At 38.1% G+C, this 57,671-nt stretch carries 45 protein-coding genes and 1 tRNA gene (1 of these 46 running past the window's edge); 30 read left to right on the top strand and 16 right to left on the bottom strand.

All coding sequences use genetic code 11. The annotated features are described in order from the left end of the window. The 3 genes in view from A3EE_RS0105625 to rfbA are tightly spaced (at most 30 nt apart) and all read left to right on the top strand, a layout consistent with a single transcriptional unit that may run on beyond the window. Nucleotides 1-843, top strand: the 3' portion of a protein-coding gene (locus A3EE_RS0105625; RefSeq protein WP_018342462.1) for a nucleotide sugar dehydrogenase. Its footprint begins 456 nt before the window's first position; 843 of the gene's 1,299 nt are visible here — the last part of the coding sequence; its start codon lies off the left edge, out of view; it ends in the stop codon at nucleotides 841-843. Nucleotides 844-847: 4 nt separating this feature from the next. Further along, nucleotides 848-1,912, top strand: a complete 1,065-nt coding sequence (gene rfbB, locus A3EE_RS0105620; RefSeq protein ID WP_026209614.1) for a dTDP-glucose 4,6-dehydratase — start codon at nucleotides 848-850, stop codon at nucleotides 1,910-1,912. A gap of 30 nt (nucleotides 1,913-1,942) precedes the next feature. Then, nucleotides 1,943-2,809: a glucose-1-phosphate thymidylyltransferase RfbA gene (gene rfbA, locus A3EE_RS0105615; RefSeq protein WP_018342460.1), complete on the top strand. Its 867-nt coding sequence runs from the start codon at nucleotides 1,943-1,945 to the stop codon at nucleotides 2,807-2,809. Nucleotides 2,810-2,811: 2 nt separating this feature from the next. Here the strand turns inward: rfbA and A3EE_RS0105610 are convergent, their stop codons facing one another. Beyond that, the gene (locus A3EE_RS0105610; RefSeq protein WP_018342459.1) at nucleotides 2,812-4,005 is read right to left on the bottom strand and encodes a THUMP-like domain-containing protein; all 1,194 of its coding nucleotides are present in this window, start codon (nucleotides 4,003-4,005) and stop codon (nucleotides 2,812-2,814) included. A gap of 145 nt (nucleotides 4,006-4,150) precedes the next feature. Here A3EE_RS0105610 and A3EE_RS0105605 point away from each other — a divergent pair, with 145 nt between their 5' ends. Together A3EE_RS0105605 and rsmI are read left to right on the top strand one after the other, a co-directional pair. After that, complete coding sequence (locus tag A3EE_RS0105605; RefSeq protein ID WP_018342458.1) at nucleotides 4,151-4,402, top strand: 4a-hydroxytetrahydrobiopterin dehydratase; 252 nt, start codon at nucleotides 4,151-4,153, stop codon at nucleotides 4,400-4,402. Next, nucleotides 4,386-5,144, top strand: coding sequence for a 16S rRNA (cytidine(1402)-2'-O)-methyltransferase (gene rsmI / locus A3EE_RS0105600; RefSeq protein ID WP_018342457.1), 759 nt, complete (start codon nucleotides 4,386-4,388; stop codon nucleotides 5,142-5,144). The genes A3EE_RS0105605 and rsmI overlap by 17 nt, the downstream gene beginning before the upstream one ends. A gap of 6 nt (nucleotides 5,145-5,150) precedes the next feature. On the opposite strand, the gene A3EE_RS0105595 is transcribed toward rsmI, so the two are convergent. From A3EE_RS0105595 to A3EE_RS0105570, 6 genes are all read right to left on the bottom strand, one after another. Continuing rightward, on the bottom strand, nucleotides 5,151-5,714 hold the full coding sequence (locus tag A3EE_RS0105595) for a hypothetical protein (protein WP_018342456.1): 564 nt from the start codon (nucleotides 5,712-5,714) through the stop codon (nucleotides 5,151-5,153). 8 nt (nucleotides 5,715-5,722) lie between these two features. Then, nucleotides 5,723-6,265, bottom strand: coding sequence for an alkaline phosphatase PhoX (locus A3EE_RS0105590; protein WP_018342455.1), 543 nt, complete (start codon nucleotides 6,263-6,265; stop codon nucleotides 5,723-5,725). Between the two features lie 12 nt (nucleotides 6,266-6,277). After that, entirely contained in the window at nucleotides 6,278-7,159 is an 882-nt protein-coding gene (locus A3EE_RS0105585; RefSeq protein WP_018342454.1) for an alkaline phosphatase PhoX, read from the bottom strand. Between the two features lie 4 nt (nucleotides 7,160-7,163). Beyond that, a complete protein-coding gene (locus tag A3EE_RS0105580; protein WP_018342453.1) occupies nucleotides 7,164-8,099 on the bottom strand; it encodes a DUF6929 family protein in 936 nt (311 codons plus the stop codon). 69 nt (nucleotides 8,100-8,168) lie between these two features. After that, nucleotides 8,169-9,137 (bottom strand): hypothetical protein, encoded by a 969-nt coding sequence (locus A3EE_RS0105575; RefSeq protein WP_018342452.1) that lies wholly within the window; start codon nucleotides 9,135-9,137, stop codon nucleotides 8,169-8,171. A 93-nt stretch (nucleotides 9,138-9,230) separates the two neighbouring features. After that, nucleotides 9,231-10,190: a hypothetical protein gene (locus A3EE_RS0105570; RefSeq protein WP_018342451.1), complete on the bottom strand. Its 960-nt coding sequence runs from the start codon at nucleotides 10,188-10,190 to the stop codon at nucleotides 9,231-9,233. Between the two features lie 195 nt (nucleotides 10,191-10,385). On the opposite strand from A3EE_RS0105570, the gene A3EE_RS0105565 reads away from it, so the two are divergent. The 3 genes from A3EE_RS0105565 (at nucleotide 10,386) to A3EE_RS0105555 (ending at nucleotide 13,684) form a co-directional block, all read left to right on the top strand. Next, the gene (locus tag A3EE_RS0105565) at nucleotides 10,386-10,904 is read left to right on the top strand and encodes a 3-hydroxyanthranilate 3,4-dioxygenase (RefSeq protein ID WP_018342450.1); all 519 of its coding nucleotides are present in this window, start codon (nucleotides 10,386-10,388) and stop codon (nucleotides 10,902-10,904) included. A gap of 129 nt (nucleotides 10,905-11,033) precedes the next feature. After that, entirely contained in the window at nucleotides 11,034-12,332 is a 1,299-nt protein-coding gene (gene kynU, locus A3EE_RS0105560; RefSeq protein WP_018342449.1) for a kynureninase, read from the top strand. Next, on the top strand, nucleotides 12,329-13,684 hold the full coding sequence (locus tag A3EE_RS0105555) for an FAD-dependent oxidoreductase (RefSeq protein WP_018342448.1): 1,356 nt from the start codon (nucleotides 12,329-12,331) through the stop codon (nucleotides 13,682-13,684). Before kynU ends, A3EE_RS0105555 begins: the two co-directional genes overlap by 4 nt. Before the next feature lie 334 nt (nucleotides 13,685-14,018). Here the strand turns inward: A3EE_RS0105555 and A3EE_RS0105550 are convergent, their stop codons facing one another. Beyond that, nucleotides 14,019-14,801 carry an LOG family protein gene (locus A3EE_RS0105550; RefSeq protein WP_018342447.1) on the bottom strand — a complete coding sequence of 261 codons (783 nt, stop codon included), beginning with the start codon at nucleotides 14,799-14,801 and terminating at the stop codon, nucleotides 14,019-14,021. Nucleotides 14,802-15,059: 258 nt separating this feature from the next. Between A3EE_RS0105550 and A3EE_RS0105545 the strand changes: the two genes are divergently transcribed. The 3 genes from A3EE_RS0105545 (at nucleotide 15,060) to A3EE_RS0105535 (ending at nucleotide 17,017) form a co-directional block, all read left to right on the top strand. Further along, on the top strand, nucleotides 15,060-15,623 hold the full coding sequence (locus A3EE_RS0105545; protein WP_018342446.1) for a hypothetical protein: 564 nt from the start codon (nucleotides 15,060-15,062) through the stop codon (nucleotides 15,621-15,623). 94 nt (nucleotides 15,624-15,717) lie between these two features. After that, nucleotides 15,718-16,287, top strand: coding sequence for a hypothetical protein (locus A3EE_RS0105540; RefSeq protein WP_033417611.1), 570 nt, complete (start codon nucleotides 15,718-15,720; stop codon nucleotides 16,285-16,287). Between the two features lie 91 nt (nucleotides 16,288-16,378). Beyond that, nucleotides 16,379-17,017, top strand: a complete 639-nt coding sequence (locus A3EE_RS0105535) for a hypothetical protein (protein ID WP_018342444.1) — start codon at nucleotides 16,379-16,381, stop codon at nucleotides 17,015-17,017. Nucleotides 17,018-17,066: 49 nt separating this feature from the next. Here the strand turns inward: A3EE_RS0105535 and A3EE_RS0105530 are convergent, their stop codons facing one another. Beyond that, nucleotides 17,067-18,164, bottom strand: a complete 1,098-nt coding sequence (locus A3EE_RS0105530) for a DUF4421 domain-containing protein (protein WP_018342443.1) — start codon at nucleotides 18,162-18,164, stop codon at nucleotides 17,067-17,069. A gap of 281 nt (nucleotides 18,165-18,445) precedes the next feature. Here A3EE_RS0105530 and A3EE_RS0105525 point away from each other — a divergent pair, with 281 nt between their 5' ends. The 6 genes from A3EE_RS0105525 (at nucleotide 18,446) to A3EE_RS0105500 (ending at nucleotide 24,451) form a co-directional block, all read left to right on the top strand. Next, entirely contained in the window at nucleotides 18,446-18,826 is a 381-nt protein-coding gene (locus A3EE_RS0105525; protein ID WP_018342442.1) for a RidA family protein, read from the top strand. 135 nt (nucleotides 18,827-18,961) lie between these two features. Then, nucleotides 18,962-20,509, top strand: a complete 1,548-nt coding sequence (gltX, locus tag A3EE_RS0105520) for a glutamate--tRNA ligase (RefSeq protein ID WP_018342441.1) — start codon at nucleotides 18,962-18,964, stop codon at nucleotides 20,507-20,509. 11 nt (nucleotides 20,510-20,520) lie between these two features. Continuing rightward, nucleotides 20,521-20,724: a hypothetical protein gene (locus tag A3EE_RS0105515; protein WP_018342440.1), complete on the top strand. Its 204-nt coding sequence runs from the start codon at nucleotides 20,521-20,523 to the stop codon at nucleotides 20,722-20,724. A 31-nt stretch (nucleotides 20,725-20,755) separates the two neighbouring features. Further along, nucleotides 20,756-21,409, top strand: a complete 654-nt coding sequence (locus tag A3EE_RS0105510) for a phosphatase PAP2 family protein (protein WP_018342439.1) — start codon at nucleotides 20,756-20,758, stop codon at nucleotides 21,407-21,409. After that, complete coding sequence (locus A3EE_RS0105505) at nucleotides 21,409-23,139, top strand: ArnT family glycosyltransferase (protein ID WP_018342438.1); 1,731 nt, start codon at nucleotides 21,409-21,411, stop codon at nucleotides 23,137-23,139. Before A3EE_RS0105510 ends, A3EE_RS0105505 begins: the two co-directional genes overlap by 1 nt. A gap of 91 nt (nucleotides 23,140-23,230) precedes the next feature. Then, nucleotides 23,231-24,451, top strand: coding sequence for a Rossmann-fold NAD(P)-binding domain-containing protein (locus A3EE_RS0105500; RefSeq protein WP_018342437.1), 1,221 nt, complete (start codon nucleotides 23,231-23,233; stop codon nucleotides 24,449-24,451). A 2-nt stretch (nucleotides 24,452-24,453) separates the two neighbouring features. On the opposite strand, the gene A3EE_RS0105495 is transcribed toward A3EE_RS0105500, so the two are convergent. The 4 genes from A3EE_RS0105495 to A3EE_RS0105480 are packed head-to-tail and all read right to left on the bottom strand — an operon-like array spanning nucleotide 24,454 to nucleotide 30,012. Next, nucleotides 24,454-25,656: a hypothetical protein gene (locus A3EE_RS0105495; protein ID WP_018342436.1), complete on the bottom strand. Its 1,203-nt coding sequence runs from the start codon at nucleotides 25,654-25,656 to the stop codon at nucleotides 24,454-24,456. A gap of 1 nt (nucleotide 25,657) precedes the next feature. Continuing rightward, nucleotides 25,658-26,503 (bottom strand): outer membrane beta-barrel protein, encoded by an 846-nt coding sequence (locus tag A3EE_RS0105490; protein ID WP_018342435.1) that lies wholly within the window; start codon nucleotides 26,501-26,503, stop codon nucleotides 25,658-25,660. Nucleotides 26,504-26,554: 51 nt separating this feature from the next. Then, complete coding sequence (locus A3EE_RS0105485) at nucleotides 26,555-28,255, bottom strand: DUF1501 domain-containing protein (RefSeq protein ID WP_018342434.1); 1,701 nt, start codon at nucleotides 28,253-28,255, stop codon at nucleotides 26,555-26,557. Nucleotides 28,256-28,266: 11 nt separating this feature from the next. Then, nucleotides 28,267-30,012 carry a DUF1800 domain-containing protein gene (locus A3EE_RS0105480; RefSeq protein ID WP_018342433.1) on the bottom strand — a complete coding sequence of 582 codons (1,746 nt, stop codon included), beginning with the start codon at nucleotides 30,010-30,012 and terminating at the stop codon, nucleotides 28,267-28,269. A 321-nt stretch (nucleotides 30,013-30,333) separates the two neighbouring features. Here A3EE_RS0105480 and A3EE_RS20070 point away from each other — a divergent pair, with 321 nt between their 5' ends. Beyond that, on the top strand, nucleotides 30,334-32,241 hold the full coding sequence (locus A3EE_RS20070) for a glycoside hydrolase family 44 protein (RefSeq protein ID WP_018342431.1): 1,908 nt from the start codon (nucleotides 30,334-30,336) through the stop codon (nucleotides 32,239-32,241). Between the two features lie 38 nt (nucleotides 32,242-32,279). On the opposite strand, the gene A3EE_RS0105465 is transcribed toward A3EE_RS20070, so the two are convergent. Together A3EE_RS0105465 and A3EE_RS0105460 are read right to left on the bottom strand one after the other, a co-directional pair. Continuing rightward, nucleotides 32,280-33,035, bottom strand: a complete 756-nt coding sequence (locus A3EE_RS0105465) for a TIM44-like domain-containing protein (RefSeq protein WP_018342430.1) — start codon at nucleotides 33,033-33,035, stop codon at nucleotides 32,280-32,282. A 92-nt stretch (nucleotides 33,036-33,127) separates the two neighbouring features. Further along, a complete protein-coding gene (locus tag A3EE_RS0105460) occupies nucleotides 33,128-33,820 on the bottom strand; it encodes a TIM44-like domain-containing protein (RefSeq protein WP_018342429.1) in 693 nt (230 codons plus the stop codon). A gap of 617 nt (nucleotides 33,821-34,437) precedes the next feature. Between A3EE_RS0105460 and A3EE_RS0105455 the strand changes: the two genes are divergently transcribed. From A3EE_RS0105455 to A3EE_RS0105405, 11 genes are all read left to right on the top strand, one after another. Then, a complete protein-coding gene (locus A3EE_RS0105455) occupies nucleotides 34,438-37,248 on the top strand; it encodes a 2-oxoglutarate dehydrogenase E1 component (RefSeq protein ID WP_018342428.1) in 2,811 nt (936 codons plus the stop codon). A 53-nt stretch (nucleotides 37,249-37,301) separates the two neighbouring features. After that, nucleotides 37,302-38,834 (top strand): 2-oxoglutarate dehydrogenase complex dihydrolipoyllysine-residue succinyltransferase, encoded by a 1,533-nt coding sequence (odhB, locus tag A3EE_RS0105450; protein WP_018342427.1) that lies wholly within the window; start codon nucleotides 37,302-37,304, stop codon nucleotides 38,832-38,834. Between the two features lie 158 nt (nucleotides 38,835-38,992). Next, a complete protein-coding gene (lpdA, locus tag A3EE_RS0105445) occupies nucleotides 38,993-40,393 on the top strand; it encodes a dihydrolipoyl dehydrogenase (RefSeq protein ID WP_018342426.1) in 1,401 nt (466 codons plus the stop codon). Between the two features lie 87 nt (nucleotides 40,394-40,480). Further along, a complete protein-coding gene (locus tag A3EE_RS0105440; RefSeq protein WP_018342425.1) occupies nucleotides 40,481-40,942 on the top strand; it encodes a hypothetical protein in 462 nt (153 codons plus the stop codon). A gap of 31 nt (nucleotides 40,943-40,973) precedes the next feature. Then, entirely contained in the window at nucleotides 40,974-41,534 is a 561-nt protein-coding gene (locus A3EE_RS0105435) for an RDD family protein (RefSeq protein WP_018342424.1), read from the top strand. 380 nt (nucleotides 41,535-41,914) lie between these two features. Further along, a tRNA-Met gene (locus A3EE_RS0105430) sits at nucleotides 41,915-41,990 on the top strand. A 197-nt stretch (nucleotides 41,991-42,187) separates the two neighbouring features. Beyond that, entirely contained in the window at nucleotides 42,188-43,693 is a 1,506-nt protein-coding gene (locus A3EE_RS0105425; protein WP_157446898.1) for an ArnT family glycosyltransferase, read from the top strand. 187 nt (nucleotides 43,694-43,880) lie between these two features. Next, nucleotides 43,881-44,957, top strand: a complete 1,077-nt coding sequence (locus A3EE_RS0105420) for an NHL repeat-containing protein (RefSeq protein WP_033417607.1) — start codon at nucleotides 43,881-43,883, stop codon at nucleotides 44,955-44,957. A gap of 257 nt (nucleotides 44,958-45,214) precedes the next feature. Then, nucleotides 45,215-46,354, top strand: a complete 1,140-nt coding sequence (locus tag A3EE_RS0105415; protein ID WP_018342421.1) for a hypothetical protein — start codon at nucleotides 45,215-45,217, stop codon at nucleotides 46,352-46,354. A 369-nt stretch (nucleotides 46,355-46,723) separates the two neighbouring features. Further along, complete coding sequence (locus A3EE_RS0105410) at nucleotides 46,724-50,284, top strand: T9SS type A sorting domain-containing protein (protein WP_018342420.1); 3,561 nt, start codon at nucleotides 46,724-46,726, stop codon at nucleotides 50,282-50,284. Between the two features lie 325 nt (nucleotides 50,285-50,609). Beyond that, the gene (locus tag A3EE_RS0105405; RefSeq protein WP_018342419.1) at nucleotides 50,610-53,297 is read left to right on the top strand and encodes a PAS domain-containing protein; all 2,688 of its coding nucleotides are present in this window, start codon (nucleotides 50,610-50,612) and stop codon (nucleotides 53,295-53,297) included. Nucleotides 53,298-53,399: 102 nt separating this feature from the next. Here A3EE_RS0105405 and A3EE_RS0105400 read toward each other — a convergent pair whose 3' ends face one another. After that, nucleotides 53,400-53,624 carry a hypothetical protein gene (locus A3EE_RS0105400; RefSeq protein WP_018342418.1) on the bottom strand — a complete coding sequence of 75 codons (225 nt, stop codon included), beginning with the start codon at nucleotides 53,622-53,624 and terminating at the stop codon, nucleotides 53,400-53,402. Between the two features lie 289 nt (nucleotides 53,625-53,913). Between A3EE_RS0105400 and A3EE_RS21610 the strand changes: the two genes are divergently transcribed. Further along, a partial coding sequence (locus A3EE_RS21610; RefSeq protein ID WP_083921244.1) for a sugar-binding protein occupies nucleotides 53,914-57,671 on the top strand: 3,758 nt, incomplete at its 3' end.

The following is a 57,671-nucleotide window of genomic DNA, read 5'->3' as shown; positions in this document are numbered from 1 at the left end:
AAAGTAGGGTATTCTCCGGAACGAATTAATCCGGGCGACAAAGAACATACGCTCTCTAAAATTATTAAAGTTGTTGCAGGCTGCGACCAGGAAAGCTTAAACGCTATTGCTGATGTATATGAACTTGTTGTAGATGCAGGTATACACAAAGCATCCTCAATAAAAGTTGCTGAAGCAGCTAAGATCATTGAAAATACGCAACGCGATGTTAACATCGCGCTGATGAATGAACTATCCATCATTTGTGATAAGCTGGATATCAATACTTACGAAGTATTGGAAGCCGCACGTACAAAATGGAATTTTTTACCTTTTACTCCAGGCTTGGTTGGTGGTCATTGCATCGGTGTTGACCCCTATTATCTTACCTACAAAGCACGCAAGCTGGGCTTAAATCCAAATGTTATCTTAAGCGGCAGATTGATTAACGATCAGATGCCGATGAACATTGCAAAGAAGATCGTTACTTCCTTGATTAAATCGGGCAAAGATATTTCTAAATCACGTGTGCTGGTATTGGGAGTTACGTTCAAAGAGAATGTTGAAGACATCCGGAATTCAAAAGTTGCTGAACTGATAAAAGAACTTCAATCGTATAGTTTAAATATTGATGCGGTGGATCCATACGCATCTTTCGCAGAATTCAAGCACGAGTATAATCTTGAATTTGAAACTGAAATATCCGGAATGTATGATGTAGCTATTTTAGCTGTACCACATAAAGAATATTTAACGAAAGACATCGTTTTCTTTGAGAAAATGATAAATGAAAAGGGATTGTTTGTAGATATTAAAGGTGTTTACAGAAAGTCCGAACACAAAAAATCTTATTGGACATTATAGAATTATGAGTTTTAAAAAAACCATATTGATCACGGGAGGTGCCGGTTTTATTGGCTCTCATGTTGTACGTTTGTTTGTAAATAAATATCCGGATTGCCAGATTGTGAATCTCGATAAGCTTACCTATGCAGGCAATCTTGAGAATTTAACGGATATAGAAAAAGCTTCAAATTATATATTTGAAAAAGGAGATATTGCTGATACTGCTTATATTCAAGGCTTATTTAAAAAATATAATTTTGACGGTGTTATTCATTTGGCTGCAGAGTCACATGTAGATCGTTCAATTGTTGCGCCAATGGAATTTGTTATTACAAATGTTATTGGTACAGTTAATTTATTGAATGCTGCAAAAGATGCATGGAAAGAATCGAAGTATGAAGGAAAACGTTTTTACCATGTTTCTACAGATGAAGTCTATGGATCGCTGCATGATGGCAGCTTCTTTTTAGAAGACACTTCTTACGATCCGCAATCTCCGTATTCAGCATCCAAGGCTTCTTCAGATCACTTTGTACGGGCATATCACAATACCTATAAACTTCCGGTTGTGCTTACGAATTGTTCGAACAACTATGGTCCGAATCAATTTCCTGAAAAACTACTTCCGTTATTTATAAATAACATTCAAACAAATAAAGCTTTACCTGTTTATGGGAAAGGCGAAAATATCAGAGATTGGTTGTTTGTTATTGATCATGCCAGAGCAATTGATACGGTCTACCACGAAGGAAAGGTTGGTGAAACCTACAACATCGGCGGCCATAACGAATGGACAAATATTGATCTGATTCGTTTGTTGTGTAAGCAAATGGATCAAAAATTAGGAAGAGCTGCAGGCACAAGTGAAAAACTGATTACATACGTTACAGATAGAGCAGGTCATGATTTTAGATATGCGATTGATGCAACTAAAATTAAAAATGAATTAGGCTGGGTTCCATCAGTAACATTTGAACAAGGCTTAAGTCTAACAATTGATTGGTACCTGGCGAATCAGGTATGGATGGATAAGATCACTTCCGGTGCATACGAATCGTACTATGCACAACAATATTTGAATAAGTAATTTTTTCATTTTAATAAAGTAGAAAGAAATATGAAAGGTATTTTATTAGCGGGTGGAACAGGATCTCGTTTGCACCCATTAACATTGGCAATGAGCAAGCAAATGATGCCTGTTTATGATAAACCAATGATCTATTACCCACTATCTTGTTTGATGTTGGCAGGTATCAAAGAAATTTTAATCATATCTACTCCACAGGATTTACCAAACTTTCAAAAGTTGCTTGGCGACGGCAGTGCGTTGGGTTGCAAATTTGAATATGCTGTACAGCCCTCTCCGGACGGACTGGCGCAAGCATTTATCATTGGAGAAAAATTTATTGGTAACGATAAAGTCGCGTTGATCTTAGGAGACAATATATTTTATGGTTCAGGTTTGGGACGTTTGCTGCATTCACATAATGATCCGGATGGCGCTGTGATCTTTGCATATCACGTTACAGATCCGGAACGTTACGGAGTTGTTGATTTTGATGACAACATGAATGCTTTATCGATCGAAGAAAAACCAGTGAACCCAAAATCAAATTACGCAGTTCCGGGCGTTTATTTTTATGACAACAGCGTTGTTGAAATTGCTAAAAATTTAAAGCCAAGTCCAAGAGGTGAGCTTGAAATCACCGATGTGAATAAAATTTATTTAGAACAGAAAAGACTTAAAGTTGCCGTATTGAACAGAGGTACAGCCTGGTTGGATACCGGTACATTTGCATCGTTAATGCAGGCAGGAGAATTTGTTCGAGTGATCGAAGAACGTCAGGGATTAAAAGTTGGCTGTATCGAAGAAGTTGCTTACACCATGAAGTTCATAAATAAAGAACAGTTAGAAGCCTTGGCTAAGCCATTAATGAAAAGCGGATATGGCCAGTATTTACTGGGCTTAACGCGGTCGAAATAAAATTAAACTTCGCTGTATTTTTCACACACAAGCAGCGTTTTGGAAGAATCTTTTAGGGTGGTAGCAAATATAAAAATGTTACCACCATCTTTTAATCCCGTTTTTTTACGAATTGTTTCTACTGAATCGGGAAAATTTCTGGTTTGAATATTTGCCTTACCTGTTGGTACACATGCCTGAATTTCTTTTTTGCTGTATCCTGCACGCGTTTTTATTTTAAAAATTCTTCCCGGAAAATCTTTTATATGTGTTTCTGAAGTATAGAGATGTGACGATGCATGAAGCTTTGAAAGCTTGTATGCATCAGCAATGCTGTTAAATCCGCCTGCTTTCAGAATAGATGGATTCGGTTCATACAAATACGTAAGCGGCATGGATAAGTCTGCTTTGAAAGAATTTTCGAAGGAAGTCTTAAATGAAAAAGAATGCAATACTTTTTTATAATCGTGCACGCATACATACTCAGCTTCTCCTGAAAAATTCTTATCCAGCACATACAATACTTCTTTGCATTCATTGTCTACACTGACGATATGTATTTCTTTAACGGATTTAAGTTGTCTCAATGCTTCAGCAATATCCAGCATTGGGGATGTTTTAACTAGAATATTTGTACTGATTCCAAAATAAAAATCCTGCAGTGCTGCTATGTTGGGTTCGCAATCGCTGAGTTTGAATACTTTTTGGGTTTCTTTTCTTCTTGCCGGATCCAGATAGATCCAATCGATGGGATCTGTTATTGATTTTAATACTTCATCTGAATTTCCCGTCAGTACAGAAATAGTTGACTGATTTAGTACGTGAAAATTATGCTCCGCTATTTGAGCAAGATCTTCTTGCTGTTCAATATAAAATGCTTTCTTAAATGATTTTGAAAGATAGAAGCTGTCTACACCAAAGCCCCCTGTTAAATCAACCACACAGTTCCCTTGTATCAACGAAGCCTTATATTGACCTGTACGTTCAGAGGAGCACTGCTCCATGCTTAAACGGATTGGGTAGATGATGTTCGTTGTTGCTGCCCATAAAGGTAACTTGTTTGTAGCTTTTTGAAGCCCTTCAATTTGTGCAGCAACCCATTTTGCATCAATAGCAAAAGATGGCATTTTTAACATCAATTCAGCAACAGATGCATTTTTGTTTTTCTGAATAAATGTTGTTACCTCAGGCGACAATAAAATATTGATAGGAACCATATTCAAAGATACTATTAATCGCTTAATCTCACATTATTGAAATTTAATGCGTAGGCTTCTTTGTTATCCTTTTTTAAAGAAGTAATTTGTAGTAAGAGTTAAAAAAGCAATTGGCTCTTTCTTCAATCAACTAATTCTATTCATTATGGACAAGTGGACAGAACAAAACAATAGATTAATTAAACTGTTTCAATTCAAAGACTTTCTTAAAGCATTTGAATTTATGAAACAGGTAGCAGCTGTTGCAGATCAAATGGATCATCATCCATACTGGACAAATTGTTACAACAAGGTTTATATTGAATTGAACACACACAGTGCGGGGGGCATTGTTACAGAAAAAGACAACATACTGGCGAAGGCCATTGATACTATTGCTCATGAGTCAATCGGATAAAGCATTCGGAAAATTATATTTAGTACCAACACCAATCGGGAATCTTGAAGACATTACGTTGAGAGCTATCCGGATCTTAAAGGAAGTTGATATTGTATTGGCTGAAGATACCCGCACAAGCGGAAATTTATTAAAGCACCTCGAAGTTAAAACAAAGCTTCAGGCATTTCATGCACACAACGAACACAAGGCGTTGCAGGGTGTAATACAATTATTACAACAAGGGAAAAACCTTGCATTGATCTCAGATGCCGGTACTCCAGGCATTTCTGATCCAGGATTTTTATTGGTACGTGAGTGTTATGTGTACAGTATACCTGTTGAATGTTTACCTGGCCCAACAGCATTTGTACCTGCCATTGTAAAGTCTGGTTTACCAAGCGACAAGTTTGTGTTTGAAGGATTTTTGCCCCACAAGAAAGGACGTAAAACACGTATTGAAAAATTGATGGATGAAGATCGTACGATTATTTTTTATGAGTCGCCGTATCGTTTGGTAAAAACGCTGGAACAATTGAAAGAAGCGTTTGGTGCAGATCGACAAGCATCGGTGTCACGTGAATTAACAAAAATGTTTGAAGAGACACGTAACGGAACGCTTACTGAATTAGCAGCACATTATACAAAGCATCCACCTAAAGGTGAGATCGTACTGATTGTGGCGGGCTTTAATAGCAAAACAGATACGCTAGGCGAATTAGGTGAAGAGGATATGGAAATAGCTGACGAAGATGAAGACTAGTTTACCTTACTTTGAAAAATGTTGAACGACTTCTTCGTACGAATATTTCTTATTTGGTTTTTCACTGCAATCCAAAATTCCAATCTGATAGCGGTGCGCTAGCATGATTGCTTTTTTTAGCATGGATTTATATCCTCCGGATGCAATATTAATTTTATTGTAATTGTCTTTCTTAAGATTGAGATAAAACTCTGTACTATTACTATAAGCCTCTGCACCTCCAGCTACGGCATTCATTCTTTGAGCTTTATCCGAATGTGTAATGGTTATAATTTTGAACCCTTTGAAGGAATACCATTTACCTATTTTAATTCCAAGAAATGTGTGGTATTCACGGTATCTATTGTTCGTTAAATCAACTGTTATTCTTTTTTGCATGATAGCGATCGGAAAGGTCATGAAAAGAAAAATCAATCCAATAACAACACCAATACTATTGCCCATAACGATTAAATATGAAGCAGCAAAGGATATTATAAAACAAATAAACCGTACCGGAAAAAAATCATAAGATTCAAGTCGATTGTCAATAATATCTTCAGAGTCGTTTGTTACTATTTCGTTGCTCATTTTTCTTTTTATTTACCTAGATCAATTACTAGTGTACAGGATTTATTAAACGGCGCCAGATTGTTTGGATCCGGATGCTGAATATTTACAAAATAAAATCTGGAATCGTTTGTAAGAAACATTCCGCCAGTTGTTTCAGAACCATTGGGTGCAATTGCAAGACGCTTTAAATCATCTACTGTAGGATTTTTGATACTCAGGTCAAGCCAGTAAATTTCGTTTACAAATAAATTTTCTGCAAGCGCAGATGCACTAACCCGTCCGCGCGTGTTGTGTATGATGTCTTCCTCAATGACCAAATACGTTTTTCCATTTCTCACAACAGCTGTGATTGCATCCGGATTTGAAAAATGTTTATCGGGATGTTTTTTTCCTGCGCCTCCATCTATGAGGACGGAAAATTTATTTGTTATCAGGTCAAATTCTAATACACTTCCATATGGCTGATCGATCACATTGTTTTTAATGAATGGTAATAAATGAGATGCAGGTTTGCCATTGTATACATTCTCCATTACAAAATTATCGTATCCTGTAGCGGTGATGTACATCTTTGTTCCTACCTAGGTCATCCATTCCATGCGTAAAAAATAACTTGCTCCCATACGCAGTGCTACATTCCGTATATCTATAAGCGAATCCATGTGCATGGGTAATTTAATCCAATGGCTGGTATCACTTGCTGTAGCTTCTCTGTACGCATACAATTGACCGTTTTCAAAATCAAATGCTTCGTTTCCAACAAACTTAAAGAATACGCTTGGTGCAAAATCATCGGTAAGGTAAACAGTTTTTCGATCCATTAATACAAGAGCGCTTTCATGCACAAAGCGTCCCATGCTGTAAAGTTTTCGCAAAGCCTTGCTATAGTATACATCCGCTTCAACCATCCATCCGGTATTTTCAAATCGTTTTAACCCATTGAAATCACTGGTATCGGTATAGCCTTTTCCTTTTTTATAGAGAACTTCGTTATTTAACGGTGTACCTTCTTCTGCTGTCAGAAATTTCTCAACTTCTTCCACATAGGTTCCACTGCAATTGTTGTACGTGCCGCCAACGTTAGTAAAGTCAACGTTTCTGATGCTGTCTGAAACTTTCCATGTATTGTCGTTTTGAAATTGAATGGGGATTAGGCTCACGCCACCGCCATCACCCAACGCGGATGAAGAATCATTGCATTCATGTGATACTGCCAGAAGAAGGTTGTTTAAACGATCGGTTCGTATGCCAAGGATCATATCGTGTGAGCCTTTTGCAAATCCACGTTTTCCGTTTTCAGTATAAACCGTATCTCCGGTTTTGAATAAGACTTGATAGGTATATTTTTTATTCAGCAGCAGCGTATTTGTTTTTTCCTGAAATGGAACTTCTTTAAAAGATTTTTGTGCTAGCAGAGGTATACTGATGAAAAAAAATAAGTGTAGTATAATTCGAATTTTCATAAAATTAAAGATCAAGTTGCAGCATCAGAATATCCGAACCACCTTTATCATCGTCGCTTACAGCAATAGCTATATAGGTGTTATCGTTTTCTTTTTCGTAAACCGAAATGGATTCGATCTTTAACAAACGATCTTCAATTGCAGGGATTAATGTGAAATGAGAAACTTCTCCGGTAAATCCATCGGTAAGTTTGCCTCTTGTTTTTTCTTCACCTGTGAAAGAAACAATTCCGACAGCACTCCCCATTATTTCTCCATCGTCAATGGCATTCGATGTATTTTCTGCAGCAGCAGTAAAAAATAATTTTTGATCAAAATAGTCTGCACCAGAAAATCCTGCACGGATACCGTCGATCTCCGGAAGTGTAGTATGTATAATAGTAGGGAAAGGAACGCTGTCTGTATGTCCCTGAATAAATTCAATAAACTCCGGCATATCAAATCTCAGAGTTGCATTATTTTCACGATTGAAAATATATAGATATGCATCGGTGCTTGCGGCTGCTTCAAAATTAAGTACACCGCTTGGACCTGTTGCCTCTTCATTCATTCGAAGAAAGCTATACCATTTAACAAGCGGTACTTCCCAAACCAAATGTTTGCGATTGTATGGCGTAGGTAATTTCACTAAAAAAGCCACATCTCTTCGCGGCGATTTTGATCCCGAACCTAAGATCAACAAATGCGGATAGCCATTAATAGTAAGTTTGGTGATACATTCTAAATCTGCCTTTTTCTTTTTTAAAATCCGGTTATCAACGATGTCATCTGATTTTGCTTTGTATAAAGGAACTTCAGCAAGTACCGTAAGATCGTATTTTAATGCATATAAAAAACTGGAATCGTCGCCGACAATATATATGTTCCCATTGATCACTTCAACTGCAGATGCAGAAGGGATGGTAGTTAGATGGACGTGCTTTAAAACAGATAGTTGCATTCCTAAATATATTAAAAAAGCTCTCTTATTTTACATAAGAGAGCTTTTTTAATAAGAATTTTAATCAAATTATTTTTTGACAGAAAACTCCATGAATTCACCGTTATTTCCAGTACCAACTGATCCTGATTCTGTAGACATATATGTTATTTTAATTAAAACATATTGATCTAAATTTCTAAGTTTCGCAACATACAAATTCCCAGCAGTAACTGCTGATTGCGTTCCTGTCGCATTAGCCGCTAAAGCATAAGCTGCTTTTATAGAAATATCTGTAGCATTAGCATAATCAAAAGATGAAGGTATTTTTGCAAATAAAGTTGAATTAGCAGCTTCAAATGATTGTGACCAAACGGCAGTTTGAGTTATAGGATCAGCATCAACCATATCTTTATCACTTACAGGATCTGAAGCAGATTTATTAGTCAAAGTAGCAAGATCAAATGCACCGGAATTTGGTCCATAGATGTTATTCACTCTATAACCATTCGCTTCACTTAATACACCATATGCAATGTATATTTTAGCTGGTCCTAATAACAAACCACTCGTATTTGAAGGTCCATCAAATGATGTTCCATCAGTAAATGCAAAATAATACTCATCAAAAGCCGCAGCATTATTTGCAGCCAATGGTACAGTTAATGTTAAACTTGCATTGTTTTTTTGATCTGCAGGAATGTCATAATAATAGTTGTTGTTTGCATCCTGTGAGAATCCTGAACCACCATTATAGGTCGCATAAGATCCGGGCGTAACTACTGCACCAGAAACCGTTGATGATTTTTTATATACGTAAATTCTTTTCATGTCAGTGGTTGATTTAGAAACACCATTAACCTGAATGACAGCATTCATTTTATCACGCTTAACATATAAGGTATCTGATCCGCTTGTGTTCGTGTTTTCGTTTAACGAAACAGTAGATTCCGGACTAGCTGGATTAATGGGTCCATCGCTATCATCTTTTGAGCAAGAGCTTAATAATGATAAAGAGCTGATTGCCAATACGGCAATTGTTGAATAGATTTTTTTCATGCTTACAGTTATTTTTAAAATATTTTTTAAATCTACTGATCAAAAAAACGATAACTGTTACATGAAAATCTATTCCTGTTACATAAAAAGATTTTATTTTTTCAGATTGAATATGAAATATTCATTGTCAAAGCCATCACCTACTTTGCCATTTTCCGGAACGATATACATGATCTTCATGGCAGCATACGTATTCGCATTGCCACGCAATTTTACTAAATACACTTCATTTATTTTAATTGAATCGGGTGTTTCAGTAAAAGGTGTTCCCTGTGAATAATAATAGGCAACTTCCGAGTCTGTTGCATTTGCATACGGAAAATTAGCAGGTGCTTTTACAAATGTTGTACTGTTGCGTGCTTTAAATTTTCCGAGAAATTTAGGTGCATCATCTGTATTCTCAGTAATATCAATATCGGCCGCAGCATCCGTATCATATTTATAAATCTGGTTTATCATATCAGATGCCGGATACACACCAGTTCGGAGTGTTGCATAATTATATAATTTAATACCGGTATATTCCGTTAATTTTCCATAAAGCACAAAAATCTGTGCCGGTCCTATTACAACACCAGTTGTAGATGCAGGTCCTGCATAGTCCGCATCATCTGTATAAACAAAATAATACTCATCTATTGCTGCCGTGATTGTGTTAGTTCTCAATGCAACGGTTATATCATTTGTGATGCTGTCCTTGTTCTCACTTGAGATTTTGTAGTAATAATTGTTGTTTGCATCCTTTGCATATCCACTTCCCTGATATGTTTCGTATGCACCGGGAGAGCTGATGTTATCGATCTTGCGCGTGAATACATACAAACGCTTCAGCTCAACACCCATATTCTTTGTATTTGCTGAAACCCGGAGGTTTGCACTTGTCTTCGTTCTCAATACATATAGTGTATCTTTTGCGGATGTCTGAACACTTGATAAGTAGATGCCTTTATCTACCGTATATATATTAAGTGTAGGATTGTCCCCTTTTTTACAAGAAGTAATTAGTAAGAAAATACATAAAGCAGATAAAACGAATGTGAATGTATTGCGCATAAATTAGGGGGTATGTGTAGCCGGTTAAGGTACGCGGTATTGAATAATCTTAATAAAATTACACCTTAGGAATGAAATATCCATGATTTGTGGTGTCTATATTTAAAATTAACGTACTTTATATCAGAAAATTTTATAAAAGGGATTTATTTATAAAATATGGTATCCGGAATTATTCATTAACCAATCATAAATATGCTTAAGCCATTTAATTTCAAGCTTTGGATAGAAGAAAACAGACATTTGTTAAAGCCTCCGGTTGGGAATAAGCAAGTGTATGTTGGCAACGATGATTTTATTGTAATGGTTGTTGGCGGACCCAATGCGCGTAAAGATTTTCATTACAATGAAGGCGAAGAATTTTTTTATCAGGTTGAAGGCAACATCCTATTAAAGATCATTGAAGACGGAAAAATTATTGATGTGCCGATCAATGAAGGCGACATATTTTTGTTGCCTCCACGTGTACCGCACTCTCCGCAACGGGGTGAAAATACCGTTGGCTTAGTAATAGAGCGTTACAGAAGCGAAGAAGAACTGGATGGTTTTAGTTGGTATTGCGAAGCGTGTAATCATAAATTGTATGAAGAATTTGTAATGGTAAAAGATATTGTTACGCAATTGCCGATCGTAATGAATAAATTTTATACTTCGCCTGAATTATGTACCTGTTCAAATTGCGGTACCGTAATGCAAGCGCCTGTTAAACGATAAAATTGATGACTTTGATCGGAGTTTAGCGTTTAGGCTAAACCTCCAGGGATTTAAAATAGTTAGAGTTATTAATATCAATTGCATTTAATCCTTGGAGGTTTCGAATCAAGACTAAATCTATTTATAACAGTGTCTACAAAATTTCTCATAACACGTGCATTTTCTGTTCAGCTAGATAAAGAAGATGCATTGGCTTCCTTTCGAAAAGAGTTTTTATTTCCTACGTTCGGGAAACGTACCACGTATTTTTGCGGGCATTCATTAGGCTTGCAGCCTAAGAAAACCAAAGAACTCATGTTAACGGAATTAAATGATTGGTCTACCTGGGCAGTTGAAGGTCATTGGAAAGCAACCAATCCCTGGCTAACCTATCATCAATCGTTTGCGAAACCCTTATCTGTATTAACGGGAGCATATCCGGATGAAGTTGTGGCAATGAACAGTCTTACAGCGAATCTGCATTTTATGTTTGCGTCTTTTTACAGACCTGCTGGTAAAAAAATAAAAATTATTACAGAAGCCTGGAATTTCCCTTCGGATCGATATGCACTCGAAAGCCTTGTTAAGCTTTATGGGTATGATCCTAAAAAAGTAATTATTGAACTGAAGCCAGCTAAAAAAAATACCCAGCTTTCAACGGAAGAAATCTGTGCCTGTATTGAAAAAAATAAATCAACGGTTGCGCTGGTGTTTTTCAACGGAGTGAATTATTATTCCGGTCAGGCATTTGATATGGCAGCTATCACACAAGCGGCGCACCTTGCCGGAGCCTTTGCCGGCTTTGATCTGGCGCATGCGATCGGGAACATCAATCTACATCTGCACGACTGGAAAGTTGACTTTGCAGTGTGGTGCAGTTATAAATATTTGAATGGCGGTCCGGGTGCGGTTGGTGGTGCGTTTGTGCATCAGCAGCACGGACATGATAAAACAACTCCTCGTATGGCAGGATGGTGGGGCCACGATCAGAATACACGTTTCAATTTAGAAGGCGGATTCAAACCTTTGTCCGGAGCTGCAGGCTTTCAGGTGAGCAATGCACCTATAATGAATATGGTTGGTCTGAAAGCATCATTGGATCTTTTTATGGAAGCCGGCTGGCCGGCAATTTCTAAAAAGAGAAATACTATGTTTGGGTATATGCTGTTTTTGATAAAAGCATTATGCACCAACGATCATAAAAAACAATTCTCCATTCAAATCATAACTCCGACACTGGCGAATACACATGGCTGTATGCTTTCGATCCGTGTGCATCAGCAAAAGGGCAAAGAATTATTTGACGTTTTGTTGAAGAAAGGATTTATGCTCGACTGGCGGGAGCCCGATGTTATTCGTATTGCGCCGGTGCCGCTATATAATACCTATCAGGAAGTATATTCATTTGTATTGGAGTTATCTAAACATGCAGTGTTGGTAGAAAAATGAAAGAGCAGATCAATATTTGCGGCGCAGGCTTAGTGGGAAGCTTATTAGCGATTTTTTTAATACAAAAAGGCTATCGTGTCCGTGTATTTGAAAAAAGAAAAGACCCGCGTATCACTAGCGACGATGCAGGCAGATCCATCAATCTGGCAATCAGTCATAGAGGTTTACACGCATTAAAAGATGCCTTACCCGAACTGGATCTGCGTGCGCTTGATCTGGCAGTACCCATGTTTGGCAGAGCCATACACGATGAAGCAGGGGCAGTTGTGTTTCAGGCATACGGCGAAGCATCGCAGCACATCAATTCAATCGGCAGAAGTGAATTGAATATCTTATTGATCTCAAAAGCAGCATCGCTGGGTGTGGAATTTTTATTTGCGCATACAAGCACCGAATACGATGCAACAAATAAGCAATGGACTTTTAATGATGCCCTAGGGAATGCGACAACAACACAAAGCGGTGAAATAGTTATCGGTGCCGACGGTGCATTTTCTGTAGTGCGTAAGCAATTGCTGGATACGGTGCAGAAGCAGGCTCAGATAGATACATTGGATTATGGATATAAAGAGTTAGAGATAAAAGTTCCTTTTTCAAATAAAATTGCAACGAAGGAAGCCTTGCATATATGGCCTAGAGAACGCTTCATGTTGATTGCACTTCCCAATAAAGACGGCAGTTATACGGCAACGTTGTTTTTACCTATGGAAGGAGAACTTTCATTTAAGGCATTGAGTACAAATGAAAAAATACGATCGTTCTTCAATACCTATTTTTCAGACACACTTGAATTGATTCCGGATCTGGAAAAACAATTTGAACAACATCCCACATCGCGTTTGGCAACGATCCATACTGCAACATGGTATAACGATCATACCTTACTGATTGGTGATGCGGCGCATGCATTGGTTCCGTTTTACGGACAAGGCATGAATGCTGGGTTTGAAGATTGCAGAATTTTATCTGAGATTATTGATAAGAAAGGAGCAACGAATTGGGAGCAGGTATTTGCAGAATTTTTCACTCAGCGCAAAAAAAACACAGATGCCATTTCGGATCTGGCTTTACAGAATTTTGTTGAGATGCGGGATCATGTGGCCGATGCCTCTTTTTTAGTTCGGAAAAAAATCGAAAAATTTTTGCATCAGCAATTGCAGGAACGGTTTGTTCCTCAATATACGTTGGTTTCATTTTCAGATACGCCGTATTCTAATGCGAAAGATGTGGGAGTATTGCATGCAGGTATATTAGATGAAATAATGGCATTGCCTGGTATTGAAGTGTTGTGGCCTTCGGAAGAGCTGGAAAAGAAAGTAATAAAAATTGCTGAGCCACATATCATTAGTTAGTATCTAGTCTAAACAGTTTTTCTTTCTTAAATCCATTTATCTTACTTTTTTTATTCTTCTGTTCTTTTGTCTTGATACAAAAGAACCAAAAAATCAAGGCTGATTTCAAATAAGCTAAAATTTTGGTTCATTCCGCGAACGCTACAAAATCGTCCTGGAAAAGGACTAGTTGTAGCGTTCAAAAAGCTCCATGAACCAAAATTTCTTAACGCAATTTGAAATGAGGCCGTTAGATATTCTTCGCAAGCTTTAGATGTGCATCAATCGAATAATAAAATAGAGTGGTGCTACACAAATTTGTATACCACCACTCTATTTTATTATAAGGAGAAATTTATTCGCCGAAAATCATCCAGCGTTTCATCTTTTTCACTTTTTTCAATCCAAAGCCATCCACCGCATATTTGATCAAATGCTCTTCCATTTCTTCAATATCATCCGTGAATAAGAACAGTTCCATATCTTTCGGAGAGATGGTACCTGCATCCGCCATGTATTGGATGTGTTTGTACAGGTGCTTGTGATATTCTGTACCGAACAATACGATCGGGAAACGTTTGATCTTGTTTGTCTGAACCAGTGTTACCGCTTCGAAGAATTCATCCAGTGTACCCATACCGCCAGGCATACATACAAAGGCGTACGAATATTTACACAACAATACTTTTCGAACAAAGAAGTATTTGATGTTCACGCTCAGATCAAGCCACGGATTTGCATACTGCTCCATCGGTAAAATAATGTTGCAGCCTACAGATTTACCACCGCCGCTTTTAGCACCTTTATTTGCAGCTTCCATAACCCCTGGTCCTCCGCCTGTCATAACCGTGAAGCCAAGGCCTGCAACGGCTTTACCTACTTCAAAAGACTTTTTGTAGAACGGGTGATCTTCTTTAAATCTGGCAGATCCGAATACGGTTACGCATGGTCCTGCAAAGTGCAGAATTCTGAATCCGACAAGAAAATCCCAGATGATATGCAGTAAGAATTTAAATTCTTTCCAACGTGATTTTGGTCCTTCTAAGAAAAAGCGCTCTTCGTTTTGTTCCTCCGGCATTACGTTTGGATTCTTATCCAACACGTTTCTATTATCGACTTTTGTTTTTAAACCCAGCATACTCTTACCCTCTTTAACTTTACGGTATTCTATCTATTATTCAACTAAAACTACTCTAAATTCTATTTATTATAATCTTACGGACAAATATAAAATATGTTATTTTGTTAATACTTAATTATTTGCAATTTTTTTATTAAATATTTGATTTGCAATATTTTAGTAGTTTGAAGTGTAAAAATGAATATGTACTTTAGCAGGTAATATTTGTACTTAAAAACAATTATAACAACCTAAAAATTTTAACACAGATAAACTATGAAATCATTTTACCTACTTGTACTCGCAGTTGCTTTGTGTGCTGCATCGTGCCGCGCGAAAGAAGGCGAACCTGGCCCTGCCGGACAATCGGCGTTAAAGCAGCAAGGCGAAATATCAGGCACAATCGCATTTACTACTATTGCAGGTAAGGATACAAGCGTTCCGTTTAGCTTTAAGTATTTTTCGAGTATAAAAGAGAACACGTTTTCTTACCAACAAAATGGCACTTACACGAATTATGGATTTGATTTTAAAAGAAGAGATTTACAGGATCAAAACTGTTACATCAATCTGAATGGTTATGGATATGGTGTGAACGATACAGAAAGTGATCCGGACTATTCTTATATGGAATTTTCTTTCCTTAAAGTAATCAATGGCGATTTATATGAATTTAGCCGCAATACATCTATTACGGTTACGAATGTAACTCTTGATCCCGCAACAGGCAGATTAACCTATGATTTTTCCGGAACGGTTTATTATGGTCCAAACGACGACGAAGCTACTGTTACAGGTAAAGTAGACGTTACATTAAATCGTGGAGGCAGTAAGGGCTAGAAATAAAAAACAGACCTTGTATTCGTGTTTGTTAAAAATATTCAGAATGCATTTTAATTTAAACGAACTCATTTTAAAATAATTAATCAGAACAATGAAATCATTATATATACTCCTAATAGCAATGGCTATAGCTGCAGTATCCTGCAGAACAAAAGACGGTGCACCGGGTCCTGCCGGTGAAAATACATTAACGCAGAACGGTTCTGTATCGGGCAAAGTTACTTTTGTGGATGATAGCGGAAAAACAGTTAACTCAACATTTAAGTATGAATATTATGAAACTCTGACTGATAATAGATTTTATATACTTGATCAGGGCGCGGATTCAGATTATGAAATAACGCTTAATAGACGTGCTGCTGATGACGTTAATAATTATTTTAACTTTAGTGTAGCCGGATTTACCGATTTGACTACTGGAATAGAAAATGATCCGTACTCTACAACTGCTGATTTTAAGTTTGTTACGATTGCAAATGGAACATTGTATGAGTTTAACGAGACTAACACAGCTATTACAAATTTACAGCTTGATCCTACTACAGGAAGACTGACATTTAATTTCACAAGCGATATGAATTATTCCAACGGTACAGCTACTGTTTCCGGAACAGCAGATGTGACGGTGTATCGCGTATACCATAGCATAATCGTAGAATAATCTGGATTAAAATTTACAGCACGTGCACAAACCAATACGATGTAGGTGTTTTTAACATTAAAAGACTGAATTTTATTTAAAACATTAACTTATGAAATCATTATATATAGTATTAGTAGCACTTGTTGTAGGTGCAACATCGTGCGGAACCAAAGAAGGAGCACCCGGTCCATCCGGACAAAATGGCTTGGCTCAGCAGGGAAAAGTATCAGGAACCCTGGCCTACGTAGATCATAGTGGTCAGGCAGTTAGTATACCTTTTGAATATGATTATTATGAAACCTTATCGGATAATAAATTTTATTATGATGAGGCAAACACAGTCTATGGATTGAATGCTTTTAGAAGAGATCTGAAGGATTATAAAAATTATGTTTCTTTTTCGAATGTAGTGGGAGGAAAAGCGAATGGACAGTTTACTGCACCTACCAGCGGTTATTTTGAATTTTCTTTGTTGAAAGTGCAGGGTGATGATTTGTTTGAATTCTATGGTAGTTTTGATGCATCCAATACCACTTCATCTTATACAATTACCAACTTTGTTTTTGATCCAACAACGGGCAGAACGATCTATGATTTTGTACTTACCTTTGACCCTTCAAACATTAATTTTGAAGGAAAATATGATGAGACAACAACTGCTACTGTTACAGGTAGAATAGATGTTATATTGAATCGTGTAGCAGTGCCAAATCCACCGGTAGTAGCAGTGGATGCGTCACTGAACTAATTAAAAAAAATAGTAATGCAGGCACATTGTTTCACGATGTGCCTGCTCTTTAAAAGTTGTGTAACGTGTGTTCCGCTCTTTTTTGCACGTCAGTCATTTTTTTAGAAATTCCCTTGCCCCATTTAGGCACATTGATTTTGTAGCCCACCTTAAAAATTATTTTGCCATTGTTATTGAAGATGTTCGTCTTTGAAGCCAAATGATACATTTCATTATCATATAAAACGCTTAAACCTGCCGTCCATCTTTTTGCATGAAAGCCAGCACCGGCCTTTGCTAAAACTCTATAAGAGAGAGCAAATTTGTTTTCGTGATCATGTTCGAATGTCATGGATTTATATTGAAGACTCGGACCTACTGCAGGTATAATTCCAAAATAGAATCTCTTATTGATGATCCAGGTAAATCCATATCCCGGAAGAATTGAAATACTATAGAAATCACCGGCTTTAAAAATGGCATCCTGATTCATCTGGTCTAATATAAATTGAGGAATGGAATCGCTCATCTTAAATGTACTTAATGAAAAGCTGGAGTTAATAATAAACGAAGAGGAACTTTTCTTTTGCATTTCGCCTCCAATCATGGTAGCATTCATAGAATACTTAATTGGATTGAAGATACGGAGAAGATTGATTGTAAAACGATTGGTCTTCATGTCAAAATAGGGTGTTTTGTCAGGCGCTCCGGTTACATCCACGTATCCGTTGTAGTTGCCCAGAAAGTATCCTTTGTTTTTACTGTATAGAATATCCAAACCATATTTTGGTGTATAAGCAAGAGCCTGCAAATTAAAATTCTGGTATTTTGCCTGATCGTTGTCGTAATTGTTTTTGCCAATCTTGGGAGATAAAATAGCAATATTTACAGCAAGCCATTTGTGACTAAAACCCAAACCAATGTTTAACGGAGTAATAGGAAAGTAGTAATTATTGATACCCGGGTTGGTAAACAGTTTTCCGTTTAGGTAGCGGGTAGAAAAAATAAATATGGTTAGCTTGGATCGTGCACTAAGCACATAATTTTCTCTTTTTGCATACATGCTATCCTGCTCGTCAAACCGCTTAGAATCCTTTTGAGCATACGCTTGGAAACCAAACTGAACGCATAAAAATATATATAAACTAATGCTGAAAACTATTTTCACAAAGGAACTGTATTAAAATAAATCGAATGACCCAAATATACTTAAATGGAGATTAAAGATGTATGATAGCTGGCATATATCAAGCTTTTCAGTCTGGTGTAGAAAAGACAAACTACAAACTGTAAAATGCTGTATCAGCCATCTGACACTACTATACATAATATAACTCTTTTTTCTTAAAGAGTTCATATTTAGATGGTAATTCACGGTATATTCCCACGGACTTATATCCTGTTTTTCGCTACTTTTTTCGTATTTTTGTTGTTCAGATATGAATTCGCATGACAAAGAAAATAATTAATACCACGAAAGCTCCGGAACCGATCGGGCCATACAGTCAGGCTATATTAGCAGGAACTACATTATATGTTTCAGGACAGGTTGCATTTGATCCGGAATCAGGAAATTTAATTACCGATTCGATTCAAAATGAAACACATCGGGTGATGAAAAACATGGAAGCGATCTTAATCGAAGCAGGATATGGTTTTTCAGATATTGTAAAGTGTACCATCTTTGTTAAAGACCTGAATAATTTTGCAGCCATCAATGAAGTATATGGCAGTTATGTTGGTGATGCAAAACCTGCACGTGAAACAGTTGAAGTTGCCCGTTTGCCGAGAGATGTCAATGTTGAAATAAGTTGTATAGCTGTTAAATAGTTTCTAGGTACTAGCTTCTAGACTTGGAAAGATTATAAATTAAAATAAAATATAAAATACAGTTTTGTTATTCTTTTGTCTAGTACCTAGAAACTAGCACCTGGTAACTAAATAAAAACTGGAAACTAAAATAAGATGTCTACTAAACAAGTTCGTGTTCGCTTTGCTCCATCTCCTACGGGGCCTTTGCACATTGGTGGTGTTCGTACTGCTTTATACAATTATTTGTTTGCCCGCAAAATGGGTGGCAAAATGTTGTTACGTATTGAAGATACAGATCAAAACCGTTTTGTACCTGGTGCTGAAGCATACATACAGGAAGCCCTTGCATGGGTAGGAATTGTAATTGATGAAGGAGCAGGAGTTGGCGGTCCGCATGCACCCTATAAGCAATCAGAGCGTAAGCCGATGTATCGTGCCTATGCAGATAAACTTATTGCAGAAGGAAATGCGTATTATGCATTTGATACATCCGAAGAATTAGATGCCATGAAAGAACGATTGAAAGCTGCGAAAGTAGCTTCGCCTTCGTACAACATGGTAACGCGCATGCAGATGAACAACTCATTAACCTTGCCTGAAGACGAAGTGAAAAAACGTCTTGAAAGAGGGGATGAATATGTTATTCGTTTGAAGGTACCTCGTAAAGAAGAGATCCGTTTGAACGATATGATCCGTGGTTGGGTAGTAGTACACTCTTCAACCATTGATGATAAAGTATTATTGAAATCAGATGGTATGCCGACATACCATTTAGCAAATATTGTAGACGACCACTTAATGGAGATCACACACGTGATCCGTGGTGAAGAGTGGTTGCCGTCTGCGCCGTTACACGTATTGCTTTACCGTTTCTTAGGCTGGGAAGATACGATGCCACAATTTGCACACTTGCCTTTATTGCTGAAGCCGGATGGTAATGGTAAACTAAGTAAACGTGATGCAGATGCTGCAGGTTTTCCTGTATTCCCGCTGGATTGGAAAGATCCTGCATCGGGCGATACCTGGATGGGTTTCAGAGAACAAGGATATTTACAGGAAGCAACAACAAATTTCTTAGCGTTCTTAGGCTGGAATCCGGGCACGCAGCAAGAGTTGTTTACGATGGATGAGTTGATCGAAGCATTTACAGTAGAACGCATCGGTAAATCCGGAACGAAGTTCGATATCAATAAAGCAAAATGGTATAACCAGCAATACATGCGTCAATTACCGGATGCTACGTTAACACAATTGTTGAAAGAAGAGGCAGACAAGCATCAGGCAACATACGATGTTGCGAAACTTCCGTTGATTGCTCAGATGCTGAAAGAACGTTTGACTTTTGCAAAAGATTTCTGGATCGAAGGACAATTCTTCTTTGAGTCTCCTAAAACATTTGACGAAAAAGTTGCAGCTGCAAAATGGAATGCAGAAGCGGTTACAGTGATCGTTGCATACAAAGATGCATTGACAGTTTATACAGGAGTATTTAACGCAGAAAATGTAAAGCACGTATTGCACGAAGTATTGGAGAAAGCAGATATCAAGATCGGTAAGATCATGCAAGCGTTGAGACTTGCTCTGACAGGTGTTGGTGCTGGTCCTGACCTGATGCAGCTTATAGAGATTGTTGGTAAAGAAGAAGCGGTTAAAAGAATGGAATTTGCTCTTGCAACCTTAGGTGAAAAAGTAAATTCGTAACACATATTCATATGCCTAGAAAGAAAAAAACTGATGCGGAAACCGCTAAACCGAAAGTATCTAAAGAACTGGAGGGTTTGAATATTAAGGTAAATTCTTTCGGGGAAATTAAAACAAATTACGATATCGATAAGATAAATGAATTTCTGAATAAATCTGTAGACGATAAAAAGCTGCGGGACAGAGACGATCTATCTGAAAATTCCGATACTTGATTTGATACTTCGTTAATTTAAATTAGTTCGTGTGAAAGAAATTCTTCAGCAAACGCGTATCTTCTTAATACTGTTTGTATTTTATTTACTTATTCCCGGCATTGCTTTATTACTGACTGCAAAAGGTGATTTTGAAATCTGGTTGAATTCCTTTCACACAACTTCTTTCGATAATTTTTTTTATTGGGTTACCTATTTTGGCGACGGCATCTTTGCAGCACTTGTATTAGTATGCATTGTACTGTTTGTGAACATCCGTCAGGGCCTCTTAATTACAATTATTTTATTAACTGTTTCAACAGTAACACAAATACTGAAACTGTTTGTTTTCCAACGTTCGGAACGTCCTTTAGCATATTTTAAAGATACCATCGAACTGCATTTTGTTCCCGATCTGGAAATTCATTCATCCAACAGTTTCCCTTCCGGCCATACTACCCAGGCATTCTGTATGTTCTTTCTGTTTTCGTTTTTTGTAAAGAATAAATCGTACCAATATCTGTTCTTTGTTATAGCATGTTTAGCTGCTGTATCACGCACATACCTATTACAACATTTTCTAATGGACATCTATGTAGGCGCAATTATTGGCACCATCGGATCGTTCATCTGTTTGTACATTGCTGAACAAAAAAATCTGCTCTCTAACCAGGCCTTAAATAAACCATTAATCAACATACGATAATGAATGTATTAACCGATACATCTTTTCGCACCGATAGAATTATAATCATACTCGTATCGGCTCTGCTCTTTATTCCCTTTATTGGATCTGTGCATTTATTTGACTGGGATGAAATTAATTTTGCAGAAGCTTCCCGTGAAATGATTATGTCGGGCGATTACACACACGTACAGATCAATTACGAAACCTTCTGGGAGAAGCCGCCGTTTTTTTTCTGGTTGCAGGTGATCTGCATGAAACTATTCGGTGTAAATGAATTTGCTGCACGTCTTCCAAATGCACTGACAGGTATTGCAACCATGCTTGCCTTGTATGCAATGGGCAGAAAGTTAGAGAACAGAAAATTTGCGTGGATCTGGATGTTGACGTACGCAGGTTCTGTACTTCCACATTTCTATTTCAGAACAGGCATCATTGATCCGGTATTTAATTTATTCATTTTTGTTTCTGTGTGGTTTGTATATCGACTTGCACAGCTTGGTCCGGATCAGTCAAAAGGGCGTTTAAAATTTGCAGCACTTGCTGGCTTCTTCGCTGGTATGGCGGTGCTTACAAAAGGTCCTGTGGGTTTGCTGGTTGTATTGCTTACGGTTGGTGTGTATATGATCGTTGCCCGTAAATTCTGGGCGCTTACCATTAAAGAATGGTTCTTCTTCTTTCTATTGGTAGGAACTGTCTCTGTTGCCTGGTTCGGATACGAGCTTGTAACGAATGGTCCGTTCTTCTTACAGGAATTTATCATCTATCAGATTCGTTTGTTTAAGACACAGGATGCAGGCCACGGCGGTCCGTTTTATTATCATGCACTGGTAATTTTGTTCGGTTGTTTCCCGATGTCGTATTTTGCATTCTTGGGTATTAAAAATAATGCAGACGATGCTGAAGCACGAAAGCAGATGCGTCTGTGGTCTATCATCGCATTTGCTGTTGTATTGGTTTTGTTCAGCATTGTTAAAACGAAAATTGTTCATTACTCTTCTTTTTGTTATTTCCCCTTATCGTATTTAGCGGCAACAGGTGTTGAACGTGTATTGAACGGCAGCAAATCGATTAATCGGTTTTTATTTATTGCATTGCTTTTAACGGGTATTATCATTGGACTTGCATTAACAGGCTTTCCCTTATTGGTGAAACATTTTGAAGGAAGAATGTTTGAGATCACACCGTTGATCAAAGATCCGTTTGCAGCAAAAAATTTCCTTGCACCGGTTATCTGGAGCGGATGGGAAAGCCTGGCAGGACTGGCTTACTTGATCGTATTCCTTACGGCTATTTACTATTTGAAAAAAGAAATTGTAAAAGGTGTTGTATTGATTTTCTTTTCAACGATTCTTTTTCATGAAACCGTGTTGCCATTGTTCTTACCTAAAATTGAAACCTATATTCAGGGAGAAGTAATTAACTTTTACGAAAGTTTTACAGACCGCGATGCAAAGCCAGCTTATGTTGAAGTGTATAATTTCAAAAGCTATGCGCATTTGTATTATACAAATAAGGCCCCTATTACAAATCCGAAAGCGAAAAAACTACATTGGCTGATGGAAGGCAATACCGATCGGGATGTGTATTTAGTTACCAAGGTTGGTAGAGAAGAAACTTTAGAAGTGCATCCGAACTTTAAAAAAGTTGGAGGTCAGTATGGCTATTTGTTTTATAAAAAGATCGACAATTTCGGAAAAAAGAAAAAGCAGCTGCCAACTTCAGACTCTTTGCAGGCAAGTACGTATTAAGTAAAAAGCTTCCAGTTACTAGGTTCCAGTTACGAGACAGATGTATAAAGAACTTTTATCTAGAAGCTAGCAACCAGCAACTAGTACCTAAATGATGACTAAATTAAAGATCGGCATTATTCGTGAAGGTAAAGTTCCCTCTGACAGAAGGGTTCCCTTGCTGCCTCAGCAATGTGTCCAGATCATGCAGCAATATCCTCATGTTGAATTTTTTGTACAGCCCAGCGATGTGCGCTGCATTGCGAATAAAGAATATCTTGCTGCTGGCATTCCATTACGAGAGAATTTAAGTCATTGCGATATTTTATTAGGTATAAAAGAAGTTCCGATCCATGAATTGATTTCGGGTAAAACATATTTATTCTTTTCACATACCATTAAGATGCAGCCGCACAATCAGAAGTTGCTTCAGAGTATTTTGGAGAAACGTATTACCATGATTGATTACGAAGCCTTGCGCGATGCGTCAGAGAAACGTGTGATTGCATTTGGTTACTTCGCAGGGATTGTTGGTGCGTACAATACATTTTTATTGCTTGGCAAAAAATACGATCTATTCAGATTGAAACCTGCTTATAAATGTTTTGATATTGATGAATTAAAAGAGGAACTGAAAAAAGTTACGTTGCCTCCATGCAAGATCGTATTGACGGGTGCAGGTAGAGTAGGGCACGGAGCCGAATTGATCCTGAAAGAAATGCAGATCGAAAAAGTTTCTCCGCAGGATTTTCTTACAAATACGTACAGCAATTCTGTTTATACGCAGATTGTTTCTTCGGATTACAATCAATCCAATAACAAAGATGCAGCATGGGATACAGATGATTTTCATGAGCATCCTGAAAATTATCATTCAACATTTATGCGGTATGCAAAAGTGGCTGACATTCTAATTGCCGGTGCATATTGGGATCAGCGTGCACCTAAGTTATTTACGAATGAAGACAGCAAGCGAACAGATTTTTCTATTCGGTTGATCTCTGACATCACTTGTGACATCAACGGCTCTATTCCTTCAACGGTGAAGTCAACAAACATTTACGATCCGGCGTACGACTTCAATCCGCATACGCAGGACATTGAAGCACCCTTTTCAGATCCGGGAAATATTACGGTAATGGCAATTGATAACTTACCCTGTGAAGTACCGAGAAGTGCTTCAGAAGATTTTGGAAATCAATTGATCAAAAATGTGCTGCCTGATCTGCTGCAACAGCCGTATGGTGCATTGATACAGCGTTGTGCACTTACAGTAAATGGTAAGCTGGGGCCGGGCTTTGATTATCTGAAAGCATATTCAGAGGGCAAGTAATTTTACCAGCCTAATTCATCTTTCCCTAATTTAAAAACAGCGATTCGTGAAAATCTTCCGGCTACCTGTGTTGTCGCAAGCACGGCAATACCGTCATCCGTAGTTTGAACAATATTTGCCATCGCATACGGATTTGTTGCTCCGAGATATTTTGTTCCGATTAATTGATTCGTAACAGCGTCGTATGCAAATAAGACAACCTGAGAACTTTTTGTTGTGCTTGCATACACAAGAATACTACGTCCGTTTAATGTCATTAATTTTAACGTGATCGGTGCATCGCGAATTAATTCAGGAATAAGAAATCCCTGCATGTCGCTGCTGGTAGAAAAAGAACCGGAAGTAACAGGCACTGTAGCAGAAGGAATAATAAAATTATCACCATAGGCATAACGTGATGTGGCTATGGTATTGCCGCCCATAGAAACAACACTGCTGATGCAACGTTCATCTCTGTATCCTTGTGCAGCGGCAGGATCATCTTCGGCATCCCAGTTGAAATCAAACATGCATAAGGAAAGTGTGTAGTTGTAGAAGCCGTTAAAGTAATATGTATTGCCTGAAAGCTTCCCATTTAAAAACGGATATTTTTTACCATTTCCTGTAAGGTGATCAATGATGGGTTGCTCCACATCGAAGCCACCGGAGCCAATACCAAAGGCGCGGCTTGCACTAACGGATCCAGTTGTAGAAACGCGTGTTACTAGTGTTTGCAAGTCGTCTTTATTGTAATGTTGAATAAGGAGTTGTCCGCTTGCTTCGTCTAATTCTACAGATAATGGATATTGAATCACATCAATGAATGCGTGTTGATCTGATTCTCCCGATTCGGATACTTCAAGGATATAGGTCCCAAGATTTTGTCTGTCCATACATACCAGATAATATTGATTTCCATTGCGTACTAAATTTGGAGCAGCGCTTACATAGATATCGGAGAGTAGTTCTGTAGCTTGTACCGCTCCGTCTTTATCAATCTTCATGATGTATACACCCGGGAACGCGCTAATCTCTATTTTAGCAGCACTTAAAATCAGGAAACCTCCATCCGATGTTTGTTCGATGTCTAAAGGCGTGTATTGATTGGAGTAGGTATTTTCATTATATATTTTTAAGAAGCCGGATGGTTTCGCCTCCTTATTTTTTTTCATATCACAACTAAATGCGATTGCAGCAAGTAATAGATATATAATTGCTTGTTTCATTTTAGTCTACCGCTTTATGTGCCGATGATGTTACGAATTTCATTGGGAACAAACAGCCGAATGAAATTGTAATGTTATTTAATTTTATATCATCAGATACATCTCCTGCTCCCGAAAGCGGATTTGCAGAATATCTGTTTTGAACATTGGAAATATTGTTTAAGCCTAAGCGGTAGGTTGCATCCAGTATCAGACGTATGTTACCGACCTTATACGTTGTGCCTAAGCCCAGGGCTGCTCCAATAGATGATTTAATAAATAAATTATCTGCTCCGATGATGGAGCTTGGTTGAGAAAAATTGCGACTCGTGCCGCCTGAATGATCTACTCCTTCAATATCCAATTGCTTTGTTGCTCCGTTGAGAATTGCATAATAAAAACCCGCCTGAACAAAAGGTTTGAATCCTCCGGCAACAATGTTGTACCGAATGAACAAGGGCAGTTCAATGTAGTTTAAATGTGTTTTCTGTGTATACGTTAGCTGCAGATAATTTTGTGCGCTGTTCGCATCTTGCCATTCATATGTATTGGAATAGCTGTAGATCTGTCTTCTATAATTTGGCTGAAAACTTGCTGTAAAATTTTCATAAGAGAATGAAAATTCTAAACCAAATGTACCTCCGGGTGTTGCATAGTCTTTGTATGTTTTTGTGTAATGCTCATCCGGATTGGATGGAGATACAAATGAAGAGTAGCTGTTTAGAACATTGGCTTTTGTGAAATTTAATCCTCCGCGTATACCAATGTAAAACTGTGTTTTTTCAAACGATTTTGATGGAGAACCGCTCGTGTGCTGTTGCTTTTTTTTATGTACCTGTGCCTGTCCCTGATAGGAACATATCAGCAAAAAGAAACATAGTATAAAAATAAATGAATTACGTAAACAACTTAACATACATTATCGTTGGATAATAATTTTTTTAGCGTCTTTGAAATAGGATGTTTCAATTTGGTAGAAATAGGTGCCTGGTTTTATTTCACGAACATCTACAGATATTCTGCTTTCGCCAATAGGAAATGTTTCAGAAACAATATTTTTAACCAGCTTGCCTGTACTGTCGTGCAGCGTGATTGTAACAACGCAGCTTGTATTGATATGGAATGTGATCTCTGTATAATTGGATGCTGGATTCGGGTAACAGTTATTCATGTAAAAACGATCTTTTACAAAACCATTCACACTTGTAATTAAATTATTATTTATAATAGGTAACGTTGTTCCTCTTCCAGGGTAGTCGCCCCATAGAATTCCGAATTCCGTATCAACCAGACTTGCGTCCACACACATCCAGTCCTTCAGGATACTTGCATACACTTGTCTGTAATCAAACTGCATGGCAACATTGTCTTGCGTCAGATCCGGATTTGTGCCGGACAAGCCAGGTACAACGCCTTTACCAAACAGCATCATTGGTGCACCAATGCCGTGATCGGTTCCGTAACTGCCGTTTGAATAAATTCTTCTTCCGAATTCAGATGTTGTCATTGTTAGTACACGGTCATCAATGCTGCGTGCTTTCAGATCGTCCTGGAATGCACGCATTGCAGAAGAGATGTGGTACATCAATGCAGCATGATTACCCATGGTAGCACTTGTTGTTTCAACTTGCTGCGCATGTGTATCAAATCCTCCCATGCGGATAAGATATATTTTTGTTTTCGATCCACCTTGTATCAGGTTTGCAATTATTTTCAATTTTGCAGAAAGCGGATTTTTAACACGTTGTGTTGGCGCATTTAATGGATACGAAACAGGATATGAAATATTTGGATCCGTTGATTTACCCTGGTTGTAGACTTGAAGAATCCGGCTGTGATATTCATCGGATTTTTCTTCCAGATTAAGGATCCAGTCCATTTCTTTTCCATAAGGAGAATTCGCCAAGGCAGCAGGTGGTATGCCGCGTGCATCTATTCCGGGTTTATCGTTATATCCGGGTAATGTATCAACCAGATCAAAGAAGGATTCCGGATCATCTATGGCTATTGACGTTGGTATGTTGTCATCCTGATGGAAGACAAGAGACAGATCATCATTGAATTCCAATGCCAATGGATCCGGCATGTTTGCATTTGGAAAATCGGTTGGATATATCTTAGGTGCGTAATTGTTTTTTAAATAACGGCCAGCCCATCCCGATGTCAGATAGTCGGATGCACCGCCGCCCATAAATAAAATATCTCTCCCTCTGAAATGAGATTGATTGTGATTTTCATACGATACACCTTGTATCATACGTACCATACCTTCATCGTACATACTTTTTACACCCACCATATCCGGATGTAAACCAATCTGGTCTGCGTTTGCAAGTGTATTGTCCAAACGGATAAATGCTCTTGAACCTTTATCGGGTATTGCAATGTTTGCCCGCACATTATAGTAGCGGTCGTAGTCTGAAACGGGCAGCAGCATATTGATTCCGTCATTGCCGCCGTGCAATTGTAAAATGATCAGTACACGGTCATTCGGACAGTTGGCCGCCAGACGTTGCAGCGGTGATAAGGTATCTGCAAGTACGTTAAAGTAAATACCATTGATTGCAAACGGCAATGCCGATAGTGCAGGTAGTTTTGTTAAAAAATCTCTTCTATCCATGACACGCTGAATTAATGAAGTTGAAATTCCGGTGATTGTAAAAGTGCATTTACCAAATCCTGTAACATGCCGCGGGCATCTGTTTTACTTGCAGGAATCGTATCTCCGTTGGTCCAGCTGAACTGCCAGAATACTAATGGCCCTTGTGGCAATGCTTCTCCTAATTTGAAGAACTGGACTTTAAAATAATTTAGTCGCTCGGTAGTTATCTCGGTTGTTTCTGCAGCAAGCGGAAATAAATACGAAATCAATTCCCGTATCAGTGCATCCGGATCTGCTGCTGTAGATGCAAACCGCAGTTTCATATATGCATACAGATCAATGTTTATTGCACCATCCATCATCATGTTGTCCGTGGTCATGCTTAAAAAGATAAAATTGTATCTTCTGTTCAATGCGTTGGTCGAGATCCACGCCCGGTTAAACATGGGATATTGGTGATAAGCATCAAACCCTGAAACATCTGTTGGGTTCATGAAATTCATACCCATGATGCGGAGCTGACTGAATAAATTATCTGTTGTTTTGTAATAAGACGATAATTGCGATGTATAATCCGGCAATGTATATTCGAAGAACTGCAGGGTCTCTGTAATAAGTTCAAGCGGTGATTTAATAATTGCTCCGAATTTATCGTTGCTTACATCCGCATCCATGAGATCATAAAAATGCTGACTGCCCAGCAGTTCTCTTATTACCGGTTCAATTTTATATCCACTTGCAGCAAATGTAGTAGCGAGATCCGTAATGACAGTGGCATCGAGGCTTGCATCAATGTCGTGGTATACAAAGTAGCGGTAAATTTTTCTGCAGATATTTTTCGGACATTCCGGTTGCGAGTAAATAAGATCAATAAGCTGGCTGATCTCATCGATCATGCTTGCTTCGGTTGCTTGTCCGCCGCTTAATAAAGCAGCGTTGGGTGTAATGGTTGCGTTATTAAATCGTGCGCTGAATTGTTTGGTTGTATTATCGTGTTGTGAGGCAATGTTTGTTGCATTAACTTTTGCCTTTCCTCTTGGAAGTCCTGTATCCGGATCAAGTGTTGAGAAGGTTGTATCTGTATCCCAGCCAGACATCACCAGAGCTGCAGCGCGAACATCCTCTTCCGTATAATAAATATAATCTCCCTGCGAAGTTGCTGGGGGAATGCTCCCTTGCAGACCTTTTCCCAGACTAAATAATTCAATTAATTCTCTTCCGAAGTTTTCATTCGGATCTCCCTTTACATTCAGCTTGCCATCTAATAAGATCAGCATGGCATTATCAATACTTACTTTCTTCGTTAGTTCTTTTAAATTAATGTCGGCAGCTTTACTACCATCTAAGGCATATTTTCTGAATAATACATTTTGAAAATAGAGTGCTCTGCTATTGCCGACAACTTCCTGTATGGTTGTTATATGTGTATGCAGGAAGAAAATGATTTTCTCCCGTACCATTGCCGGAAGCTTATTTGTAGTAGCAGCATCCTGTGCAAGCATCTGTTTCAACCACCAGCCTTTAAAATATTCCTGTAAAACAGAATCGGAGCTATTTGCAGCGGTGGAAGGAGCATTAACCCAGGTAGTACCTGATTTAAGATCAATTGGAGGCTGAGGCTCTGGAGTATCCGTAAACAGCTGACTTAGAGCTGCAGCAGGTGTAAGTAAAGCATAGCTATCAATGTCTCCTTTGTTAGGTCCATACGTTATGCGGCGCAGTAGATGTGCCGCACGCTTACGTTCAAGAATACCTGTAAACTGAACTAATGCCATATAAAAATCAGGGATAGGTTAAAACAATTTAGCGATTTTGTTCAATAGATAATAGGTATTTTTCAATTATCTCTCAGGCTAAAAATGATTTTACAAGATATTAAAATCAATGCATTCTTTTATTCTGAAGAACATCATATCAATTTTCCCAATTTCAATATTCTATATTTTTCATTCAGGCAATCGTATTTTTTGCTTGCTTTCAGCTGAATTGATCTTTTCACATGCATCCAATAACAATTATTCACGTAGAATATGTTAAGTTATAGAAGGAAAGAACGTGTAATTCTTACTTAACCGGTTTTTACGCACACGCTATTTATGAAAATACTTTATACTTCACTGTTTCTCTTTGCAAACCTGTTTTTTGTTGTTGCACAAACAACTATAACAATCGATCCTACAGCAAACCAACATAAAATTTCTCCCTGGATCTATGGCAGAAACAACAACCTTTCTGATGATCCTTCAAACCCGACAACTTCTTCGCAATGGCAATTGTACAGAGATGCCGGCTTGAGAATGTATCGGGAGAACGGTGGCAACAATTCTACCAAATATAATTGGAAAGCAAAGCTGACAAGTCACCCCGATTGGTACAATAATGTGTATGCGCATGACTGGGATTATACAGCAACAAGTTTGTTAAATAATTCAGCAAATACTCAAGGTTTATTTGCTTTTCAATTGTTGGGTAAGGCAGCATCTAATAAACAACATAATTTTAATGATTGGGTATATACGCAAGCAAATGGTTCTATTAATACTTCAGCAAATTGGGCCGGAGGTGGAGGGCCCGTTGCCTATGGAGGCAATGGTGGTAACGGCAATCCAAATCTTTATTTAGAAAATTGGACCGCAGATTCTACTGCTAAAATTTTAGATCATTGGTTTAATACCCTTGGATATGATAAATCTAGATTTACATACTGGAATATGGATAATGAGCCAGAGATTTGGTCGGGTACGCACGATGATATCGCTACTTCAGCCATTACTGCAGAATTATACATGCAAAAATATTTCGCGGTGGCAAAAGCAGTACGTGCGAAGTTTCCGAATATAAAACTGGTTGGACCTGTTTCTACAAATGAATGGCAATGGTACAACTGGAACAATTCAAAAGTTACCGATCCGCATGATGGAAATGAATATCCATGGATGCAGTATTTTATTAAACGTATTGCCGAAGAAGAGGCTGCTAGTGGTATACGATTATTGGATGTGTTGGATGTACATTTTTATCCGGGTACTGAAAATGATCCTTCAACAACCTTGCAGCTGCACAGAGTTTGGTTTGATGACCAGTATGTATATCCAAAAGCAAACGGAGTAAAAGTTACAGGTCAATATGGCTGGGACAATAACATTACAAAAGAATATTTCTTTAAACGTTGCGATCAATGGTTGACTCAATACAAAGGTGCAAACCATAATGTAACATTCAGTTTGTCTGAATATGGCGCGATTGCGAATGGGGGCTCTGAAGATGCAAATGTTATTGCGTGCTGGTACGCATCTCACCTGGGAGTTTTTACAGAGAACAAGGTTGAACTGTTCACGCCTTGGGATTGGTATAAAGGACAATGGGAAGTACTTCATTTGTTCAGTAAATATTTTGGCGAGGTTTCAGTGAAATCAACTTCAACAAACAACAATACAATTTCAGGTTATTCTTCCTTAACTGCAGATGGCGATTCGTTGATCATTGTTGTTGTGAACAGAGATCAATCAAATACACAGCCTGTAGTATTGAACCTTCAGAATTTTGTTGCTTCAGCAGGTACTGTTTCGGGATACCGTTTATCGGATTTGCCAAGTACGGAAACCTTTGTTTCTAAAACCACGAATGCCTTGCAGAATCTTACATTCACAGTTAGCAGCAACAGCGTATCTTTTATGGCGCCTGCCTTATCTGTTACGATGATCCAGATCCCGACCAATCAGCCTGTTTCCATAGATGCCAATATAACAACTGCGGTGAAACCTGCGGTTATTCAAGGGAATGTAACGCTGTACCCGAATCCGGCTAAAAATATTCTTCAGATCAACGTTGATAATGGATTACCGTATGAAGTGCTTGTTCAGAATATGCTGGGCCAGACTGTAGCAACGACAAAGTTTACTGGAGATGGTCAGATCGATCTTTCGGGTTATGCAGCAGGACAATATATTCTGCAGATCAGCAATGGTGAAACTATTACGGTGAAGAAATTTATAAAAGAATAAAAAATAAAACGGGTTCTGTTAAAAAAATAGAACCTGTTTTATTTTTCAATAAAATTTTTTGTCAGAACAATATCCTCGATTCGAACGGTATTATTAATTTCTTCTAACAACCATGTATTGTTGTTGCGCACAAAATGATAGGTATCCGAAAAAGGAGCAGTATCCCGATTCGGGTTTTCAGTAATCTCATTGCTGCGTTCGTTGATTGTATAATCGAGCATGGTTCCTTTGATATATGCTACGAAGCGGTCTTTTGAATCGTCTTTGAAATCTTCGCTGCCAATGATGGTTATGGCATCAATAGTAATAAAGGAGAGCATATTTTTCTCGCGGTTTTTCAACATCTGAGCGAGCAGAAGTTTATAATCTTCATACAATTTTACAGTAACTTGTTTTTTTACAAGATCCATATTTCTGCTCTCCCATGCTTTTTGCATAGCGTAAAATATTTTTTCTGTATGTTTTTTTAATTCATCTGCATTCCATACCGAATCTTTGTTTGAAGCGTGTGTGATGATTTTAGCAGCAAAAAGTGATTTCAATTTTAGTAAAGCGGGAATTGTACCCACAACAATTCCAACGACCACAATTATAATAATCAGTAGAGCACTGCTTACGGAACCGGAGGAATCATTTTGTGAGCTGTTGTAACCATGACTGGTATAAGAACGTCCGCCTCCGCTGCTGTGGCCACCACCACCACCATGACCGCCTCCGGCTCTGGCTAAAACATCATTCAGCAGAAGCAGGAATGAGACGAATAAAAGTAGTTTGAATAGAGATTTGAATTTCATTGATCCAGTTAAAGTAATGTAAAAATTTAGAAATGAATAATAACAAATCAGGCTCTATCCGTGTAGTTGGAATAGAGCCTGATTTAATCTTGTTATGCTTCAAAAGAATTTTTTGTCTGAATAAGATCCTGCATCGTTACATCCGTATCAATTTTTTCGAGTATCCAGGAGTTATCATTTCTGACAAAATGGTAACTAACTGAAAAGTTGCTAAGCGTTTTGGAAGAATTTTTAGTGATTTCCTGAGTGTCTTCATTGATCAAATAATCAAGCAATCTGCCCTGAATGTATCCTATATAGCGGTCTTTAGAATTATCTATGTAATCTTCACAACCAATGATGCGGGTCTCGTCAATATGAATCTGAGTGAGTATATTTTTTTCGCGACGGTTTAGCATCTCTGTCAGTAAGGTTTTATAATGTACATAAAGTTCCTTGTCAACTTTATCTTTTACCTTATCCATGTTTCTGTTTTCCCATGCATCCTGAATTTCATAAAATGCTTTTTCAGCATGTTTCTTTAATTCCTCCGTATTCCAAAAAGTGTCTTTATTTGAAGCGTGTGTCATTACTTTCGCAGCAGAACGGGATTTTAATTTTGTTAAGAGAGGGATACCACCAAAAATAACAGCTAAAGCAACGACTGCAAGAACCAAGATTATGGTATACATATGATTTCCGCTATCTACCCACGTTTCCTGGAGACCAGCTCTTACAAAAGTAGGGTTAAGCAACACCATAAGTGTGAAGAGCAAAAGAAATTTGAATGCAGCTTTAAATTTCATTTAAGATGGATTTAGGTTTATAAAGAATACTAAAATAGTAATAATATGTTTTAGATATACACTGAATAAATGTAAATGCTATCTTTTTAAAAAGTGGCTCAAAACAAATTGATACAAATTCTTTTTATAAAAACGCATCTTAGATACTGCATTATGACCCCAGTTGGGGTCATATATTTATAGGATATCGAATTCCAAATGTACTACGCACAATACCGAAGGTATTCTTTTCTAATAAATACCTTCGGTATTGTGCGTAGTAAAAAAACTATTATTATATGCTATAAACATGCGACCCCGCTGGGGTCGTCTTGTGAAAGAATTTTATCGATTTAATTCTATAATACATATAATTAGAAAACAATAATGCTTTTCAGTGTAAAATTAAATGTTTGATAATAAATAAGTTAAGTTTGAGCCTATAATTTAAGGATACCTTTGTTAACGCTCTTTTTTTCAATAACTCACCTCCTTACAGTTTTAAAACAGAATTAAAATATATATTTAAAAATCGTTAAAATGTTGTTTTTCAATATATATTTGAATATTCGAATATAAGGTTATGAACATTTTGCCATTTTAGTACCTTTGTAACAACTAATCGTAAAAGTTAACCCATGGATAATTATTCATACGTAGCAAATGCAGAAATCTCATACGTTGATGAGATGTATCAGAATTACCGCAAAGATCCTTCATCGGTAGATGAAACCTGGCAGAAATTTTTTGAAGGCTATAATTTCTCTTTACAGAAGTATGGAGAAAAAGGTGCTACAAACGGAGGAAGCACTGCAGCTCCATCCGGTAATGGCGTAGCAGCTACTGCTGCAAGTCCGGCTACAACCGTTTCAGAAAAAGAAGTTCGTGTACACTATTTGATACACGCATATAGAAGCAGAGGTCACTTAAGATCTAAGACCAACCCGGTACGTGAGCGTAAAGACCGCAAGCCGTTGTTAGAGCTTTCAGACTTCGGACTTTCAGATGCTGATTTAGATGCAGTATTTGAAGCAGGTAACGAAATCGGTATTGGTGCTGCACCGCTTCGCAAAATTGTAGAGACATTAAAATTCATCTACGAAGGTGCAATCGGTTTTGAATATATGTACATCCGTAAGCCAGAGAAATTGGCTTGGTTACGTAACAAGATCGAAAAAGAATCTCTTGCACATGCATTGACATTAGACGAGAAGAAACGTATTCTTTCTAAACTGAATGAAGCGGTTGTTTTCGAAAACTTCCTTCATACAAAATATGTAGGACAGAAACGTTTCTCACTAGAAGGTGGTGAAACGACAATTCCTGCATTGGATAAAATGATCACAGCAAGTGCTGAACTTGGTGTGGAAGAAGTAGTAATCGGTATGGCGCACCGTGGTCGTTTGAACGTATTGGCAAACATCATGGGCAAAACCTACGAACAGATCTTTAACGAGTTCGAAGGAAACATTAAGCCGGATATGACAATGGGTGATGGCGACGTGAAATACCACATGGGGTATTCAAGCGAAGTAGTTACACCAAAAGGTCAGAAGATCAATTTAAAATTAATGCCGAACCCTTCTCACTTAGAAGCAGTAGATCCAGTTGTTCTTGGATTTGTTCGCGCTAAAGGAGATCGTTTATATGGCTACGATTATAAAAAAGTATTGCCTGTATTGATTCACGGTGATGCGGCTGTTGCTGCACAAGGTATCGTGTATGAAATTGTACAGATGAGTAAACTGAACGGTTACCAGACGGGCGGTACCATTCACTTTGTAATCAACAACCAGGTTGGTTTTACAACAGACTTTGAAGATGCACGTTCTTCGATCTATTGTACAGACGTTGCTAAAATTGTTGATGCGCCTGTAATGCACGTAAATGGGGATGATCCGGAAGCGGTAACATTCTGTATGCGTTTGGCTGCTGAATACAGACAGAAATTCAACGAAGATATTTTTATTGATATGGTGTGCTACCGTCGTCACGGTCACAACGAAAGTGATGAACCGAAATTCACACAACCAAAATTATACAACGTAATTTCCCGTCACGCAAACCCACGCGAATTATACAATCAGAAATTGATTGAACGTGGTGATGTAGATGCAGAGATCGCGAAGAACATGGATCGTGAATTCAGAGACATGTTGCAGGATCGTTTGAATCAGGTGAAGCAAAAACCTCTTCCATATTCTTTACAGAAAATGGAAAAAGAATGGACAGAACTTCGCAAGGCAACAAAAGAAGATTTCGACAAATCTCCGGATACATCTATTACACAAGAAGTAATTGATAAAGTAGGAAAAGCGATCACAGATATTCCGGCGGATTTCAAACCGTTGAAACAAATTGAAAAATTATTAAAAGATCGTAAAGAACAATTCCAGGATACGAAAATTGTAAACTGGGCAACAGCTGAATTACTTGCTTACGGTTCTTTATTATTGGAAAAGAAAATTGTTCGCTTCAGTGGACAGGATGTTCAGCGTGGTACGTTCTCTCACCGTCATGCGGTATTGAAAGATGCTGAAACGAACGAACCATACTACAGCTTAAATCATATTTCAGATAACCAAAAACGTTTCCGTATCTATAACTCTTTGTTATCTGAATATGGTGTACTTGGTTTTGAATATGGTTATGCAATGGCTAACCCAAGTGCTCTTGTAATTTGGGAAGCACAGTTTGGTGACTTTGCAAACGGTACACAGGTTATGATCGATCAGTTCGTGACAGCAGGTGAAACAAAATGGCAACGTCAGAACGGTTTGGTAATGTTATTGCCACACGGTTATGAAGGACAAGGTCCGGAGCACTCTTCAGCACGTTTAGAGCGTTTCTTAGGTTTGTGTGCAAACAACAACATTGTTGTTACAAACATTACAACACCTGCAAACATGTTCCACGCATTACGCAGACAGTTGAAGTGGGAATTCCGTAAGCCGTTGATTAACATGGCTCCGAAATCATTATTGAGACACCCGTTAGTAGTTTCTGATCTGAAAGAATTTACAAACGGAAGATTCCAGGAAGTGATCGACGATGCAAACGTAGATGCTAAAAAAGTGAAACGTGTATTGTTCTGTACGGGTAAAGTATACTACGATCTATTCGAAGAACAAAAAACAACGAAGCGTAACGATGTTGCTATTGTTCGTATCGAGCAATTGTATCCATATCCTGAAAAACAAATGGAAGCGATTTTTGCGAAATACAAAAATGCAGAATATGTATGGGTACAGGAAGAGCCATACAACATGGGTGCGTGGGGTTACATCTTGCGAAGAATGTATTTGATGAACAATACACAGATCGAAGTTATTTCACGAGATGAAGCATCTTCTCCTGCGGTAGGTTACTTAAAAGCACACAACGAAAAACAAGCAGAACTTGTGAAGCGTTCGTTTGCCGATAAGATCGAAAAAATGAATATCCGATAAGTATAAACTTATCCAACTAAATAATTAAAAGAATTTTTATTGAAAATTGAATTATGGCATTTGAAGTAAAAGTACCTACAGTAGGTGAATCCATCACAGAAGTAACCATCGGAAGATGGAATAAAAAAGATGGAGAGTTTGTAAATGTAAACGACTTGATCTGTGAGATCGAATCAGACAAAGCAACGTTTGAATTGATTGCTGAAAAAGCAGGTACATTAAAATTGAACGCAAAAGAGGGCGATACCGTAGCTGTTGGCTCTGTGATCTGTTCTATTGAAGAAGGTACAGGTTCTGCAGCTAAGACAGTTGCAGCAGCAGCACCAGCCGCTACTCCAGCAGCAGCGGCTCCTTCAACACCAGCAGCTTCAAATGCAGCACCGGTAGAAGTTAAAATTCCAACAGTAGGTGAATCTATTACTGAAGTAACATTAGGTGCATGGTCTGTTAAATCAGGCGATGCAGTAAAAGCTGGTGATCTATTGTTAGAGATCGAATCAGATAAAGCAACGTTTGAATTACACGCTGAAACTACGGGTACAATCGAATTGATATCTAAATCAGGCGATACAGTAGCAATCGGAACAGTAGTTTGTAAGATCGTTCCGGGCGCAGGTGGTGCAGCGCAAGCAGCAGGTCCGGCTTCTGCACCAGCGGCTACAGCAGCAGCTTCTGCTTCTGGTGGAAACTATGCAGCAGGACATGCTTCTCCGGCAGCAGGTAAAATATTAAATGAAAAAGGTGTTGATGCTTCTGCAGTAGCCGGTTCAGGCAAAGACGGCCGCATCACAAAAGAAGATGCATTAAAAGCATCTGCAGCTCCGGCAGCAGCAGCTAAACCAGCGGCAGCAGCTTCTGCTCCGGCAGCAAAAGCGCCGGTAGCAGGTCGTGCAGACGAACGTGTGAAAATGACAAGTCTTCGTAAAACCATTGCGCGCCGTTTGGTAGCAGTGAAAAACGAAACAGCCATGCTTACTACATTCAATGAAGTAGACATGAAGCCAGTGATGGACTTGCGTTCTAAATACAAAGACACCTTCAAAGAAAAATACGGTATTGGTTTAGGCTTTATGTCGTTCTTTACAAAAGCGGTTTGTATTGCTTTAAAGGAATTCCCAGCAGTGAATGCATACATTGATGGCGATGAGATCATCAATCACAACTACTGTGATGTATCGGTTGCGGTATCTACTCCGAAAGGGTTGGTAGTACCTGTTATCCGCAATGCGGAAACATTGAGCTTTAATGAGATCGAAGCAGAGATCGTACGGTTGGCAACACGCGCACGTGATGGTAAATTAAGCATCGATGAAATGTCTGGTGGTACATTCACAATTACAAACGGCGGTATCTTCGGTTCTATGTTGTCTACACCGATCATCAACTCTCCACAGTCTGCGATTTTAGGTATGCACAACATCGTTGAGCGTCCGGTAGCAATAGGCGGACAAGTTGTGATCCGTCCGATCATGTACTTAGCACTTTCTTACGATCACCGTATCATCGATGGACGTGAGTCTGTAGGTTTCTTAGTTCGTGTGAAACAATTGTTGGAAGATCCGAGCAGATTGCTTTTAGGAGTTTAATCTAGTTACTAGGTACTAGTTGCTAGTTTCCAGACGAGAGAAGAGCGACAAACCCTGATAACTTAATAATATTAAATAGAATTTTAACTTTTAAATAATGGTACTGGTTGCTAGTTACAAGTCTAGTAGCTAGCAACTAGTACCTAGCAACTAAAAACATGTACGACGTAGTAGTTATCGGTTCTGGTCCTGGTGGGTATGTAGCAGCAATCCGTTGCGCACAGCTTGGTATGAAGACCGCATTGATTGAAAAATACAGTACCCTGGGCGGTACCTGCTTAAACGTAGGTTGTATTCCTTCAAAAGCATTATTGGATTCATCAGAGCATTATTACAATGCAACGCACACGTTCAAAGAACATGGTATTGATGTAGCAAGTGTAAAAGTGAACATCAAACAAATGATTGATCGCAAAGCAGGTGTGGTGAAACAAACATGCGATGGTATCAATTATCTGATGAAGAAGAATAAGATTGATGTGCATACAGGCATCGGTTCGTTCGTTGATAAAAACACCATCAAAGTAACAGCTGCCGATGGTAGTGTGAAAGAATTGAAAACAGCGAAAACAATTATCGCTACCGGTTCTAAGCCTACGTCGTTACCAAATGTTGCGATCGATAAAAAACGCATCATCACTTCTACGGAAGCATTGGAATTGACAGAAGTACCGAAACACCTGATCGTTATTGGCGGCGGTGTAATTGGTATGGAGCTTGGTTCGGTGTATGCACGTTTGGGCGCTAAAGTTTCAGTAGTAGAATTTATGGATACATTGATTCCTACGATGGATAGAGCGTTGGGTAAAGAATTGATCAAAGTTTCTAAAAACCATTTAGGTTTCGAATTTTACTTCAGTCATAAAGTAACAGGTGCTTCTGCGAAAGGCAAAGAAGTAACCGTTACCGCAGAAGACAAAGACGGTAAAGTAATTGAATTGAAAGGTGATTACGTGTTGGTAGCAACAGGTCGTCGTCCGTATACAGAAGGCCTTGGCTTAGAAGCTGCAGGTGTGAAGCTGGACGAGCGCGGCAGAGTAGCTGTTGACGGTCACTTACAGACAAACGTACCGGGTATTTATGCAATCGGTGACGTAGTAGTAGGCGCGATGCTTGCACACAAAGCAGAAGAAGAAGGTGTGTTTGTTGCAGAATCAATCGCCGGACAAAAACCGCATATCAATTACAACTTAATTCCGGGTGTTGTGTATACATGGCCTGAAGTTGCAGCAGTAGGTTATACCGAAGAACAATTGAAAAAAGATGGCAAAGAATACAAAGTAGGAAACTTCCCATTCAAAGCCTCAGGTAGAGCGAGAGCATCTATGGACGTAGATGGTTTTGTAAAAGTACTTGCCGATAAAAATACAGATGAGATTTTAGGTGTACATATGATCGGGCCACGTGTGGCGGATATGATCGCTGAAGCGGTAGTCGCAATGGAATTCAGAGCATCTGCTGAAGATGTGAGCAGAATGTCTCATGCACACCCAACGTTCACCGAGTCGTTCAAAGAAGCGTGTTTAGCTGCTACGGACAACAGAGCGTTACACATTTAATATTTATAATTCTTTTTAAAAAGCTGTTCCGATCCCGATAGTGATCGGGATAGCTTTTTTATTTTCTTCTTATTTAAATTTTAGCAGATGGAAATTTTAGACCATTCAGAAATAAATTCTGAAAGCAATGTGCAGTTAACAGAAACAATGAAAGGTTATTTAATAGAGGCAGCAAAGTGGACTAGATTTATGTCTATTGTTGGCTTTGGCTTATTTGGCTTAATGGCTCTTGGGTGTTTGATATTTATTGGGGCTGCAACATTCTTTGCGAATGAAATTGCAAATATGCAGGGAGGCGGTCAGATTCAATTTGTGTTCTTGTTTATTATGCTGATTGTTTATGGAGTGCTTCTTTTGATTCCGTCTTTGTACATGCATAATTTTTCATCTAAGACATTAAAGAGTGTTCCTGTATTGGATGTTACAGGAATAGAAATTGCTTTAAAGAATTTAAAATCAATTTTTAAATTCTATGGTATATGTATCATTGTTGGTATTAGTATTTACGGAATCTTGATTTTAGTGTTGGTAACAACGAAAACATTTTAAAAAATTCAGTCATTAAACGAAGCATAAAACTATGGAACAAATAATTCATAATATAGACGAGCCTCAAGTAACCTATGCCGAATTCGGTCCGCGTTTAGCTGCATCACTTCTTGATGGTCTCATCTTATCCCCGTTAAGTGTGGGTATAACGTATTATTCTTTACTGTCGGCAAAATCATATGTCTTGTCCTTGGTTCCTTCCTTGATAGGCATTATATATAAGTGCTATATGGAAAAGGAATATGGAGCTACGTTAGGAAAAAAAATAATGGGGATACAAATTGTTGGAGAAGATCTGCAGTCGATTTCCTATAAGCAAGTATTGATTCGAAACTATTATTATTTTATCGCATTTATCATTGCGATCAATAGCAATTATATTTTGTACTCTATGCCGGAAATGGAATCTGTTACATCCTTCATGGAAGCATCACAACTTCAGTCAAATTTACCTTCAATTATTAAAATTATAAGTTTTATCGTATCGGCCCTTTTCTGTATAGACGCTCTATTGATGTTAAAGAGCGATAAAAATCAAACTATACACGACGCTGTCGGTAAAACATTGGCGGTTAAAAAGAGTTCGCTGTAATTTTGTGTGTTAGAAGATAGATTGAGAAAGTCCCGTCCCTATCAATATCGGGACGAGACTTTTTAATTAGCGTTCCTTGCGTTCCTCTTTGCGACCTTTGCGGTTAAATTTATCCGAACTCCTTAACCGCAAAGAACGCTAAGATTTCGCAAAGGCCGCAAAGGAAAAGTATAATGACGAAGTCATTCATTAAATTATTTCTATAAAAATCAATCTTTTACCTGCTGGTTATTAGCTAAAAAGCCCATTAACGGGAACTTTTACGTTCTAAAAACAATTTAATGTTTTGAATGCAGGGAAAAAGTCCTATATTTGCAAACCAAACAATCAGAAAGATGCTCTGATTATTCTTCAAAAGACGAAAAATACCAAAAATATACCGCGGGATGGAGCAGTTGGTAGCTCGTCGGGCTCATAACCCGAAGGTCACAGGTTCGAGTCCTGTTCCCGCTACCATTGAAAAAAAACCCTTAGTTTGAAAAAGCTAAGGGTTTTTGTTTTTACTACCTAAATTGCTTTTAAACTTGTGTAGATAAAAGAGATGTCTTTAAAAAATTAAAAAATATACTTATTCGTTTTTAAAATTCTTCAACATAATGTTATCATTCTTTACTGAGCAACAGATTATATTATTAATCATAAGTATAATCCTTTTGCTGGCATCAGTATTATTATTTCCAGGCAGAAGAAGTGTGAGTCTTTTTTTTCTAGTTATCTGTACCTTTCTGGTAGGGCTTTTTGTTGCAATGCTTGACCCCTTTTTAATTATATGGGATGAACAATTTCATGCACTTGTTGCAAAAAATATGGTCGATCAACCATTTGAACCAACGCTTTATAAATTTCCAATTCTGGAATATGATTTTAAAAATTGGACTGCCAATCATACGTGGTTGCACAAGCAGCCACTATTTTTATGGCTCATTTCTTTTAGTATAAAATATTTAGGCAATACAGCATTAGCAGTGCGTATGCCAAGTGTTATTATGCATGCTATCATTCCTTTGTTTATTTATAGAATAGGATCAATATGTATAAATGAAAGGGTAGGTTATGTTGGAGCACTTTTTTTTGCAATAGCTTACTTTCCGTTAGAATTGTCAGCAGGTAGGTATTCAACGGATCACAATGATGCAGCATTTCTTTTTTTTATTACAGGAAGTATCTGGTCCTGGTTTGAATATCAAAAATCAAAAAACATGAGATGGCTGATTTGCATAGCAATATTTTCCGGATGTGCTGTGTTGGTAAAATGGCTCATGGGATTATTGATATATGTGGTCTGGGCAATTGTTATATTCTTTTCAAAAGAACAACGATGGAAAATCAACTCTTATATACCATTAATAATAGCTTTCAGCATAAGTGCATGTATATTTTTACCCTGGCAAATATATATTTTCCTGAGCTTCCCTAAAGAGGCTCAGTACGAATTGTTATATAACGGGAAACATTTTTTTGAAGCTCTTGAAGGTCATACTGAGTCTACCTTTTTTTACTTTACAGAAGGCTTTGAAAAAATCTATGGAGCTGGTTTTATTACACCCTTTTTTTATTTGGCAGGGTTTATTTTATTGATTGTTCAGGTTAAAGAAAAAAGATATAAAATAGCATTGAGCACGGTTGTGATCATAGTGTATATATTTTATTCAATTGCAAAAACTAAAATGATCGCATTTCCTGTTATCGTTTCACCAATTATTTTCTTAGGCTTGGGAGCATTAATTATAGCTGGTATTGACTGGATAGAAACTAAAATTTCAGATAAGAAAATTGTTTATAGTATTCAATGCATATTGATTTTAACAACAGCATTTTTTGTTCTGGATTTTTCTAAAATAGAGAAAAATCATACAATAAAATATCCAAAAGATAATCATCAAAGAGATCTGAGTTTAAAGGAAATGAAATTTATTCAATTCATTAAAAAGAATATTGCAGAAAAAAATACTGTAATTTTTAATACAAGCATTCGTCCGTTTGGGTATGTACATGTTATGTTCTACACAGATTTTATTGCTTACAGCTTTGTTCCTTCGAAAGAACAGATCGAAAAAGTAAAATCAAAAGGTTATAAAATAGCTGTGTTAGATCGTAACGATTTGCCACCTTATATACTAGAAGATAAAACCATTAAGATTGTACAGTTTTCTTTCTGATCTATTTTACAACTATTTAATTTTTGATTTAAACTTCAGGAATATTGTCTATTTATAACTCACCGTATTTGTTCGACCTTCATTCTATTTTTCACATAGTTTACTAATCAACACTCCTCTACAGTTTAACTACAGAATACTATTTTATTCTTACGTATTAATAGTATACACTTTTAAAAATATCTCTATGAAGTACCGTTTTTTAATAATCTTAATTTTCAGCTTCAGTGCATGTATAATGAGTTGTAAAAACAGTTCAGATCCGACACCATCAAAAACATCTACGTCTACATATATGGTAACGACCTTGGCTGGTAGCAGTACAGCAGGTTTTATTAATGGAACCGGACAAAGTGCAGAGTTCAATCATCCATCAGGAATAGCTGTTGATGGAGACGGAAATATATACATAGCTGATCGATTAAATCATGTCATCAGAAAAATTTTTTCTACAGGTGAAGTTACAACCTTCGCAGGGTCGGGTACAGCTGGATATGCTGATGCAACTGGAATTGCTGCACAGTTTAATTTTCCAACCGGTGTGGCTGTAGATAAGGATGGAAATGTATATGTAGCTGATCAGGGGAATCAGTTGATACGGAAAATCACTTCTGGCGGTGCTGTATCGACCTTGGCTGGTCAAGCTGGTACAAGCGGAACAGCTGATGGAATGGGTTCACTGGCACAGTTTAATGCACCTACGGGTGTTGCAGTAGATGCTTCAGGAAATGTATTTGTAGCCGATCAAGGGAATAACAGAATTCGTATAGTTACTTCCTCAGGATCAGTCTCCACTCTTGCGGGATCGTCTGGAGGTTATATGGATGGTACTGGAACAGGCGCTCAATTTCAAAATCCTGTTGCATTGGTTTTAGATGCTCATGGCAATATTTATGTGACTGACCAATATAATTATAAGATCCGTATGGTTACCTCTTTGGGAGTAGTATCAACAATAGCAGGTTCGATACAAGGATATGCTAATGCCACAGGAACTGCTGCTAAATTCGGTTCTCTTTTTGGAATCTCAATAGATGCCGGTGGGAATCTCTATGTAGCAGATCAAACAAATAATACAATTCGCAAAATTACTTCAGCAGGTGTCGTTTCTACTTTTGCTGGTTCAGGTATTCCTGGCACTACAAATGGAGTTAGTACGAGTGCTCTGTTTATAGCTCCTGCTGGAATTGCTTTTGATATAAATGGAAATTTATATATAGCAGAATATAACGGTCAAACAATTCGCAAAATCACTGCGCAATAAACAAGTGCTATTTATTAGATAAAGAGGAAGCCGGAGCGTGTTAATTTTAACACGCTCTGGCTTCCTCTTTTAAATCCTTATACCTTAAAAGCTGATATTTTAGCCTGTGCTCTCTTGTGACGGCAGCAGTTGGCCTGAAAGGAAATAGTAACTATTATGCTGCGTATACTGCTATTTAGAAAATAAAAGTCCGTTCTTTTATATATCTTCGTTCGTTGATTAAAAATTAAAATCGTAAAACTTTTATTATTGATGTTATGATTGAACATATATTAATAAATTCCTACAACACCATTATTACAAAGTGTGAATTATTTACACAGAAGAAAAACTGGATTCTTATACTTACACTTTCACTGCCATTCATTGTTTTTTTATTGGCATTTCCATCTTATGAAGGATTAAAAGGCGAATTTGCAGGTTCTTGGAAGGCAATATTGACGCAAGTTCAAGACCCTTTTTTATATCATGAATATGATCCTAATATGCATGAAAGTAAATTATCGTTCCGTATTACAATGCCATTCATTGCGTATGTATTTCATCTTGAAATTATAGGTATCCTTATTGTTCAAGCTCTATTCGGAACCTTATTATTTTATTTTTCAATTCGACTATTTGAACGCATTACACAAGATAAAGTAACAACCGTGTTGTTAACATTATCGTTGGCATTCATCTATGCGGGCCGTGTATCTTTTACTGAAATAAGAGGGATCTTTGATGGATTGGCATTATTTTTTTTAGTGACAAGTATGTATTTCAAAAATCCACTTCTTATTTTTATTTCTGTTTTTCTGGCATCGTGGACAGATGAAAGAGCGCTGATAGCTTCTTCTCTTGTATTTTTATATTGGATGTATTACAATAATTCAGCCGGAAACCGGTTGTTTTACACACATACAGTTGCTGTGATGAGCGCATGGATTGCTTATTTCGCAACCAGATATATATTGACAACGTTCTTTGGCTTTTCAACAAATGCAGGTGGTGTAGGATTAAGTCTTTTAATGAATCAGGTCAATAATATGCCAATGGGTATATGGTCTGCTTTGGAAGGAAATTGGTTGTTAGTAATTGCTGCGTTATGGATCGGATTTAAAAAGAAAAAATACACATTGGTTTTTTTCTTTACAGGCGGTATTTCTTTACTGTTATTAATTGCATTGTCTGTAATGGACATTACAAGAAGCATGGCATATCTGCTTCCGGCATTATTTTTAGCAGTTGCTTTAATAAAGGAAGTAGAACTTACAGCATATATCCGTAAGTTGGTTGTGATAGCGATGCTCGCAAGCTTTTTATATCCTGCTTATTATACAGCAGATACTTATTACATTGGTTGGACATATCCATTCCCCATTCAATTACTGAGATATGCAGCAGCAGGTTTGTAATACATAATTGAATTTTCTCTGCTGTTGGCAATCATTACTCTCATTAAACCACGACTCAATCTGCATTTGTGCCAAGGGCCGACAGCCCTGTATGAATGTAGTAGGGATACCAAAATGAGCGGAACGAAGTAAGCAATGAAACGCTGAGTGAAGCTACAAAGCCCGCATCTTTTTTCTATTGGTGATAAGAATAGCGGATCCAATACACAAGGTTGAATTTAACTGTAGACAAGAAATTGTTTTTTCGCAGTATAAAGAACAACTTTATGAATAATCCGTAATTCTTTTAAAATGTATATGAGGTAAATGATTAAATAAGTAAATTCAACTTCACGTTTTTAATTGAATTTTTAATAAAAAATATTTTTCATGAAAAGAATATTTAGTATCTGTTTTTTCATAGTTCTGTCTATTCAAAGCTATGCATTAAATTATTATTGGGTTGGCGGAGAAGGAAAATGGTCTGATTATGCAAATCACTGGGCAACTACTTCCGGAGGTACAACCTTTCATTCGCAAGTGCCAACCAATCTTGATGATGTTTTTTTCGATCAGAATTCAACAACGTCATCGTTCAGTTATACTGTTTCAGTTGACCAGACCATTGTGTATTGCCGCAATATGGATTGGACAGGGGTAAGAGATTATACACAATTCAAGTCTACGTTTTTAAATAATACCTTAAAAATATTTGGTTCGTTAAAATTGACAAGCACTATGCAATTTTATTTTGATACGAATATTTATTTTGAAGCAACTACTTCAGGTAATACTATAAGCTGCATGGGGCAGGAATTAAAAGCAATTCAAATTCAGTTTAATGGGATAAACGGGGAATGGACATTGAATGATACATTTTCTGCGAAGCACGAAGTATTTCATAATGCAGGAACCATTCATACCAATGATTTCACAATGAACATTGGAGGGTACTTTGCTGAAGGAACAGCAGCTTCTAATTTTGATATAGGCAGCAGTACTATAAACGTGGAACCCGGTTCGTATTCATTTTCTGGGCTAACCGAAGCCTGGTCAATTTTAAATTCCAGCCTTGTATTTGATCCATCCCAAAGCACTATAAATTTTCTTGGCGTTGGTAACTTAAGCTTCACAAGTATAACGTACAATTATAACATCATTAACTCCGGACAAGGAATGTTAGATTTTGATTGTAAAGAGTGCACAGTTAAAGAAATGAATTTTAAAGCAAGTGCTAATATCAAAGGCAATTCAACATTTCAGAAATTATTATTCACAGAGGGAAATGTTTATACGATTACGGGTGATATCAAGATCCCCGACTCCGGCAGTTTGATTGCAATGGGTACGTGTTCAAAGCCCATATTTATTCAGGCAGACAGAAGTGCAAACAGAAGTGCTGTTTATACACTTAAAAAAAATACAGGTGCTGTAAATGTTGAGTATGTGTATTTAGAGAATGCTGCTACAAGTGGTACAGCATCTTTTGATGCAGCGAACTCTTATAACCTGGGCAATGTAACAGGATGGAATATTGCCTTGCCAACTTCTAAGAATTTATATTGGGTTGGTGGTGGAGGAAATTGGAGTGACCAAAATCATTGGTCGCTTACTTCCGGAGGTGCTGTTATTTCAGGATGCGTACCAACCTATGCAGACAATGTTTTCTTTGATCAAAATTCGGGACTAGCAACAAATGCAATTGTTAAACTGGATTTGTATAAGGCACAATGTAAAAACATGGATTGGTCAGCCATTACGAATAATGTAACATTAGACAATAATAGAAACAAATTATATATAAGTGGTTCACTGACTCTTTCGGCCAAATTACAGTTTAGTGTTACAACTGGTCAATTGATTTTTAATTCTCAGTCAACTGGCAATACGATTAAAACTGCAGGAGTGCTTATTCCCGGACAAGTAATCCTGGATGGAATAGGTGGAGAGTGGACGTTAGTAGATGCATTTAGTGTTGGTGATATTGGTTTTTATAATGGTTCTCTAATAAGCAACAATCAACAAATTACTACGGCTACATTTTCTGCAATGCCCGATAAGGTCAATTCTATAAAGATTGTCTTACAAAATTCTACTGTCAAATTAACAGGAGCTGTATGGTACATGACGGCAGGAATAGGTTTTCAATGTGGAACTTCTACAATCATTATAAATAATACAACAAGCAGTCAGACACTGAATGCATCTCTATATAATTTTTACAATATAAATGCTCTGGGTTTAAACGTTTCAATCAGTGCAACGAATACCAGAAAATTATATTTTGCTCTTGATGGTTCCTTAGAAGGAAATCAATCTTTTGATAGTTTAATTTTTTCTGCCGGACACAAATACACGCTTACGAATGCTACGTATACGATTAATAAAGACTTCATTGCTAAAGGTACCTGTGGTAATTATATAAGCATTACGGGATCCTCCTATTACAAAACGAAAATTATTAAATCGTCAGGCTCTGTTTTGTGTACGAATCTCATGCTTTCGGATGTTGATGCTTCAGGAGGAGCAACTTTTTCTGCAAGCAATAGTGTTGCATTAACAGCTATCACAGGTTGGACCTTGCTTCCTTCAAAGCCGCGTAATTTATATTGGATCGGAGGGGCAGGTGATTGGAAAGATCCAAGCCATTGGTCGCTGAGCGATGGAGGTACAGGAGGAGAATGCGAACCAAATAGATTTGACAATGTTTATTTTACGCAATCATCCGGATTAAATAGTGGAAAGATGGTTAAGTCAACTGTGGCGTCTGAGTTTCATAATATGGATTGGTCAGGAATAATTCAGGTTTGTAATCTTACTTCATACGACGCTAATTGTTACGGTTCATTAATTTTAAGTAGTTCTGTAACAGTAAGCATGAGCATTACTTTCCGTAGTTCAACTCCGGAAACAATTAAAACCGCTGCAAAAACAATCGGTAGTGTAACGTTTGATGGCACAGGCTCGTGGAAACTTTTAGATAATCTGAAAGTTGGAGGAGGAATTAAACACATACAAGGAACATTTATAACAAATGGCTATTCCGTAAATTTAGGAACTTCTTATAATGTTATTGGCAATGCTACATTAGATATAAGAAATAGTAAAATGAGTATTGCTAAAGGCGGTTTTTTTGGCATGGCACCTTACCTCGTGTTATTGGCAACTAAATCAGAGATAGAATTTTTGAATCAAGACCCGGTTTTCTATCCTGCAGGTATTAATTATAGTCCCAGTGTTTCATTTTCCGAAACGAGCGATGGTTTGTCATTTGGCCGTGTAATCTGCAGAAATAATGCGGCACGGTTTATTGTAAGCAGAGGCCAGCATTCATTCACGTACTTTCTTGCAGAGGGTGGTGCAGAAATTACAAATTCATGTTCTTATGACACGCTTTCATTAACACCAGGCAGAACCTACATATTTGCAGCCGGCAGCACGCAAACGGTTCGGTCTGTTTTTAACGCAATAGGTCAGCCAGGTTTTCCGATAGAGATATTATCTAAATCTGTAGGAACATCGGTAGACATTTCTAAAGCTTCAGGCATAGTGTGTGCAGAGTATTTATATTTAAAAGATATTCATGCAGTAGGCGGGGCAACATTTTATGCCGGAGCTAACGGAGCAAATGTTGCAAACAATACAGGTTGGATCTTCACCGATTGCGGAAGTAATCCTCCGGTGACAACGAGTGTTTCTCAACGCAGTAATTTATCAGATATAATGCTGTACCCTGTGCCTGCTAATGATGCACTTACAATTTATATTCCTGATGCAGGTACATATAATTTAAAAATGTACAATATGCAAAGTGTCGAAGTTCTGAACAGAAAAGTAGAAGGAGGGTCAGACTATCACTTGAACACTTCAGCGTATATAGCAGGTACCTATTACATGTCTATTGATAACGGAACAAGTCAGAAAACAATTAAAATTGTTATTGTACATTAATGTTTCTGGCACCAGACTTTACGAAGCGGAGTCTGGTGCCAGAAATTTTTTGGTCATACTACATGAAAGACTAAGAGGATAATCTAAACGTCAGGAACTTCATTCTGATTATTTTTTCAGTACTTCAATGCCACAAATTTTTCATGTGAATTGCATATTTTTTTGTATCTTCTTATTAATTTCTTATTCATCTGAATAATTTGCACACGGAAACTTTCAATAGGTTTTGGAACAGGTTGTAATTTCCTGTTCTATGTTATTTATTATAATTATATAAGAGTAAATCAACCGATACTAGTGTATTGTTCAGGTTTAAAATATACCAATGGAGTTAACAGAAAATAAAGATCTTTTTCAGGTTGTTTTTGATTCTGCTGCAAATGGCATTGCGGCTATGCAGCCTATATATAATGGTGCAGGCAAGGTAGAAGATTTTTCAATTCTGCTTTTCAATAAATACATTCTTAACTGGATCGAAAATAAAGGTTACAAAGGCAAACGCTATACCGATGTTTTCCCGATGGCAAAGGAAAACGATATCCTGGAAAAATTTATCGCTGTAGCTGAAACAGGCATCAAGACGAACTTTGAACGCTTGTATGTAATTGAGGGCATAAACCATTGGTTCTGTTTTACTGCGGTAAAACAATCGGAGTTGGTAGTAGTGACCGTGGAAGATATAACCAAACGCAAGGTAGCAGAAGCAGCTTTGAAGGAAGCACTGGATCATGCAGAGAAGCAGGAACGTCTATATGATTCCATTACAAATAACACACCGGATCTGGTATATGTATTTAGTTTGGATTACCGTTTTACGTATGCAAACAAAGCCTTGCTGACTATGTGGGGGAAGTCTGCAGAAGAAGCCATTGGCCGTGGCTTACGTGAGAACGGTTATGAAGAGTGGCACGCACAGATGCACGAACGCGAAATTGATGAAGTAACGGCAACAAAAAAATCGATTCGTGGAACCGTATCTTTTCCGCATGCTGAATTGGGCAGTCGGGTATACGATTATATTCTTGTACCTGTACTGAATGAAAAAGGTGAAGTGGAAGTTGTTGCAGGAACAACCCGTGACATCACGGAGTTAAAGCATGCACAGGAAAAACTTCAGAAAAGTGAAGCCCGTTTCCGAAGCCTTCTGCAGGAGGCTCCTGTAGCTGCTACCTTGTTTCGAGGACCGGATCTGATTATTGAAATTGCAAATGAGCTTACACAACAATATTGGAGGAAAGGCAAAGATATTATCGGTAAGACCCTAGCTGAAGCTGCACCCGAACTGGAAGAGCAGCAGATGATCGCGTTGTTAAAAGATATATATGAACATGGTGGTACAGCTAATTTTTCAGAAACTCCCATCACCTTTATAAAAGATGGTGTCTCGAAAGAAGGCTATTATAGCTTTTCGGTTAAAGCCTTGTATAATAATGCAGGTAAGGTGGATGGCATTCTCAGCATCGGAAATGATGTTACAGAACAGGTGAATGCCCGTAAACAGCTTGAGTGGAGCGGTGCACGTCTGAAATCCATGATCGATCAAACACCGGCTCCTACAATGGTGTTGATGGGCGATGATTTGGTGGTTGAACAAATCAATAAATCTATGCTGCAAATGATGGGTCGCGGAGAAGAGGTCATCGGCAAACCTTTGCTTACCGTTATGCCTGAATTGGAAGGGCAGTATGTATGGGAACAGGTTCAAAAAGTATATAGAGAAGGAACACCATTCGATCAATCGGAAGTATATGTTTCACATAAACGTACGGGTGAACTGCAGGATTATTATTACAATATATCCTATCGTCCGTTGAAAGAAGAAGGTCGGATAACAGGAATGATTCAGGTGGCCGTGGATGTAACGGAGCAGGTGGTAGCACGAAAAAAATTACAAGAGAGTGAAGAAAAATTCCGTCAGATGGCAGACCTCATACCACAGATCATATGGACAGGTAAGGCAGATGGGTTTATTGATTACTACAACAAACGCTGGTATGAATACACCGGTTTTAAAGGAAGAGAATTCGGCGATCATAGCTGGGTTCCGATTTTACATCCCGATGATGCAGCATTTGTAATGGAACACTGGTATGGCAGTGTGCAGAAAGGTACTTCCTATCAACTGGAACTCCGATTGAAGAATGCAGAGACAGGCGAATACCGTTGGTTTTTGAGTAAGGCTGTTCCTATAAAAGGCAAGGAAGGAATCATTACAAAATGGTTTGGCACGTGTACCGATATTCACGAGCAAAAGACGATAACAGAAAAATTAGAAAGTCTTGTTGCTGAACGTACCAAAGAATTAAAGCGCTCCAACGAAGATCTGCAGCAGTTTGCACACGTTGCTTCACACGATTTGAAAGAACCGGTTCGAAAAATAAAAACCTTTGCCGGACGATTGGAAGAGCAGCTTCATGATAAGCTGGATGAATCAGCAATACGTTTCATTGAAAAAATCAATAATGCAGCAAATCGTATGTCTGTTATGATTGAGGGTGTATTGACATACTCCACGATTAATGCAGGTACGCAAAAATCTGAATTGGTTGATTTGAATGATGTATTTAAACATATAGAAACCGATTTGGAAATTCCTTTACACAAGACAGGAGGAACCATTGAATATCGTAATCTTCCGGCACTGGAAGGAGCGCCGGTATTGCTTTATCAGCTTTTTTACAATCTCATTAACAACTCCATTAAATTTGCTAAAGCAGATGTGCCTCCAAAGATAACGGTAGCGACATCAGAAATTCAAAACCATACAAACTTTTGTTGCATTACTGTTGAAGACAATGGAATTGGTTTTGAATCTGAATTGTCTGAACGCATATTTGAAACATTCAGCCGTCTTAATTCAAAAGATAAATACGAAGGTACAGGTCTTGGATTATCTCTTTGCAAAAAAATTGTTGAACGGCATGGCGGTACGATTGTAGCAAACAGCAGCGAAGGCAAAGGAGCAATGTTTATCATTACACTTCCTTTAAGACAAAAAGGAACAGGAATTTAAAATCGTTTTTTAGTTACAGATCACTATCTCCGTCACCGTGGTCTGTAGCGCAAAGAACATCAAAGGTGGGATTTAATCCGCATCAAAACGCATACAACTATTTTATACAGCCCAGTAATCCCAATGCTCTGGACTAATTGATTCTGAAGGTTTATTTTTTATAACTTCTAATAAATCATTTTCTTTCAGTGCCACCAACGAAAGTTTTAACTCTTGATTCGGAGCTATTGATTTTTCCAGATCGTATATTGCTTTCATCACATCGTTTGAAATGCAATTCGTAGCTTCAATAATGATGGTTAATTTTTTTATGATGGTATTTTTCATGATTGTGCGATTTATGTAAATGAAGACATTCTACTTATTATAATGTACGCTCTATCTCAGAGGTATGTTATCAGCATTAATTACCTGAATTGCTTCGGAAAATACGTAGAAGCATTTTAGAAATAGAATACCAGCTTAGTGCTTCCCAAAGCGATATAATTCCATTATCTTAAAAATATTATATAAAAAACAGCTTTTTTACTGTTTACAATTCCCTTCAGCCATCCGTAGCTAGAGACAAAACAGTTTTTAGTTCATTACAAGTGAGAACTGTAAATCTTAAAAAGATATGAAACGTACTTTTACATTAGCTTTTTTGTGGCTTCTTCTGACTTTTGCTTTTGTACCAAAGGCATTTTCACAAGATCCTAATTTTTATATTTTCCTATGTTTTGGTCAATCCAATATGGAAGGACAAGGTCCGATTGAAACACAGGATCAAACGGTAAATAGCCGCTTTCAGGTGATGCAGGCTGTTGCCTGTAACGGTCAACCGGCAAATGCCTGGCGCACGGCTACACCGCCCATTGCACGATGCAATACAAAGATTGGTCCGTCTGATTATTTCGGTCGTGAAATGATCGCGAACCTTCCTGCTAATGTAAAAGTGGGAATTGTACATGTATCTATTGCCGGAAGTAAAATAGAAATATTTGATAAAGCGAATTATCAGGCCTATCTGAATGGACTTGCAACAAGTGATCAATACATTAAAAATATTGCAAATGAATATGGGGGTAATCCTTATGCCAAGCTTGTTGCTCTTGCAAAGCTTGCACAGAAAGATGGTGTGATTAAAGGAATTCTACTGCATCAGGGTGAATCAAATACAGGAGATCAGGCATGGCCCACAAAAGTAAAAGGTGTGTATACAAACCTGTTGACAGATTTAGGACTTACTGCAAACAATGTTCCGCTACTGGCAGGACAAGTTGTAGACGCCGCGCACAACGGGCTTTGTGCAAGCATGAATACAATCATTAACAGTTTACCGAATACCATTCCAACAGCACATGTTATTTCTTCAAACGGTTTAGGTGCACAATCCGATAATTTACATTTTACAACAGCAAGCTACCGTACGCTGGGGCAGCGTTACGCACAGATGATGTTAAGCTTATTGCCAGCAGCACCAACGGGTTCTGCTCCGGTAGTGAGCTTAACTTCACCAACTACTACAAGTTATACTTCACCCGCAATCGTTACCATTACAGCAACCGCGACGGATGCAGATGGTACAATTTCAAATGTTAAATTTTATAACGGAACGACTTTATTAGGTACGGTTTCGACTTCTCCTTATACGTATACCTGGACGAATATATCCATCGGTACATACAGCATCACTGCAGTAGCTACAGACAATTCAGGAACAAGCACAACATCTGCTGCTAAGAGTATAACAGTATCGCTTGCAACAGGTACTGCCCCGGTAGTTAGTTTAACTGCTCCTACAACTACAAGCTTTACAGCTCCTGCCAGCATTACCATAACAGCCACCGCAACCGATGCAGATGGTACGATCTCAAATGTGAAATTCTATAATGGAACAAATTTATTAAGCACCGTCGCTACATCTCCATATACTTATACATGGGCCAGTGTAGCAGCAGGCACATATAGCATCACCGCAGTAGCAACAGACAATTCCGGAACAAGTACAACGTCTACTGCTAAGAGTGTAACAGTAACAACTGGTACAACAACGACAAGCACAGTACTTGGAAAGTGTAAAGGGAAATATTTCGGGAACATCATTGCAGGTTCTGTGCCGGGCAATTACACAACATACTGGAACCAGGTAACTTCGGAGAATGGTTCTAAATGGGGGTCTGTAGAAGGCTCTCAGGGTAATTATAATTTTGGAACATCCGATGTATCTTATAACTGGGCAAAAAATAATGGCGGCTTATTCAAGTATCATAATTTTGTATGGGGTTCACAAACTCCCGGATATGTTTCCAATACATCAACATCAACAGCTACAATCAGGACAGGAGTAGAAAATTACATCAAAGCCTGTTCTACGCATTACGCGCCAATGGGTGGACTTAAAATGATTGACGTGTTGAACGAGCCTGTAAATACTGCAATGCCTGGCAATTTAAAAGCAGCACTTACAGCAGGATATCAGGCTGATCCGGCGAATGCAGCTGATAAAAATAATCCATACGGTTGGGTGATCTGGCCATTTCAATTAGCGCGTAAATATTTTCCGGATGCAGTTTTACTGATCAACGAATACAATGTTGAAATGAACTGGAACAATTGCAGACAGCCTTATATTGATATGGTGAATGCGGTGAAGAATGCACCAAACTTAACAGACGGAAAGAAAAATCTAATTGATGGTGTGGGTCTGCAATGTCACGGTATTGACAATTTAACAGCAGCAAATTTCAAAGCATGTATTGATGAGATCTGGAACAAAACAGGCGTAGCGATACACATCACTGAATTTGATCAGGCGGCGAATCCGAATGAAGCAAAACAAACAGCTGTCTATACTGCATTGATACCAGTAGCCTGGGAACACCCGCACGTAGCAGGTATTACGCTATGGGGTTATATACAAGGTACAACGTGGATAAATGGAAATGGAACAGCAGGAGCAGGCGGTACCGATTCGGGACTCATGTATTCAAATGGTAATCCTCGTCCTGCGATGACATGGTTGCAAGGATATATGTCGGGTAGGCCAAGTTTAGCCTGTTGTCCGGCACCGGCACCTTTTGGTGATTGTGTAAATGCATGTACTACTCCTGCGCCAACAGTACCGGCTGCAATTGTATCATACGATATAAATGCAACTGCCACACAATTAACTGCAACAGGCACCGCACTAAAATGGTATACGGTAGAAACAGGGGGGACAGCATTAGCAGCTGCACCTACACCTACTACAACTGTAGCTGGAAAGACCGTTTATTATGTTGGACAAACATTGAATGGGTGTGAAGGTACTAGAACTTCGGTGACTATTAATGTGGCCAATAATTATAAAATATTTAAAGTAGGAGCTCCAATTACTGTAGATGGCACAATTGATGCGGTTTGGAACAATGCAAGTGTATTACCTGCTGCTGCTGCAAAATTATTATCGGGTACAGTAACAAACGCCGCTGATTTGTCAGGTAATTTCAAAGCGCTTTGGGATGATACCTATTTATATGTATTGGCGGATGTTTCAGATGATGTATTAAAGAATGAAAGTGCCAATGTATACGACGACGATGCAGTTGAAGTATATGTTGATATTAATAATGATAAAGCCACTGCTTATGGAGCAAATGATGTACAATACTCATTTGGCTGGAATGATGGAACTACAGTAGGTGTTTTGCCATCAGGTCGGTCAACTACGGGGATTACATATGTTGCAGTTGCACGTACAGGTGGATATGTAGTTGAAGCACGTATTCCATGGTCAACCTTACAAGGAAGCCCTGCAATCGGACAATTGGTAGGTGTTGATTTTATGATCAACGATGATGATGATAATGGAACACGTGATGGTAAGCTTGCCTGGAATGCCGCTGCAGATGACGCCTGGGAAGATCCGTCTTTATTCGGTACAGCTATCTTACAAGGTCTATTGACTTGTACCCCACCAAATGCACCAACAGTAACGGCAACAGTTGCTTATTGTCAGAATGCAGCAGCAACACAATTGACTGCAACAGGCACAGCTCTTAAATGGTACGCAGATAATACAACTACTACTGCGTTAGCATCTGCACCGACTCCTTCAACTTCAGCAGTTGGTACAACAAACTATTTTGTATCCCAAACAACAAACGGTTGTGAAAGTGCAAGAGCACAAATTGCAGTAACGGTTAATGCGTTACCAACTGCAGCAATTACAGCAGGTGGTTCAACAACATTCTGCGCAGGCGGAAGTGTAACACTTACAGCAAGTGCAGGAAGTTCTTATGTTTGGAANAANGGTTCCACACAAGTTGGAACGGCAGCAACGTACTCTGCAACAGCAGCCGGTTCTTATACAGTAGAAGTAACCAATGCCAATACATGTAAAGCTACTTCAAC

It is taken from the genome of Cytophaga aurantiaca DSM 3654 (assembly GCF_000379725.1).
Classification (GTDB): domain Bacteria; phylum Bacteroidota; class Bacteroidia; order Cytophagales; family Cytophagaceae; genus Cytophaga; species Cytophaga aurantiaca.
Note: the sequence above shows the minus strand (reverse complement) of the source record. Positions and strands in the feature narration are given on the sequence as shown.

Bases quoted from the DNA above. Each gene is read 5' to 3' on its own strand.
- A3EE_RS0105500 (WP_018342437.1), top strand. From the start codon at position 23,231: ATGATGACTAAATTAAAGATCGGCATTATTCGTGAAGGTAAAGTTCCC.
- A3EE_RS0105435 (WP_018342424.1), top strand. From the start codon at position 40,974: ATGGAACAAATAATTCATAATATAGACGAGCCTCAAGTAACCTATGCC.
- A3EE_RS0105525 (WP_018342442.1), top strand. From the start codon at position 18,446: ATGACAAAGAAAATAATTAATACCACGAAAGCTCCGGAACCGATCGGG.
- A3EE_RS0105410 (WP_018342420.1), top strand. From the start codon at position 46,724: ATGAAAAGAATATTTAGTATCTGTTTTTTCATAGTTCTGTCTATTCAA.
- A3EE_RS0105610 (WP_018342459.1), bottom strand. From the start codon at position 4,005: ATGGTTCCTATCAATATTTTATTGTCGCCTGAGGTAACAACATTTATT.
- A3EE_RS0105590 (WP_018342455.1), bottom strand. From the start codon at position 6,265: ATGTACATCACCGCTACAGGATACGATAATTTTGTAATGGAGAATGTA.
- A3EE_RS0105455 (WP_018342428.1), top strand. From the start codon at position 34,438: ATGGATAATTATTCATACGTAGCAAATGCAGAAATCTCATACGTTGAT.
- A3EE_RS0105565 (WP_018342450.1), top strand. From the start codon at position 10,386: ATGCTTAAGCCATTTAATTTCAAGCTTTGGATAGAAGAAAACAGACAT.
- A3EE_RS0105550 (WP_018342447.1), bottom strand. From the start codon at position 14,801: ATGCTGGGTTTAAAAACAAAAGTCGATAATAGAAACGTGTTGGATAAG.
- gltX (WP_018342441.1), top strand. From the start codon at position 18,962: ATGTCTACTAAACAAGTTCGTGTTCGCTTTGCTCCATCTCCTACGGGG.
- lpdA (WP_018342426.1), top strand. From the start codon at position 38,993: ATGTACGACGTAGTAGTTATCGGTTCTGGTCCTGGTGGGTATGTAGCA.
- A3EE_RS0105515 (WP_018342440.1), top strand. From the start codon at position 20,521: ATGCCTAGAAAGAAAAAAACTGATGCGGAAACCGCTAAACCGAAAGTA.
- A3EE_RS0105540 (WP_033417611.1), top strand. From the start codon at position 15,718: ATGAAATCATTATATATACTCCTAATAGCAATGGCTATAGCTGCAGTA.
- A3EE_RS0105595 (WP_018342456.1), bottom strand. From the start codon at position 5,714: ATGAGCAACGAAATAGTAACAAACGACTCTGAAGATATTATTGACAAT.
- A3EE_RS0105420 (WP_033417607.1), top strand. From the start codon at position 43,881: ATGAAGTACCGTTTTTTAATAATCTTAATTTTCAGCTTCAGTGCATGT.
- A3EE_RS0105400 (WP_018342418.1), bottom strand. From the start codon at position 53,624: ATGAAAAATACCATCATAAAAAAATTAACCATCATTATTGAAGCTACG.
- A3EE_RS0105505 (WP_018342438.1), top strand. From the start codon at position 21,409: ATGAATGTATTAACCGATACATCTTTTCGCACCGATAGAATTATAATC.
- A3EE_RS0105555 (WP_018342448.1), top strand. From the start codon at position 12,329: ATGAAAGAGCAGATCAATATTTGCGGCGCAGGCTTAGTGGGAAGCTTA.
- rsmI (WP_018342457.1), top strand. From the start codon at position 4,386: ATGAGTCAATCGGATAAAGCATTCGGAAAATTATATTTAGTACCAACA.
- A3EE_RS0105580 (WP_018342453.1), bottom strand. From the start codon at position 8,099: ATGCAACTATCTGTTTTAAAGCACGTCCATCTAACTACCATCCCTTCT.
- A3EE_RS0105605 (WP_018342458.1), top strand. From the start codon at position 4,151: ATGGACAAGTGGACAGAACAAAACAATAGATTAATTAAACTGTTTCAA.
- A3EE_RS0105545 (WP_018342446.1), top strand. From the start codon at position 15,060: ATGAAATCATTTTACCTACTTGTACTCGCAGTTGCTTTGTGTGCTGCA.
- A3EE_RS0105495 (WP_018342436.1), bottom strand. From the start codon at position 25,656: ATGAAACAAGCAATTATATATCTATTACTTGCTGCAATCGCATTTAGT.
- A3EE_RS0105465 (WP_018342430.1), bottom strand. From the start codon at position 33,035: ATGAAATTCAAATCTCTATTCAAACTACTTTTATTCGTCTCATTCCTG.
- A3EE_RS0105440 (WP_018342425.1), top strand. From the start codon at position 40,481: ATGGAAATTTTAGACCATTCAGAAATAAATTCTGAAAGCAATGTGCAG.
- odhB (WP_018342427.1), top strand. From the start codon at position 37,302: ATGGCATTTGAAGTAAAAGTACCTACAGTAGGTGAATCCATCACAGAA.
- rfbB (WP_026209614.1), top strand. From the start codon at position 848: ATGAGTTTTAAAAAAACCATATTGATCACGGGAGGTGCCGGTTTTATT.
- A3EE_RS0105585 (WP_018342454.1), bottom strand. From the start codon at position 7,159: ATGAAAATTCGAATTATACTACACTTATTTTTTTTCATCAGTATACCT.
- rfbA (WP_018342460.1), top strand. From the start codon at position 1,943: ATGAAAGGTATTTTATTAGCGGGTGGAACAGGATCTCGTTTGCACCCA.
- A3EE_RS0105405 (WP_018342419.1), top strand. From the start codon at position 50,610: ATGGAGTTAACAGAAAATAAAGATCTTTTTCAGGTTGTTTTTGATTCT.
- A3EE_RS0105460 (WP_018342429.1), bottom strand. From the start codon at position 33,820: ATGAAATTTAAAGCTGCATTCAAATTTCTTTTGCTCTTCACACTTATG.
- A3EE_RS0105575 (WP_018342452.1), bottom strand. From the start codon at position 9,137: ATGAAAAAAATCTATTCAACAATTGCCGTATTGGCAATCAGCTCTTTA.
- A3EE_RS0105485 (WP_018342434.1), bottom strand. From the start codon at position 28,255: ATGGATAGAAGAGATTTTTTAACAAAACTACCTGCACTATCGGCATTG.
- A3EE_RS0105415 (WP_018342421.1), top strand. From the start codon at position 45,215: ATGATTGAACATATATTAATAAATTCCTACAACACCATTATTACAAAG.
- A3EE_RS0105535 (WP_018342444.1), top strand. From the start codon at position 16,379: ATGAAATCATTATATATAGTATTAGTAGCACTTGTTGTAGGTGCAACA.
- A3EE_RS0105570 (WP_018342451.1), bottom strand. From the start codon at position 10,190: ATGCGCAATACATTCACATTCGTTTTATCTGCTTTATGTATTTTCTTA.
- A3EE_RS20070 (WP_018342431.1), top strand. From the start codon at position 30,334: ATGAAAATACTTTATACTTCACTGTTTCTCTTTGCAAACCTGTTTTTT.
- A3EE_RS0105480 (WP_018342433.1), bottom strand. From the start codon at position 30,012: ATGGCATTAGTTCAGTTTACAGGTATTCTTGAACGTAAGCGTGCGGCA.